Origin of the sequence: Caballeronia udeis, from assembly GCF_001544555.2 — a bacterium.
GTDB classification, from domain to species: domain Bacteria; phylum Pseudomonadota; class Gammaproteobacteria; order Burkholderiales; family Burkholderiaceae; genus Caballeronia; species Caballeronia udeis.
The window spans coordinates 1-48,723 of the sequence record NZ_FCOK02000077.1 but is presented as its reverse complement, the minus strand read 5'-3'; the positions used below and the strand labels follow the sequence as shown (position 1 = coordinate 48,723).

49 protein-coding genes and 1 pseudogene are annotated in these 48,723 nt (G+C 60.7%); 19 read left to right on the top strand and 31 right to left on the bottom strand.

Features of this window, described 5'->3' with window-relative positions; all coding sequences use genetic code 11:
• The first annotated feature begins 329 nt into the window (after positions 1–329).
• Positions 330–677, top strand: coding sequence for a hypothetical protein (locus tag AWB69_RS36370; protein ID WP_062091627.1), 348 nt, complete (start codon positions 330–332; stop codon positions 675–677).
• Positions 678–775: 98 nt separating this feature from the next.
• On the top strand, positions 776–1,306 hold the full coding sequence (locus AWB69_RS36365; RefSeq protein ID WP_062091626.1) for a Spy/CpxP family protein refolding chaperone: 531 nt from the start codon (positions 776–778) through the stop codon (positions 1,304–1,306).
• Positions 1,307–1,560: 254 nt separating this feature from the next.
• Here AWB69_RS36365 and AWB69_RS36360 read toward each other — a convergent pair whose 3' ends face one another.
• Complete coding sequence (locus AWB69_RS36360; RefSeq protein WP_062091625.1) at positions 1,561–2,835, bottom strand: MFS transporter; 1,275 nt, start codon at positions 2,833–2,835, stop codon at positions 1,561–1,563.
• Between the two features lie 90 nt (positions 2,836–2,925).
• Positions 2,926–4,143, bottom strand: coding sequence for a M20 aminoacylase family protein (locus AWB69_RS36355; RefSeq protein WP_062091624.1), 1,218 nt, complete (start codon positions 4,141–4,143; stop codon positions 2,926–2,928).
• Between the two features lie 115 nt (positions 4,144–4,258).
• On the opposite strand from AWB69_RS36355, the gene AWB69_RS49860 reads away from it, so the two are divergent.
• Both AWB69_RS49860 and AWB69_RS36350 read left to right on the top strand, forming a co-directional pair.
• Positions 4,259–4,465 (top strand): helix-turn-helix domain-containing protein, encoded by a 207-nt coding sequence (locus AWB69_RS49860; RefSeq protein WP_231937350.1) that lies wholly within the window; start codon positions 4,259–4,261, stop codon positions 4,463–4,465.
• On the top strand, positions 4,426–5,217 hold the full coding sequence (locus tag AWB69_RS36350) for a LysR substrate-binding domain-containing protein (RefSeq protein WP_231937349.1): 792 nt from the start codon (positions 4,426–4,428) through the stop codon (positions 5,215–5,217). Before AWB69_RS49860 ends, AWB69_RS36350 begins: the two co-directional genes overlap by 40 nt.
• 16 nt (positions 5,218–5,233) lie before the next feature.
• On the opposite strand, the gene AWB69_RS36345 is transcribed toward AWB69_RS36350, so the two are convergent.
• A complete protein-coding gene (locus AWB69_RS36345; RefSeq protein WP_062091623.1) occupies positions 5,234–6,448 on the bottom strand; it encodes a gamma-butyrobetaine dioxygenase in 1,215 nt (404 codons plus the stop codon).
• A 256-nt stretch (positions 6,449–6,704) separates the two neighbouring features.
• Here AWB69_RS36345 and AWB69_RS36340 point away from each other — a divergent pair, with 256 nt between their 5' ends.
• Positions 6,705–7,661 carry a GlxA family transcriptional regulator gene (locus AWB69_RS36340; RefSeq protein WP_062091622.1) on the top strand — a complete coding sequence of 319 codons (957 nt, stop codon included), beginning with the start codon at positions 6,705–6,707 and terminating at the stop codon, positions 7,659–7,661.
• A gap of 12 nt (positions 7,662–7,673) precedes the next feature.
• Here the strand turns inward: AWB69_RS36340 and AWB69_RS36335 are convergent, their stop codons facing one another.
• The 8 genes from AWB69_RS36335 to AWB69_RS36300 all read right to left on the bottom strand — a co-directional run bounded on the left by AWB69_RS36335 (position 7,674) and on the right by AWB69_RS36300 (position 15,826).
• The gene (locus AWB69_RS36335) at positions 7,674–8,186 is read right to left on the bottom strand and encodes a DinB family protein (protein ID WP_062091621.1); all 513 of its coding nucleotides are present in this window, start codon (positions 8,184–8,186) and stop codon (positions 7,674–7,676) included.
• 148 nt (positions 8,187–8,334) lie between these two features.
• Positions 8,335–9,243 carry an ion channel gene (locus AWB69_RS36330; RefSeq protein ID WP_062091620.1) on the bottom strand — a complete coding sequence of 303 codons (909 nt, stop codon included), beginning with the start codon at positions 9,241–9,243 and terminating at the stop codon, positions 8,335–8,337.
• A gap of 75 nt (positions 9,244–9,318) precedes the next feature.
• A complete protein-coding gene (locus AWB69_RS36325; protein ID WP_231937348.1) occupies positions 9,319–11,064 on the bottom strand; it encodes an FAD-binding protein in 1,746 nt (581 codons plus the stop codon).
• 145 nt (positions 11,065–11,209) lie between these two features.
• A complete protein-coding gene (locus AWB69_RS36320; protein WP_062091618.1) occupies positions 11,210–12,553 on the bottom strand; it encodes an FAD-dependent oxidoreductase in 1,344 nt (447 codons plus the stop codon).
• The gene (locus AWB69_RS36315) at positions 12,550–13,209 is read right to left on the bottom strand and encodes a PadR family transcriptional regulator (protein WP_062091617.1); all 660 of its coding nucleotides are present in this window, start codon (positions 13,207–13,209) and stop codon (positions 12,550–12,552) included. Before AWB69_RS36315 ends, AWB69_RS36320 begins: the two co-directional genes overlap by 4 nt.
• Before the next feature lie 250 nt (positions 13,210–13,459).
• Positions 13,460–13,885, bottom strand: coding sequence for a DUF3574 domain-containing protein (locus AWB69_RS36310; RefSeq protein ID WP_062091616.1), 426 nt, complete (start codon positions 13,883–13,885; stop codon positions 13,460–13,462).
• A gap of 48 nt (positions 13,886–13,933) precedes the next feature.
• Positions 13,934–14,659, bottom strand: coding sequence for a sulfite exporter TauE/SafE family protein (locus AWB69_RS36305; protein WP_062091615.1), 726 nt, complete (start codon positions 14,657–14,659; stop codon positions 13,934–13,936).
• A 273-nt stretch (positions 14,660–14,932) separates the two neighbouring features.
• Positions 14,933–15,826, bottom strand: coding sequence for a LysR family transcriptional regulator (locus AWB69_RS36300; protein ID WP_062091614.1), 894 nt, complete (start codon positions 15,824–15,826; stop codon positions 14,933–14,935).
• A 282-nt stretch (positions 15,827–16,108) separates the two neighbouring features.
• Between AWB69_RS36300 and AWB69_RS36295 the strand changes: the two genes are divergently transcribed.
• On the top strand, positions 16,109–17,185 hold the full coding sequence (locus tag AWB69_RS36295; protein WP_062091613.1) for an NAD(P)H-dependent flavin oxidoreductase: 1,077 nt from the start codon (positions 16,109–16,111) through the stop codon (positions 17,183–17,185).
• A gap of 44 nt (positions 17,186–17,229) precedes the next feature.
• On the opposite strand, the gene AWB69_RS36290 is transcribed toward AWB69_RS36295, so the two are convergent.
• Positions 17,230–18,621: an aminotransferase-like domain-containing protein gene (locus AWB69_RS36290; RefSeq protein ID WP_231937347.1), complete on the bottom strand. Its 1,392-nt coding sequence runs from the start codon at positions 18,619–18,621 to the stop codon at positions 17,230–17,232.
• A 118-nt stretch (positions 18,622–18,739) separates the two neighbouring features.
• On the opposite strand from AWB69_RS36290, the gene AWB69_RS36285 reads away from it, so the two are divergent.
• Positions 18,740–19,627, top strand: a complete 888-nt coding sequence (locus AWB69_RS36285) for a DMT family transporter (RefSeq protein WP_062091611.1) — start codon at positions 18,740–18,742, stop codon at positions 19,625–19,627.
• A 113-nt stretch (positions 19,628–19,740) separates the two neighbouring features.
• Here the strand turns inward: AWB69_RS36285 and AWB69_RS36280 are convergent, their stop codons facing one another.
• Positions 19,741–20,727, bottom strand: a complete 987-nt coding sequence (locus AWB69_RS36280) for a zinc-dependent alcohol dehydrogenase family protein (protein ID WP_062091610.1) — start codon at positions 20,725–20,727, stop codon at positions 19,741–19,743.
• A gap of 111 nt (positions 20,728–20,838) precedes the next feature.
• Between AWB69_RS36280 and AWB69_RS36275 the strand changes: the two genes are divergently transcribed.
• Positions 20,839–21,693 (top strand): LysR family transcriptional regulator, encoded by an 855-nt coding sequence (locus AWB69_RS36275; RefSeq protein ID WP_062091609.1) that lies wholly within the window; start codon positions 20,839–20,841, stop codon positions 21,691–21,693.
• A gap of 89 nt (positions 21,694–21,782) precedes the next feature.
• On the opposite strand, the gene AWB69_RS36270 is transcribed toward AWB69_RS36275, so the two are convergent.
• Positions 21,783–22,640, bottom strand: a complete 858-nt coding sequence (locus tag AWB69_RS36270; protein ID WP_062091608.1) for a LysR family transcriptional regulator — start codon at positions 22,638–22,640, stop codon at positions 21,783–21,785.
• A gap of 142 nt (positions 22,641–22,782) precedes the next feature.
• Between AWB69_RS36270 and AWB69_RS36265 the strand changes: the two genes are divergently transcribed.
• A complete protein-coding gene (locus AWB69_RS36265; RefSeq protein ID WP_062091607.1) occupies positions 22,783–24,252 on the top strand; it encodes an MFS transporter in 1,470 nt (489 codons plus the stop codon).
• 148 nt (positions 24,253–24,400) lie between these two features.
• Here AWB69_RS36265 and AWB69_RS36260 read toward each other — a convergent pair whose 3' ends face one another.
• The 13 genes from AWB69_RS36260 to AWB69_RS49850 form a co-directional block, all read right to left on the bottom strand.
• Positions 24,401–26,170 (bottom strand): sigma-54 interaction domain-containing protein, encoded by a 1,770-nt coding sequence (locus tag AWB69_RS36260; RefSeq protein WP_331712709.1) that lies wholly within the window; start codon positions 26,168–26,170, stop codon positions 24,401–24,403.
• Positions 26,171–26,289: 119 nt separating this feature from the next.
• Positions 26,290–27,429 carry a branched-chain amino acid ABC transporter substrate-binding protein gene (locus AWB69_RS36255; RefSeq protein ID WP_062091605.1) on the bottom strand — a complete coding sequence of 380 codons (1,140 nt, stop codon included), beginning with the start codon at positions 27,427–27,429 and terminating at the stop codon, positions 26,290–26,292.
• Between the two features lie 2 nt (positions 27,430–27,431).
• Positions 27,432–28,145 carry an HAD family hydrolase gene (locus tag AWB69_RS36250; protein WP_062091604.1) on the bottom strand — a complete coding sequence of 238 codons (714 nt, stop codon included), beginning with the start codon at positions 28,143–28,145 and terminating at the stop codon, positions 27,432–27,434.
• Complete coding sequence (locus AWB69_RS36245) at positions 28,142–28,906, bottom strand: enoyl-CoA hydratase/isomerase family protein (protein WP_062091603.1); 765 nt, start codon at positions 28,904–28,906, stop codon at positions 28,142–28,144. The genes AWB69_RS36250 and AWB69_RS36245 overlap by 4 nt, the downstream gene beginning before the upstream one ends.
• Positions 28,903–30,249, bottom strand: coding sequence for a phenylacetate--CoA ligase family protein (locus tag AWB69_RS36240; protein WP_062091602.1), 1,347 nt, complete (start codon positions 30,247–30,249; stop codon positions 28,903–28,905). Before AWB69_RS36240 ends, AWB69_RS36245 begins: the two co-directional genes overlap by 4 nt.
• A gap of 41 nt (positions 30,250–30,290) precedes the next feature.
• On the bottom strand, positions 30,291–30,692 hold the full coding sequence (locus AWB69_RS36235; RefSeq protein ID WP_062091601.1) for a thioesterase family protein: 402 nt from the start codon (positions 30,690–30,692) through the stop codon (positions 30,291–30,293).
• A gap of 208 nt (positions 30,693–30,900) precedes the next feature.
• Positions 30,901–32,163 carry a multidrug effflux MFS transporter gene (locus AWB69_RS36230; RefSeq protein WP_062091600.1) on the bottom strand — a complete coding sequence of 421 codons (1,263 nt, stop codon included), beginning with the start codon at positions 32,161–32,163 and terminating at the stop codon, positions 30,901–30,903.
• Positions 32,164–33,043: 880 nt separating this feature from the next.
• A complete protein-coding gene (locus tag AWB69_RS36220) occupies positions 33,044–34,498 on the bottom strand; it encodes a DEAD/DEAH box helicase (RefSeq protein ID WP_062091598.1) in 1,455 nt (484 codons plus the stop codon).
• Between the two features lie 131 nt (positions 34,499–34,629).
• Entirely contained in the window at positions 34,630–35,898 is a 1,269-nt protein-coding gene (locus AWB69_RS36215; protein WP_062091597.1) for an RNA polymerase sigma factor, read from the bottom strand.
• A complete protein-coding gene (locus AWB69_RS36210; RefSeq protein WP_062091596.1) occupies positions 35,895–36,266 on the bottom strand; it encodes a YciI family protein in 372 nt (123 codons plus the stop codon). Before AWB69_RS36210 ends, AWB69_RS36215 begins: the two co-directional genes overlap by 4 nt.
• A gap of 533 nt (positions 36,267–36,799) precedes the next feature.
• Positions 36,800–37,162, bottom strand: a complete 363-nt coding sequence (locus AWB69_RS36205; RefSeq protein WP_062091595.1) for a nuclear transport factor 2 family protein — start codon at positions 37,160–37,162, stop codon at positions 36,800–36,802.
• A gap of 65 nt (positions 37,163–37,227) precedes the next feature.
• Complete coding sequence (locus AWB69_RS49855; protein WP_231937346.1) at positions 37,228–37,437, bottom strand: glutathione binding-like protein; 210 nt, start codon at positions 37,435–37,437, stop codon at positions 37,228–37,230.
• Between the two features lie 13 nt (positions 37,438–37,450).
• Positions 37,451–37,855 (bottom strand): glutathione S-transferase family protein, encoded by a 405-nt coding sequence (locus AWB69_RS49850; RefSeq protein ID WP_231937345.1) that lies wholly within the window; start codon positions 37,853–37,855, stop codon positions 37,451–37,453.
• A 119-nt stretch (positions 37,856–37,974) separates the two neighbouring features.
• Here AWB69_RS49850 and AWB69_RS36195 point away from each other — a divergent pair, with 119 nt between their 5' ends.
• The 4 genes from AWB69_RS36195 (at position 37,975) to AWB69_RS36180 (ending at position 41,373) form a co-directional block, all read left to right on the top strand.
• Positions 37,975–38,889, top strand: a complete 915-nt coding sequence (locus AWB69_RS36195; RefSeq protein ID WP_062091633.1) for a LysR family transcriptional regulator — start codon at positions 37,975–37,977, stop codon at positions 38,887–38,889.
• Between the two features lie 728 nt (positions 38,890–39,617).
• Positions 39,618–39,920: an H-NS histone family protein gene (locus tag AWB69_RS36190; RefSeq protein WP_062091632.1), complete on the top strand. Its 303-nt coding sequence runs from the start codon at positions 39,618–39,620 to the stop codon at positions 39,918–39,920.
• Between the two features lie 416 nt (positions 39,921–40,336).
• Positions 40,337–40,720, top strand: coding sequence for a MarR family winged helix-turn-helix transcriptional regulator (locus AWB69_RS36185; protein ID WP_231937344.1), 384 nt, complete (start codon positions 40,337–40,339; stop codon positions 40,718–40,720).
• Between the two features lie 218 nt (positions 40,721–40,938).
• The gene (locus AWB69_RS36180) at positions 40,939–41,373 is read left to right on the top strand and encodes a tautomerase family protein (RefSeq protein WP_062091593.1); all 435 of its coding nucleotides are present in this window, start codon (positions 40,939–40,941) and stop codon (positions 41,371–41,373) included.
• 59 nt (positions 41,374–41,432) lie between these two features.
• On the opposite strand, the gene AWB69_RS36175 is transcribed toward AWB69_RS36180, so the two are convergent.
• The 3 genes and pseudogenes from AWB69_RS36175 to AWB69_RS49845 form a co-directional block, all read right to left on the bottom strand.
• On the bottom strand, positions 41,433–41,702 hold the full coding sequence (locus tag AWB69_RS36175) for a hypothetical protein (protein WP_062091592.1): 270 nt from the start codon (positions 41,700–41,702) through the stop codon (positions 41,433–41,435).
• A gap of 60 nt (positions 41,703–41,762) precedes the next feature.
• The gene (locus AWB69_RS36170) at positions 41,763–42,179 is read right to left on the bottom strand and encodes a MarR family winged helix-turn-helix transcriptional regulator (RefSeq protein WP_062091631.1); all 417 of its coding nucleotides are present in this window, start codon (positions 42,177–42,179) and stop codon (positions 41,763–41,765) included.
• Between the two features lie 367 nt (positions 42,180–42,546).
• Positions 42,547–42,684 (bottom strand): annotated as a pseudogene (locus AWB69_RS49845) (porin); the annotation flags it as partial.
• Between the two features lie 228 nt (positions 42,685–42,912).
• Between AWB69_RS49845 and osmF the strand changes: the two are divergent.
• From osmF to AWB69_RS36150, 4 genes are read left to right on the top strand one after another with little or no spacing between them, the layout of a single operon-like run.
• Positions 42,913–43,842 (top strand): glycine betaine ABC transporter substrate-binding protein OsmF, encoded by a 930-nt coding sequence (osmF, locus tag AWB69_RS36165; RefSeq protein ID WP_062091591.1) that lies wholly within the window; start codon positions 42,913–42,915, stop codon positions 43,840–43,842.
• Positions 43,839–45,071, top strand: coding sequence for an ABC transporter permease (locus tag AWB69_RS36160; protein ID WP_082913747.1), 1,233 nt, complete (start codon positions 43,839–43,841; stop codon positions 45,069–45,071). The genes osmF and AWB69_RS36160 overlap by 4 nt, the downstream gene beginning before the upstream one ends.
• Before the next feature lie 38 nt (positions 45,072–45,109).
• Positions 45,110–46,048 carry an ABC transporter ATP-binding protein gene (locus AWB69_RS36155; RefSeq protein ID WP_062091590.1) on the top strand — a complete coding sequence of 313 codons (939 nt, stop codon included), beginning with the start codon at positions 45,110–45,112 and terminating at the stop codon, positions 46,046–46,048.
• The gene (locus AWB69_RS36150) at positions 46,045–46,800 is read left to right on the top strand and encodes an ABC transporter permease (RefSeq protein WP_082913746.1); all 756 of its coding nucleotides are present in this window, start codon (positions 46,045–46,047) and stop codon (positions 46,798–46,800) included. The genes AWB69_RS36155 and AWB69_RS36150 overlap by 4 nt, the downstream gene beginning before the upstream one ends.
• A gap of 128 nt (positions 46,801–46,928) precedes the next feature.
• Here AWB69_RS36150 and AWB69_RS36145 read toward each other — a convergent pair whose 3' ends face one another.
• Entirely contained in the window at positions 46,929–47,111 is a 183-nt protein-coding gene (locus AWB69_RS36145) for a CsbD family protein (protein ID WP_062091589.1), read from the bottom strand.
• Between the two features lie 616 nt (positions 47,112–47,727).
• On the opposite strand from AWB69_RS36145, the gene AWB69_RS36140 reads away from it, so the two are divergent.
• Positions 47,728–48,048: an ArsR/SmtB family transcription factor gene (locus AWB69_RS36140; protein ID WP_062091628.1), complete on the top strand. Its 321-nt coding sequence runs from the start codon at positions 47,728–47,730 to the stop codon at positions 48,046–48,048.
• Between the two features lie 20 nt (positions 48,049–48,068).
• Positions 48,069–48,723 (top strand): arsenic resistance protein (locus AWB69_RS36135; RefSeq protein ID WP_197500395.1); only part of this gene is annotated, 655 nt, incomplete at its 3' end.

The following is a 48,723-nucleotide window of genomic DNA, read 5'->3' as shown; positions in this document are numbered from 1 at the left end:
CTGGATCACCAACGGGTTCATTCCATCGTCGCGTGGCCGTGGATGATTGATTCACTATTGAATTAGAAATGGAATAACGCGCCGCGGTTCAGGCCAGGATTTTTATTTCGCCTGCAAGTTAAAAGGAATTGATCAGTCGATTGCCTTTACTCTGGAAACTTTTTTGAACCGCGGGTTATCAGACGCACGAGGGTCGCAGACAGTTCTGTGCGACGGAACTGTAAGTAATGGGGGCTAAGCTGGTTGCGTCGCCCCTCATCGTCCTTCATCGGTAATTTTGCCGCGGTTGTCGATGCAGATACTTCACCTCTTGAAAGGAGACGAGCGTAATGACGCAGCATTCCCGAAGTTCGATATATCGCCGGTTGGGCATGGTCGCTATCGCGGTCGCCGCTGCAGCGTCCGTGCTGCCGGCGCAAGCGCAACACCGTGACGATCGCGGCGGCCACGGTGGATACTATGGCGGTCAAGGCTATAACCATGGGGGTTATCGAGGCGGCGGCGGGGGCGGAGGAGGCGGTGGCCTGCTTGTCGGCGCGCTGCTGGGTGTTGTTGCGGGCGCAGCTATTGCGGGGGCCGCGACACAGGCACCCCCTCCTGTCGTGTATTCGGCACCGCCACCCCCGCCCCCGCCCGGCGTAGCTTATTACCCGAATAGTTATCCTCCGGGCTATTGACGCTGGCAACCCTGCTGATAGCTCACTAGCCGGCGGCACGACCCTGACGCGCCCTGATAAAACGTCGCGAATCCAACAACTCAATTAAAACTCCCAACATGAAACTCTCTCCTCGTATTGCTGTTGCGCCTGCATTGCTGGCGCTTGCCTGCTTCACGACTTCCGCATGGGCACAGGCCTCGGCGGCAAGCGATTCAACCGCCGCGCCTTCTGCGGCTGCGTCAGCGCCCGTCAGCCGTGCGCAAAAGCATGCGGATTTTGTGGAGAAGCGAATCAACGATCTGCACGCTGAAATGAAAATCACGAGTCAGCAAGCGCCGCAATGGGATGCCTTTGCGCAAACCATGCGCGACAACGCGGCCAAGACCGACCAGGCTTTCCGTGATCGGGCGCACAAGCTGCCCTCGGACAGTGCGGACGACGCCATGAAGTCCTACGCCGAGTTGGCCCAGTTGCATGCCGATAACATGCAGAAGCTGGCCGCGTCGTTCAGCGCCCTTTACGCCACGCTGTCCGACGAGCAGAAGAAGATTGCTGACCCGCTGTTCCGGAATGAGCAAGGCAAGAGGCACGCAGGATCGCGCAAACATAAGCCTGCGGCGTCCGCGCCCGCACCGGCCTCGAACTAACGTTCCATTGTTCTATGGCGCGAGCCCCTGGCCGGCACGGCGGGGTTGATGCCCACGATCCGGGCGGGTCTGGCGCCGATATTGTAAAGCGGGCTTGAGACCCGTTGTTGAAATGGTGCAAGCTGCGCCGCGGGCCGTCTCGCGGAAGCGTTCGCTCAAAGCGAAAAAAAAGGGCTGGGCGCCTGAGCGCCCAGCCTTATAGACCCATCGCGTTTCATGCAGGTTTGGTCGCCCCTGCTGCTATTTCCCGAACATCAGGTCAGGTCGCGCCCACCGGTTTCATCGAGCATGGAAACGGCGATCAGCGAAATGATCACGCATACGATCATGTACCACGCGGGGGCCATCGTATTGCCGGTGACCTTGATAAGCCAGGCAACCACCAGTTGCGCCGAGCCGCCAAACACCGACACCGCCACCGCATACGCACTCGCCAGATAACCCGCACGCGCGTGCTTCGGAAAGTTCTCCGGCATGAGTGCATAGGCGGGTGCGGAACCCATTGTGTAGAACAGCATCAGCAGCACGATCAACGCCACCATGACCGGCAACGAGGGGAACTGGTTCATCAGCCAGAACGCCGGATAAAGCAGCACGATCAGCGCAATGCGCCCCACCAGGATCAGTGGCTTGCGGCGTTGCATCTTGTCGGATAACGCGCCCCAGATCGGACACAGTGTCAGCGAAACGATCGCCGCGAAGATCGACACGAGCATGGAAAGCTTGGCCGGCATCTTCAGGTACTGGATTGAATAGGTCGGGATGTAGTACATGAGTACATAGGTCGCCACCGTCATGCCCATGATGGCGAAGACCGTCAGGAACCACTTGCGCACGAGACCCGGCTCCAGGCTGGACCCGGCAGCCCTGGCCTGCTTCGGCGGCTCTTCCACAATGTGCCGGCGCAGATACACGCCAACCGGCATGATGAGCGTGCCGATCAGGAACGGCACGCGCCATCCCCAGTCAAGCAGTTGTTCACCGCTTAACTGGTAAGTCAGCAATGCAGCAATACCCGAGCCCATCAGCGCGGCGGCGCCTTGACTCGCCAGCTGCCAGCTAGCCCGAAAACCGCGGCCCTTAGCCGAACCCGTCTCGAGCAGCGTCGCGGTGGCGGCGCCGAATTCGCCGCCCTGCGCGAAGCCTTGCAGCAGGCGAGCGAAGATGATCAAGGCCGGTGCGGCAAGGCCAATGCTTGCATAAGTCGGCGCCAGGCCGATCATGGCCGAGCCGATCGCCATCAGGAAAATGGTCAGGGTCAGCGCGGCACGCCGGCCACGTTTGTCCGCATAGTGACCCAGCACGAAGCCGCCGACCGGACGCGCGACAAAGCCAATCGCAAACGCGGACAGCGCGAGCAGCGTGGAGATAACCGGATCGTGCGCCGGGAAGAAAAGCTTGGCGATCGTAAGCGCGAAAAAGCTATAGACGGTGAAGTCGAAAAACTCGAGCAGATTGCCGATGATCGCGGCAATCACGATCTTGCTTTGCGAAACGGCTTTAGCGGGCTGGGCTGTAATGACTGACATGGAAGTCCCGTGAATGCTTGGGTCTTGCGCACGGCTAAGCGCGATGCCGAGGCATCGCGCAATGTGCAAACTTTAATGGCTACCGAACTGCTATTGATTCACCGGCTTGAAGCCTACTGCGACCTGCTGCGCGAGGAAACGCTCGACCAGGCGGGTCCAGTAGGCGGCGCCGACGGTGAGGTTGTCGTCGTTGAAGTCGTAGGACGCGTTATGCAGCATCGGCGCGCCTTCGCCGTTGCCCAGGCGCAGGAAACATCCCGGCTTCTTCTGCAGGTAATAAGCGAAATCTTCACTGCCTGCGATCGGGCCGAAGTTATCGACAACGCGGTCGTCACCTACCAGTTCGCGCGCCACTTGCAACGCCAGTTCCGTTTCGGCCTGGCTGTTGATCACGACCGGATAACCCGGCACGTATTCAATCTCCGCGCGTGCGCCATACGCGCTCGCCTGAGCCTCCGTCAGCGCGCGGATACGTGCTTCGAGCAGCTTGCGCACAGCGGGGTCGAACGAGCGGACGCTGATCTGCAAGCGCGCCGATTCGGGAATCACGTTGGCAGCATACCCCGCGTTGAATGCGCCGACCGTGACCACGGCCGTTTGCATGGGGTCGATACTGCGCGCGACCACCGTTTGCAGCGCGGTCACCAGACCCGCGCCGATCACGACCGGGTCCACGGCAAGATGCGGGCGCGCCGCGTGGCCACCGCGGCCGTGAATGGTGATGTTGACCGTATCCGATGCCGCCATGAAGGGACCGCTGCGGAACATGAACGTGCCCGTGGGATAGCCGGGATGATTGTGCAGGCCGAAGATTGCCTCGCAGGGGAAACGCTCGAACAGGCCGTCGGCAATCATTCGCATGGCGCCGCTGTCCGCGCCGATCTCTTCGGCAGGCTGGAACACGAGATGAACGGTGCCGTTGAATGCACGCGTGCGGGCGAGGTGGCGCGCGGCGCCCAGGACCATGGTGGTGTGACCGTCGTGACCGCAGGCGTGCATCAGGCCCGCGTTGCGGCTGGCGTATGGCAAGCCGGTTTCTTCAGGAATCGGCAACGCGTCCATGTCGGCGCGCACGGCTACGGCGCGCTTGCCCGTACCTGCCGTGAGCGACGCGACCATGCCGGTTCCGCCCAGGCCGCGCGTCACCTTGTAACCCCAGCTTTCCAGGTTATGCGCAACGAGGTCGGAGGTTTGAAACTCCCTGTACGCAAGCTCCGGATTTTGATGTAGCCGATGACGGATCGCGCTTAGTTCATCGCGGAGATCCGTGGTGTCGTCTAGCGAGCAAAAAGCCTGGGTGTTTTCCATGGTCGTGGGTGTCTCTCTGTAAGAAATCTGATGGGCGAGTATTCTGCTTCAAAATCTGCTAATCAATGACGTTCCCTGGCCGATAATGTTGACCTGCATGTCAACAGACAACGATATGGCCAAAGACAATACGCCTGCCCGGGAGAATCTGCTTAGCGCCCGGAGCCTGCGATATTTGCACGAAATCGACCTGCACGGAGGCGTGCGTGCTGCCGCTGACGCGCTAGCCATCAACGGCTCCGTGATCAGCCGGCAAGTGGCGCACTCGAACGCGATCACGGCGTGGTGCTGCTGGAGCGGCGCGGCAGGCGCGCGGTGCTGACCGAGATCGGGCTAAGCCTTGTCGAACATTTCCGCGAGAGTTGCCGTCGCGACGCGGACATGCTGGCACAACTGGAAGATTTCAGAAGCCTGCGGCGCGGACGGCTGGGGATTGGCGTGGGCGAGGGATTCGTCGAGAACCTGCTGGCCACTGTGCTGGAGGGTTTCAGCTTGCAGTTTCCTGACATCGTGGTGGAACTGCGTAGTGGCGCGACATCTGAAATCATCGCGATGGTGCGCAACGACGACGTCGATCTTGGCTTGTGCGCGGGCGGCGGCAGCGATCCCGCCATACGTTCCCGAACCTTCCGGGCGGCGCAATTCTGTGCGCTCGTCAGTCCGCGGCATGCGTTGGCGGGTGAGCGGCGCATTCGCTTTGAGCAGTTGCGCGATCAGCGGCTGATCTTCATGCCCGAGCGTTTTGGCGCGCAGCAATACCTTGACGCCATCATTCGTGCAGAGCGGCTCAACCTGACGCTGTCGTACCGCTGCGATCTTTTCTCGGCTGCCCAGGCCATTGCTGCAGCGGGACTGGGCGTGGCATTCATGTCGACGGACGCGGCGCGGCAATATCTCGAAGCGGGGCGTCTGGTTGCACTTGAACTGGAGCATCCGATCGCACGCGAATTCAGCAGCCAGGCAATACGGCGCGTTGGCCGGCGCCTTTCTCCCGCTGCTGAATTTCTGTGGCGCCATCTTGTGGAGGCGATGCAGCGGCGATGGGCCGCTACATCGCCAAAGCAAGGTGAATGACGGCGGCGAGCGTCGCTTAAGCGGCGCGGATTGAACGGCCTGGATCATTGCGCTGCAGTACAAGAATGCGCGAAAGCAGTTCGTCGCGATCCATGTAACAGCCTCGCAGAAAGCGTTTTCCGCTCGCCTGATCGAAGGCCTTGCGAGCATGCATGATCCGGCGATTATCGAAGCACCACATCTGGCCCGCTTCCAACCTGTGACTCACGATGAATCGCGAATCCCGGGTAAGCGCGGAAAAGTGCCGGTATGCACGATAGAAAGCGCCCATCTCGGAGGCTGGCAAGTTGAAGGGGGCACGAAGCCAGTTCGCCAGCCGGATTTCACTCACCTCGCCGCGCGAGTCGAGGCCGATGATAGGTGCATAACTTCGATAGTCACTCTGCGGCGCCTTGTTCCAGAACTCCACCGGGTGCTGACACAGCAGGCGGAAGTCTTCGGGTGAACCTGCTCGTAAAGCCGCCGCGATCGCGAATCCGTCCACGAAGGTACTTTCTCCGCCGGTGGCGTCATTGATCAGGCAATGGAGGAACTGCAAACCGGGTTGAAGCTCCCGGGTCGGCAGGTCGGTATGTGCCGGTAATTCGAGGGCCGTGTAGGCATTGCTGTCGACTGCTTCAACCTTCGTCCTGACTTCGAAGGTCATGCCGAAATTGCTCTCGCGAATAAACGATATGCGCTTCGCCACTGTTTCCACCGCCTTGTCGGTTTCAGGCATGCCGGTGAGCAGGGTCAATCCAACGTCACGCGCTGCAAGCAGCCAGTCGAGCAGGACACGGTCCGATGACATCACGGACGCGTAGTCGAATGTCGGGATCGCCAGCTTGCTGTCCCACGGCCGAACGCTGCGCAGCCGGTCTGCACGCTCGCTGCGGGACGTTTCATCGTAGGCATGGGAACGCAACCAGCCGGCCTCGTACGTGCTGCGATGACCGTCGCTCCAGTGCACATTCAGCCCACCAGTGACATCAAGGGAAACGCTCCCGGCCGCCAGGTTCTCAGGAGCGTCCACTACCTCGAACATCTGTTCCCGGGTAGCAGGATGGACGCATTGGGGACACGGGCAATTGTCGCGCAGCCATAGAAAATGGTAGCTGCTGATCCGGTCATCGTCCCAGGTTGTCTCCACGCTGTCGGTCAGGAGTTTGACAGTCTGAAGACGATGAGTCGATTTGAAGGTTCTCCAGTCTGCGGAGAATGTTTCGTTGGCCGGGCTTGCAGCTGCGTTCATGTATATCTCCATGTCATGTGGTGCGTTCGTCGGGGTCGGGTTGCTGCCTGCATGCCCAGATCTTCGGCCGCTTGATTAGATACGTTATCCTGATTGATATTGATTTTTCAATTTTCCGGTGCGTCGCGCTGATCCGCTAGTGATTCAACGTCCCACCCACTCTACGGTTCCTGTTCCAGACTAAATAATAAAAATGCGACCTTGATTGCTAATTTTGCGACAATCGATCATTAACGCATGTCGGAGTGTCCGCCTCATGAGCGAACTCATTGTTTTCCTGCTGATGCCCGGTTTTTCGCTGCTCGACTTCGCAGCCATAGCTGAACCGTTGCGCTCCGCCAACCGGCTTGGCGGAGACCTGTATCGCTGGAAGGTGCTGAGTGCGGACGGACATCCGGTGCAGGCAAGCAACGGTATGTCGATGGCGGTGGACGGCCCCTTGGCCACGCTTGAGGCGGCCTCGATCCTGTTCGTGGTCGCGGCGTACGATCCCCTGGCGTATCTCGACCGAACGCTCAGGCACTGGCTGAAACGGCAGGCGACCGCGGGAATCATTCTTGGCGGCGTGGACACCGGCGCCTTCGTGTTAGCGGAGGCCGGATTGCTGCAGGGATTTCGCGTGACGGTTCACTGGGAGACGGTCGCGGCTTTTGTCGAGCGTTATCCGGCGTTGCGCGTCAGCCGCGAGATCTTCGAGATCGACCGTCAGCGGATCACGTCGGCCGGGGGCACGGCATCAATGGACCTGATGCTTGAATTGATTGCGCGACGTCATGGGCGGGATCTTGCGATCCGGGTGGCCGACCAGTTCGTGCTGGGGCAGATTCGCCCGCAGAAAAACCTGCAGCGCGCGGCGCTCGTTGAGCGTTATGGCGTGAACAACACCCGGCTGCTGTCGGCCATTGCGCAGATGGAGCAGCACATTGAAACACCCGTGGCGATCGATCTGCTGGCCCTGAATGTCGGCATCACTCGCCGGCAACTCGAGCGGCTTTTCCAGGCCGGCATGGACGAGTCGCCGGCCGGATTCTATTTGAACCTGCGACTGGAACGAGGCCGCCAACTGCTGCAGCAAACGGACCTCTCCATCATGGAAGTCAGTCTTGCAAGCGGGTTCGAGTCGTCTTCTTATTTTGCGCGTTGTTATAAGAAACGCTTTCAACGGTCGCCGCGCGAAGACCGGCACGCCAGAGCGGGAACCATGAACCCGTAAGCCATGGGACGCTCAAGCCACTTGAGCCACATCGCGCAGGAACACGGGAAGATCGGTGGCCAATGGCGTGACACCTGCCTGATACATCATGTCGCCGACAAACCCCCGGTGATAGGTGCCGTGATTGACCACGTGCAGAATCATTTCATTGCAGGTCATGACACCCTCGCCACCGCCAATAAACTTGAAGTGGATCGACCGGTCGAGATCCTCGGCGGATAGACCCTCCGCAAAATCGACATACCACTGGTCCATGGTCCGGACTGTGTTCCACAGTTCATCGAGGGATGGATGAGTGGGTGTATTGCGTGCCGAGTAACCATGGTCGCGTCCTTGAAGATGCGCCTGGAACACGGCGTCTATGACGTAGATGTGGTTCAGCGTGTGCACCATGTTTCCGAAGCGCGTCTGCCGTGGACGGATAACCTCTTCATAAGGCATGTCCTTCAGCATGGAGAAGATGAGATCGTTGGCCCAGGCTTTGTAGTGGGTCAGCATTCGAACGGTCTTGTTGGCGGCAGTCATGGTTCGCTTCCATGGAGGGAATCAGATGGCATGGCATTCGGCGGAATAACAGCTTCAGATTATCCGCTAAGGAATCGGCCCACCATATACAGTGACTGGGTGAACCGCCGGATCAGTTCCAGCCAGGCGCGGCGAACCGGCACCCGCTTCAGAGCGGCACGGCATCATGAAACTTGCCGTAGTCGAGATGCGTCTCACCGTCCCGCTCGAACATCAGGTCGACGTAGGCATGCTGCCAGAGGATCAATTCCGGCGCCCATGCATAACGTGCCTGCATAGGCTGCGCCGTCGTTTCGTCCAGGCCTTCCACCATCAGCATCAGCTCGGCGTTGCTCGCCTTGAGCGACTCGAGCGTCTGGCCAAAGAGCGGACTTTCTTCATCGATGACATGCATGAGGCTCCACCCGAGCAGGAAGATCGGATGCTGTTCGCGGATCAGCGGGAGGTCATGCACTTTACGAAGATAAAACCCTTCAGGACTGGTCTCCGAACGCATCAGCCGCATCTTGGCCTTCGCTTCCACAATCACGTTCTGACGCGCATTGGCGGCGCGGACCATGAGTGTCATCCGGCCGTCGATAGGACGCACCACTGCCCGCTTGGCGAACAGGATGCGCGCGTGAGGTCGCGAAAACCGCGCGAAGATCATGCCGGTCGTCAACGCAATGCCTGACATCCCGACGAAGATCTCGAGCGTGGCAACGCTGTGGCCGTAGATGGTATCCGGGTGCATGTCGCCGTAACCAACCGTTGCAAGCGTCTCCACGCTGAAGAAGAATGCGCCTAGCAGACCCGGGGGAGACTGGTTTGCAATAGCGTGATGTCCCAGCAGGTACAGCAACGCGAACCCGAAGTTGAGCAGCAGGAAGAGCAGGGCAGCGACCGCGAAGAACAGCGGCCATCCGACCGTCAGTGCGATGTGATAGATGTCCTGCCAGAAGTAGGTCCTGAGGCCGTGCGTGATGACATGGCGGTCTTCACCGAGCGCCAGCCGGCGATGCGGTCCCCCAGGCTCGTATGCCTCATCGGATGGCGGCTGCGTGGTATTGGATGGCATCGTTGAAATGGCTCTATAAAGGGGAGGCGGGACAACTCAAGCGCCACACGCGCGGATGTTCAACCCGCGTGGGTCTTATACAAGTTTCGTGAAGCCGTCGGCGCTCCAGCGTTCGCTCCCTACGCCGTGATGAACGAAGAAGAGGCCATCGGGATCATACCGATCCTTGACCGCGAGCAGCCTGCTGTAATTCGAGCCCCAGAAAGCCCGCTGCCAATCCGCGTTGAAGAAATTGCTTTCGGAGACGTAAGAACCCGGGTCCGGAACCAGCTTGCGCACTTCGTCCATCGCGCGCCCGATGGACTGCGCGCTCCTGCGCGCCAACTCGCTATCCGGCTCATGGCCTTGAATGCCCGGATAGGCGGGCGGACCCTCCGCCCCGGATATAAGCAGCGCAAAGGCGTCCAGCGCGGCCGGGTTCATGGCGGTGTCCCTTGCTGCAGCGAGGGCTTCGCCCGGCGCACCCGCCAGGCCCTTGTTGACGTGCAGCGACACGCTCCATTGGCGGCTTGCGGCAAACAGCGTGTCGGCGAGAGCTTGACGCTGGTCATCTTGCAGCAAGGCCGCAGGGAGCCAGGCGGACTCGTAGCCGTGCAGCACTTGCCCCGCCTCTCCCCGATTACCCGTCCAGAAGATATTGTCCTTGGGTGAGTCCGGCCGGTCGTCGGTGCTCATGAAACCAAGGAGCCTCTTGAACAGCGTGGGAGCCCAGAAACTGCGGGCCGAGAGGGCGGCGATCTTCAATGGCGAGAACTCGACCTTGAAGTCGTCAGGGGATGCGTCAAGCGTATCCATGAATGGTTGCCATACCGCTTGTGCTTCGCTGCGGCTGAGTCCCTGGAACACCATCGAGATCTTGAGGACGTTGTTGCGGCGCAGCGTGATCTGTTCGCCCCAGTGCGGGTTCAGCAGGTTCTGCCGATAGAAGTCGATGATCACGCCAATCAACCGGCGGAACGCAGGCGCCGACGTGGCCTTGATCGTCATGTTCACCGCGCCGAAGGTCTCGGGCAGTTCGTGGACCCGCAGCGTGAGCCGGGTGACCACGCCCAGGCTGCCACCACCGCCGCCTTTCAGCCCCCAGAACAAGTCGGGATTCGTGCAGGCATTGGCGATCCGGACCACACCGTCCGCCGTGACGACTTCGGCTTCGAGAAGACTTCCCGCGGCCATTCCGTAGGCTTTTGAAAAGCTGCCGAACCCGCCGCTCTGGATCAGGCCGGCCACGCCGACCGTCATGCAGCCGCCGCCTTGCACGTAGCCGCCTGCCTGCGTGGTGACCGCATCGTAGACGTGCGCCCAGAGCGCGCCGGCCCCGACAGTCACTGCCCGCACCGGTGATGCGTGACCCTCGCATCCCGCGCCGACAAATGCTTCCCGCAGGGTGATGTCGTTCATTTTTCGTGTCCAGACCAGCAGGGAGTCCGGCGCATTCGATGTGCCTTGATAGCTGTGGCCACCGCCCTTCACAACCAGCCGCAGATTGTTCTGGCGTGCGAAGTTGACGGCGACGACGACGTCGTTTGTATTGCGCGCAGCCACCGCATAGACGCTGGGTTTCGATGTCCACGCGTCAACCCAGCCGAGGTTTTGTGTCAGGCCGACTTCGTCGCCCAGGAAATAGGGGTTCTTGAGTTCCCTGAACAGTTGCTGGCAGTCGGCGCTATCGGGCGAGTTCCGGCAAGCCAGCAAGGGCGAATGGACTTTGACGAGTGCATCGCCGACTTGCTGGCCCAGTTCGTTCCACTGTGCCTCGGATGGCCAGCCCGGATCCCCGGGACGCACGCGCGCACCCGTACCGGATGCTGCCGAGGTGACCACTGGTTTCCCGACGCCCGATAAAAATGAAAATCCGGCTGCGAACTGCAAAAGATGCCGGCGTTTCCGGGACGGCGGTTGGGTCGAAGGTTTCATCGGTGGCCGTGAAATCTCAGAGTGGTCGCAACCGTGAAGTTATCCCGCCTGGCTACTGTTGTGCACGCTCTACGCCACGAAAATCGTTTTCCGCGTCGATCATGCGGCGCTTGAGCAACGGTACATTGTTCACCACTCGCAAACCGGTGCGCATTGCGCCTAACGCTACGCGCCCGACCACCGGCCGATGTATCGCACCGCTGGCGTCGAACTGTTTGCGTGACTCCGCTACTGCGTGGAAGCCATATTCGCGCATCTGCGCCTCGTAACCGGCGAGCGCGTCGTGGTCCGATAGCTCACCGCGTTGAGCCGCGCCCAAGCGGGCGGCCAGCAGGGCAGCGTCACGCAGCGCGGTGTTGGCGCCCACTCCCCGGCCCGGCGTCATCAGGTGCACCGCGTCGCCCAGGACGGTGACGTTGGTGGTGGGCCACGCGCCGACGGGGACCGAGGTGCGGACATCGACGGCAAAGGTGGTGCCCGGATCAGACGCGCGGATCAGCGCGCGCAGATTCGGATGCCAGCCGTCGGTGATCTCGGTGGCCAGCGCGAGCAGCGCGGGTTGGCCGAGGGCTTTGGGATTAGCCGGCAGGTTATGCAGCGCGCCCCATACGCCCCACATCAGATAGTCGCGGGTGTTGTCGAAGAGCAGGCCGGGCCAGCGCGCGATCAGCTCGGCGTTGCTGCTGCCGACGCCTTCCTTGGGACCGTCCGCGCTCCACGGGAACTCCATCACATGCACGATGGCGCCGAAGCCCTTCGGTGCGTTGATCAGCGTGATGCCGTCCAGCACCTTCGGCGGCAGCAGCGCGCGCGATGCCTCGCTCATTGGCACCTTGGCCGCGATGCTGACAATGCCGGTGTTGTCCAGCCGCGCTTCGGGCAGCAGTTGCCGGCGCACCTTCGAGCGCGCTCCATCCGCCCCGATCAGCAGGTCAGCGGTGGCTTGCGTGCCGTCGTCGAAGAACGCGGTCACGCTGCCGTTCGCGTGCTGCTCGTACCGGGTGAACGTCTTGTCAAAGTGGATGTGCTGTTCCAGTCCGGTCATCAGCACTTGCCGCAGCGTCATCCGGCTCACGGATTTGCCGCCGCCCATGGACTCCTCGTCGAGCGTGACTGACAACAACTCGGTTAATCGTTCCGTCAGGACGTTGAAATGACGAGGCGTACGCGCGCATGTGGCGACGAAGGTAGCGAACAGATCGGGCGGCAAACAGGCCTTTAGCGATGCAACACCATGCGCATTGATGCCCACGCGATAACCCTGCAAACCATCGGTCCGTGTCCGGTCGCGTTCATAGAGGGTCACGTTGATGCCCGCCTGCTTCAGGCCATGCGCGAGGCATAAGCCCCCCGTGCCGGCGCCGATGATGATGACGTTCATGGGTTCGCGGTTCACGTTTTCGTCTCCTTGCCCGTGGTGGGCGTGTTCAGTTTGTACGAGCTCGCGTCGGCGGGCAGCACAAAGCGTTGTGCGATTTCCTCCAGCCACGCCGGGCTCCAGGTAAGGGCGCCGGCCTTCAGGTCGGTGGCCACGCTGCGCACCCAATCCAGTTCGGCCACGAGTTTGGCGCGAATCAATTCGCCCTCGAGCAGGAATAAACGCGGCACTTGTACGGCTTGGGCGTGCTTGTCTACCGCGTCAACGCGAGCCAGTTCGCGCTCCAGCGCACCGATGCGTGTAACGAGTTGCCGGCACACATCCTCCGGCGTCAGTACGGGCAGAAATGAAAGCGCTGCCGGGAAGGCCGGAAACTCGTGCGCAGGTTGAGCGAGCTGTTCGCGCAGCCAGAGCCGGGCAGTATCGCGGCCCGCCTCGGTGATTTCGTAGACCGTGCGCTCAGGGAATGCACCATCGCGCTCGGTCTCGCGCACGGCTATCAGGTCGCCGCGCATCAAACGGTCGATCGTTTGATAAAGGCTGTTGCGTTGACTGACATTGATGACCTCGTTCTTGCCGCGCGCCTTGATGAGTTGCTGCATCCGGTAGGGATGCATGGGCGCTTCAGTCAGCATGGCAAGAACGGCGAGGGCAACCGGGGAATAGCGGGTCATGGATATCGATTAGTCTTAATATGTCTAGTCATAATATAACTAGTTTTTCGAGATTGGCAAGTGCGAAGTTGAACGCAATGGATGGGTGGGGGAGCGAATGACGTGACAGGTTCCGGGTGAAAACTCCCCGGACCTGCGTGACGTTAAGTGTGATGAAAGACTGCGGAACCGGATGCCTATCTTTGCCGGCTTGAGCTATGTGCTGGGCTGTCGCTTAAGGGACGCTAAGAGAAACGGCTACCTCGAATACTTAGAAGGAAACGCAAGCGTGGCTCTTGATCCGAAGCACGGACTCCTGGCTAAAGCGCGACTTGTAGTCGTCGGCGATTGCACGCACTGCAGCTTCGCCAGGCGCGTCGTCGGGATGTACCAGGCTGAGCACAAACGAGGCTTCGTGGACGATGGTGTTATCGGCACCCTTCCATTGTCCTGATGCCTGCCAGACCGTCAGCCCTTGAGGGAACCGGGGTGTCACCGAGGTTCGCAGGAACTCCGCCCACTCTGCGGGTGTAACAACGCCAGCCGGTTTGGCCGTGCCGAAAACCATCACGTCGTCGACTGCGCGTTCCTCGCCGGGCGCGCAACGGCTTTCCTGCACCGCGGCACATCCATACATGGCAAACATGGAAGCGAGGACCGCCGCGGTTCGAAGGCGAGACAAGGGCAACGTTGTCATTATTTGCGCAGGTTAATGGGCACCATGGAAGTACAGGCTTGGCGACTACTACTGGCCGGCCGCTGCCCAGAGTAAAGAGAGACCGGATGACAGCATGAGTCCGTCAACCAGCAATTTGAATGTCGATGGCGCCATGCGGACGACGATCGACTTGGCGAAAAATGATCCGGTCATGAGCGCGGCTCCCGCGATCAGCCCCTGGAACACGACACCCGCCGGCAGCGCGCCAAACTCCTTGAACGCGGCGATCTTCGTGCCGTACACAGCGAGTGATCCGGCGGCTTCGGTGGCGAGGAAAGCGCCTCGTTCAAGACCGTAAGAGGTGAAAACAGGCACTGTGATCGGACCCGTGGAGACAACAATGCCGGTCAAGAATCCGACCGGGCCGCCGATCAGCGTGAGGTGCAAAAGGCTGAACTTTACCGAGCGCCGCGCAAGCCATCGCCGGGTGGGGATCATGGCTACAAAGAATACGCCCAGGGCTATTTCGACAGCCCGGGCAGGCAACGCCAACAGCGTGTGAACCCCAAGCGCCGCGCCCGGAATTGCCGTCAGGCAATAGGCGCCGCACGCACGCCAGTCGATCTCTCTCCACCACGCGACGACCTTGCCGAGATTCCCCATGATCGCGCCAATCGCCATGATGGGGACAGCCTGCTGGGGACCAAAGAAGATCACGAGAACCGGCATCAGCATCATGGACGATCCCGTGCCAATGATGCCGCTCAACATGCCGGCTGCCACGCCGACGACTAAAACAAGGACGTATTCCATAGCTCGCGTCTCTTTGGAGATTATTTGAATGCGCGACGTTGAAGAAATGGGGCTAGCCGGTATTGCGCACGCCGTATGGTACGTGAACTTTTCGCGCCTCGCGGCCAGCGGCACAATGCCGGAAAGCGCTTGACTTAGAGTGCGCTCTAAGTCCTGCCATGCTCCATGTCGAAACGAGAATGCAGCCATGAAGATAGGTGACATCGCCGAAGCGCGGGGTCACCCAAGCGGACATGCGCGAAACCTCAATCTGATTGCTCAAGCCCGCGTCGATCAGGCAATCACAAGCGCGGGCGCGGGCGTTACAACCGGCCGCGCAATCTCGAGAAAAGCGTTAAGCGCGGTGCTCGCGTACACGTCACGGCGACGCACGAACAACGTGTCCACGCGGGCATCTTCCGGCGCGACATCATGCACCGCCACGCGGCCTTCACGCCACGCCGCGGCGACTACGCCTTTCGGCAATAGCGTCACGCCAACGCCCGCGGCCACACAACCGATCATGGCGTCGAGCGAGCCGAATTCCAGCGGCGTGCTGACCTGCAAGCCATGCCGCGTCAGCACGCTATCAAGCCGTGCCCTATACGAACATCCGGTCCGGAAGACGATAGTCTTCACGTTGCCCGAATGCGCAAGCTCGGCAATCGAGCGAATGTGACGCGCTGTCACGAGCACCATTTCCTCTCGAAAGATGGCCTCGGTGGACAGGTCTTCGTGATGCACCGGCCCCGCGACAAACGCGCCGTCGAGCCGATACTGCAGGACGTCGTCTGTCAGGCTCGCCGTGGTGCCGGTGCGCACCACCATGTCCACTTGCGGATAGGCCAGCGCAAACGACGCGAGCACAGTCGGCATGCGCAGTGCGGCGGTGGTTTCCAGTGCGCCGATAATCAACGGTCCACGCGGGACACCGTCGTCCCTGACGGCGCTGCGTGCGTCGTCGAGCAACCGTGCCATCTGTCTGGAGAAAGGCAATAGCCTGCGGCCCGCAGCCGTCAGCTCAACGCCGCGGTGGTGCCGGTGAAAGAGCGGTGCGCCCAGTTCCTCCTCCAGCAGCCGAACCCGCGCCGTTACGTTCGATTGAACAGTATGAAGCTCAAGCGCCGCGCGATTCATGCTGCCGTTTCGCGCAACCGACTCGAATATGCGTAAATCGGCAGCGTCCATGTCGACCTTCGATATCGGGAAAAGTGATAGCAATTATCACATCAAAGCGCCGCTCGTTTCATGAAAGCTTGCTAAGCTTTGCGCTGCTGACAGCGTGGACTGAGCGCTGTCCTGAAGCCGGAATCAAGCGGTTCCATTGAGAAGCAACGCGCGCACTGACGCACGCTTATTCAGGCAGGCTTTAAACCTCGATGCAGCCGGGCTGCGCTCAGGGTCAAACCGAGTGCAACGGATGGATCCAGGGTACTCACGCACCGCGATCATCATCAAGGAGAAAAGAGCATGGGCACGTGGCGCGATCGTCGGATTCTCGACTTGTTTGGTATTGAAGCACCTATTGTTCTAGGGCCCATGGCAGGTCCCGGTACGCCCGAATTGGCCATAGCTGTGGGCGAAGCGGGCGGCCTGGGATCGCTGCCTTGCGCGCTGCTCAGCGTGGAGCAGGCGCGTGACGGCGTTGCGCTGATCCGGTCTAAAACCCGTGCCCCGATCAACCTCAATTTCTTCTGTCATGTTCCGCCGCAAGCCGATGCAGCGCGCAGCATGGCATGGCGCGCGCGTCTGGCGGAGTATTACGTCGAGTATGGACTCGATCCCGAAGTCACGCCGCCCGCGGCAGGCCGTCGCCCGTTCGACAACGACTTCTGCGCGATCGTGGAGGAATTCAAACCCGAGGTCGTGAGCTTTCATTTCGGACTGCCAGATAAAAACCTGTTCGATCGCGTGAGAGCGACCGGCGCGAAAATCATAGCGGCGGCAACAACCGTGGCGGAAGCGCGCTGGCTCGAGGCGCATGGATGTGACGCCGTGATCGCGATGGGTGTTGAAGCAGGCGGGCATCGCGGAAACTTCCTGACGCAGGACTATGCCGCGCAGGTCGGCACCTTTGCGCTGGTGCCGCAAGTGGTCGACGCCGTCTCTGTTCCCGTGATCGCCGCAGGCGGCATAACCGACGCGCGGGGGATTGTCGCTGCGCTCGCACTGGGCGCATCGGCTGTGCAGATGGGGACCGCGTATCTGTTTTGTCCCGAGGCGAAGGTACCCGAGGTGCATCGTATTGCGCTGCGCGAGTCCCAGGATGACTCCACCGTGCTGACGAACATATTCACGGGCCGGCCGGCGCGCGGCATCATCAATCGGGCAATCCGTGAACTAGGTCCGCTGTCCACTGTGGCACCCGCCTTTCCGCTTGCGGGCGCCGCGCTTGCGCCGCTCAAGGCCAAGGCCGAGCAGGCAGGCAAGGGCGACTTCACGAGCCTGTGGTCGGGGCAGGCGGCGCGGCTTGGGCGTGAACTGCCGGCGGCCGAATTGACGCGAGTGTTGATCAGCGAAGCGCTGGCGAGGATGGCGCAGGCGTGAAGCACTGCGGTGGGGTTCGCGTGACGTGTTTGGTGCGATGAGCGTCACCCGTTCATCGCTGCCTCAAGCACGGCAAACACACGCGGGTCAGTCGATTGGGCGACGTTGAAACGCAGGAACCGGCTTGCGGACTGCGCAACGCTGAACGCATTGCCCGGTGCGAGGATGACGTTTTCGGCCAGTGCCCGCCGGGCCACGTCCGTGGCTTCCAGTCCTTCAGGTAGCGTGCACCAGAGAAACAGGCCGCCTCGCGGCTCGATCCATGGTTCGACGCCAAGCGTTTGCAGCCGCACGCTTGTTTGTCCCATCGAACGGGATAAACGCTCTCGCAAGCTCTCCATGTGCTTTCTGTAGGTGCCGTCTTTCAGCACGCCGAGAATGAGCTCGGCAGAAAGACGTCCCCCGCCGAATGACGTGGCAATCTTCAAATCGATCAATCGCTCGACCCAGTCGTGCCGGGCCGCGATGAAACCGCAGCGCACCGACGCCGAGAGACTCTTTGAAAAGCTGCCTATATGGACCACTCGCTCCAGGCCGTCGAAGGCTGCCAGGCGAGGGGCGGATTCGTGCTCGAAGTCACCGAAGATATCGTCTTCAATAATGGTCAGGCCCGACTGGTCCGCGAGCTTGAGAAGCCTATGTGCGACAACCGGAGACAGCGTGGCGCCCGTTGGATTGTGAAGCGCCGAGTTGGTGATGTAGAGACGCGGCCGATGCTCCGCGAGGGCTTTTGCGAACAGGTCGATATCAGGGCCTGCCGGCGTGTACGGAACGCTGACGACCTTGGCCCGGTGAGCGCGCAGCAACGCGAGGAAATTGAAATAGCAGGGGTCGTCGACGACTACTGTATCGCCGGGTTCGAGCAGCAGGCGGCATAACAGGTCGATCGCTTGCGTGCCGGATTCGGTGAGGATGATCTGGTCAGGCGCGGCTTCAATGCCGCGATCCGCCATGCGCCGGGCGAGCAGTTGCCGCAGCGCCGGGTGACCGAGGGACGTGCCGTAGTCGGCCAGCACGGCCCCGTCGGTGCGCGCGACGGATCTCAACGCACGGCGCAGCCCTGCCTCCGGCAGCCACGATGCAGGCAGCCAGCCGCAACCGGGTTTCAGGGCGTTCGCGCCGGCTTCCAGCGATTGTCTCGACACCCAGAACGGATCGACAACGCGGTCCAGGCGCGGGCCCAGTTCGGCAAGCGACAGCGGCGGCAGATGCCCGGTGACGTAAAAGCCCGAGCCGCGGCGTGACTGGATGACCCCTTCGGCAGCGAGGCGATCATAGGCTTCCACCACGGTGGACTTCGAGACTTGCAGGGTTTCAGCGAAGCCCCGGATGGACGGAACCTTGGCGCCCGGCACCAGGGTACGTCCGGCAATCCGCTGTCTGATAGCCAGCATGACGCGTTCGACCAACGTGCCGGCGTCTGTTCCAAGGACCATAGTGTCTTCCATGTGTACTGGTCTTTAACCCATACAGTTTTGCGTAACTGTAGTGCACTGTCTCTGGAAAATCCATGCTTCATGGGCCGATACTGCTAGCTGAAAATAGGGGAGCATGATGGACAAGACGGCAAGCGGATGGATGAACGGTTTCCTCGGGATGCTGATTTTCAGCGGCTCATTGCCCGCGACTCGGGTAGCGGTCGCAGCCTTCGACCCGGTCTTCCTCACGGTCGCGCGAGCGGGAATTGCGGGCTTGCTGGGACTTGCGCTCTTGCTTGTGTTCCGGCAAAAGCGGCCCGAGCGGGGCGACCTGATTTCGCTCGCGGTGGTGGCGTGCGGCGTCGTCATCGGCTTCCCGCTGCTGACCGCCCTTGCGCTCAAGCACATCACCGCTGCTCACTCGGTTGTCTTTGTTGCCTTGCTGCCGCTTTCGACCGCCATCTTCGGGGTGCTGCGCGGAGGCGAACATCCACGCCCGGCGTTCTGGCTGTTTTCCGGGTTCGGCGCGTTGCTCGTAGCGGGTTTTGCGCTGGCCCGGGGGACCGGGGCGTCGCCTGTCGGCGATTCTCTGATGTTCGCGGCCATTGTCGTCTGCGGGCTCGGTTATGCCGAAGGCGGCAGGCTTTCACGCAAGCTCGGCGGCTGGCAGGTGATCTCCTGGGCGCTGGTTTTGTCGCTGCCGATCATGGCGCCGCTGGCGTTGATCACCATGCCGTCGTCGTGGGCGGACGTGGGAGGACCGGCATGGATGGGCCTTGCCTACGTGTCCTTGTTCAGCATGTTGATCGGCTTCGTCTTCTGGTATCGCGGCCTGGCTCAGGGCGGTATTGCGGCGGTGGGGCAGTTGCAATTGCTTCAGCCCTTCTTCGGACTTGTGCTTGCCGCCACGTTGTTGCATGAGCCAGTCGGCTGGCCGATGGTAGCGGTCGCAACGGCCGTGGTGCTGTGCGTGATCGGTGCCAAGCGGTTTGCACGACCGGCGAATGCCGCGTTAGCGCGTTAAGGCATTTTCAGGCTGTCGCCGTGGGTGCGGCACGGCGCGGGTTAAGTGCCGGACGAACGCGGCGGCCGGCCCGGAAAGCCTGCTTTGTGTTTACTCGCCTGCTGCCTGAGCCGCTATTGAACGTCGACGACTATTTTTCCCTTGGTGGTTCCCGCTGTAATAGCCTGATAAGCGAGGTCCGCGCTAGTCAGGTCGAAACTACGGGGATCCACTCTGGGCACCAGTTTTCCTGCTTCGACCAGCCGCGTTGCTATCTGGAGTATTTCTCCATGATGCTCACGGTGCTTGCCGGTGAGCAGCGGCGAGAGCGTGAATACGCCGGAGTAGCTTGCTTCGCGGAATGACAACGGCGCGAGAGCATGAGTCCCCCAGCCTAGCGCGCTCACGACATGCCCGAACTGCCTGACCGCTGCAAATGATGCATCCAGCGTCGCTCCGCCAACCGTGTCGGCGACCAGATCGAAACCTTCTCCGCCCGTGTGCTCTTGAACGTATTGCTCGACCGAGTGTTCTCGATAGTCGATAGCGGTCGCGCCATAACTCGCCATGAGTTCGGCGTCACCTTTGCTCACCGTCGCAAAGACGTGAGCACCCAATGCCTGCGCGAGTTGCACCGAAACGTGTCCGACGCCACCGGCTCCGCCCTGTACAAGCACTGTCTGACCCGCTTGCAACTGCCCCCTGTCCACAATCCCCTGATAAGAAGTGATGAAGCTGAGCGGCAGGGCTGCGGCTTCTTTCATCGACAGGTTGGACGGTTTTAACGCGAGCAGTCGTGCGTCTACTGCTGCGAACTGAGCGAGTGACCCCTGGATGCCGCCAACGCCGCCAGTCATTCCGTACACCTCATCACCCGCCTTGAACTGAGTGACGCCTTGCCCGACTGCTTCGACCACACCCGCCATATCGATACCCAGCACCAGCGGCAGCGGATGTCTGGCATGCGCTGCGCTGCCCGCGCGAATCTTGGTGTCCAGCGGATTCAGGCCGCTCGCCTTGATACGGACCAGCACCTGCCCGGGTTGCACGCCTGGACGAGGAATGTCCGTCAGTTCAAGCGGACCGTTATAGCGGTTCAGAACCAGCGCTTGCATGTTCATGATGTTTAGCCGGGGAATCGAGCGAATTTGCTTGATTCATATTCGTCCATGCAGGAAATTACGTAAATCGACGTTATTGCACGACGACCAAACGTTTATGCATGGGGCAAAATGGACTGGGGCGATGTTCGGATTTTCCTGGCGATTGCCCGCACGGGTTCGCTTGGTGCGGCTGCAAGACAGACCGGTCAGACACAACCGACGATGGGCCGGCGGCTACGGGCACTCGAGGCGGCGGTCGGCCAGACCCTGTTTCAGCGCACCACCGACGGGTTTGTTCTGACGGATGAAGGCGCAGCCGTACTGACGCATGCCGAGCGTATGGAGGAGGACGCGCTCGCGTTCGAGCGCTCGCTGGCCGGCAAGGAACTGCACCTGAGCGGTGTGCTGCGGGTTTCATCGTCGGACTGGTTTGGCATTCATGTCCTGACGCCACTCTTCGCCGAGTTCCTGAGGGCGAATCCGCGCGTGAGCATCGAGCTGGTTACGGATTCACGCCAATTCAGTCTTGCAAGGCGTGACGCGGACCTGCTGTTTCGCATTACGCAGTTCGAAGAAGCCGACGTGATTCAGCGCAAGTTCATGCATATGGACTACGCGCTGTACGGACCGGTCAACATGGTTCCGCCGCAAGCCGGCAACGGTGAGGGTCACCGCCTCGTCACCATGGACAGCGCGTTTGGAACGTTGCCCGACGTCGACTGGGTGAGACGCGTGCTGCCAAAAGCGCAAGTGGCGTTCGGCAGCAACAACCGCGGCGCGCAAGCCCGGATGTGTGCGGAAGGCGGCGGACTAGCGGTCCTCCCTTGCGCGCTGGGCGACAATACGGCCGGCATACACCGCATGGATCTTGGAGACGCGCCACCCGGCCGCGATGTCTGGTTCGGGTACCATCGCGACCTCCGCCGGCTGGGAAGACTGCGGGCGCTCCTTGATCTGGTCATCGAACGATTGGCGAATGTGTGAGTCACGCCCGCCAATAGAGCGCATCTTGTTGAGCCCATCGACTAGGAAGGCGCATACCGGCTACCTCATTCGACTCTCGGGCAAGCCGTTTATTGCATCGTCGATCGATGCTCCCTATATGCCGCTGCAACCGTGCGCAAGGCCTCGCGCGACTTCGAATCCGAGAGACTCGAATGCAGCACAATCTCCGACGAAGGAAGCGCAGGCAGGCCCAGCACCGCGCCGACCTCGACGACACCAAGCGGCGCAACCCGATGCGCGAACGCTCCCACGGCCAGTCCGGCTGACACCGCAGCAGCGACGGCCGCCGTACCTCCACCGATGAACACCTCGGTCCAGGCAATCCCCGCTGCATCCAACCTGCGCGTTGCCACGCTGCGGATTCCACACGATGCCGAGAGCGACGCGAGCCTTAGCGGTCCTCCTTCCCGATGCACAAAGCCGGGCGATGCAAACCAGCCCAGCGGCTCCAGCGCGAGCACCTCGCCGTTGCGGCTATCGTCCTCGCGACGCAGGATCGCAGCGTCAAGCTTGCCGCGCTCGAACGCGTCGAGCAGTTCGCGCGACGATTCGATCTGGACCTCGATCAGCAATGCGGGATCGTAGGCATGCAGCCGCGTGAGCAGTAGCGGCAGGTCGGGACCTGCAACATGGTCACTGATGCCAAGAACAAGGCGCCGTGTGGTACCCGATAGTCCCGCGAGGGCGCGCTCATGCGCCGCGACAAACTCGCGTGCCACATCCAGGAACGCGGCTCCGCGCGCGGACAGCCGCACCCGCCGCGGCGTGCGTTCAATCAGCTTGTGGCCGAGCCGGTCCTCCAGCCGCTTCAGCTTCATGCTGATCGCGGCCTGCGTTGTGTCCATTGCCTCTGCGGCACGCGTGAAGCTCTGAAAGTCCGCGACGAGTGTGAAGGCGCGCACCGCGTCAACATCGAGTGTTGCCATCTTATTCATCTCCAAACGTTATCACTGATATATTCAGACATCCCGTTGAGCTATGAGAAATAGTACCGCATAGTCGTCTTCACCGATCACCGGGCCGGCCGATCCTCGCGCCCCCGTATCCACTCGACGAACGACTACACCCATGAGCACACTCGACAAAGCGCGCCAGCTTTCTTCGCTCGACACGCACACAGCTGACCCACGGCGCTGGCTCGCGCTACCCGTCCTCTTGACGGGGGCGTTCCTTCCGATCCTCGACTTCAACGTTGTCAACCTTGCACTCCCTTCGATCAGGCAGAACCTCGGCGCCACGTCTGGTGAGATCGAATTCATCATCTCGGCGTATGCGGCAACCTACGCAGTTTTCCTCATCACCGGCGGACGGCTCGGAGATCTGTTTGGCCGCAAGCGCATGTTCGTGACCGGCGTTGCCGGCTTCACACTCGCGTCGGCATTGTGCGGATTCGCGCCGTCCGCTTCCGCGCTCGTTGCTGCGCGCATCCTGCAGGGCCTGACCGCGACCGTCATGGCGCCTCAGGTGCTGGCCTCCATCCGCGTATTGTTTCCTCCCGCAGAACAGGGGCGCGCACTCGCGCTCTATGGCGCGACGTTTGGCCTCGGGAACATCTGCGGCCAGGTGCTGGGCGGCGCGCTTGTATCGTTGCATCCGTTGGGATTCACCTGGCAGGCGATCTTCCTGATCAATGTGCCTATCGGTCTCGTGGCATTCGTCGGCGGTCTTGCATTTCTGCGTGACTCGCGGGCCGAGCACGCGCAACGGCTGGACATTGGCGGCGTTGTGCTGCTCTCGGTTGCCCTGGGGCTCCTGGTCTATCCGCTCGTAGAAGGACGGGAAACCGGCTGGCCGATGTGGATTATCGCGATGCTCGTCGCAGCGCCGTTTGCCTTCACGCTATTTGTGCGCTTCGAAACGCGCCTGGCCGCGAGGGGTGGTTCGCCCCTTGTCGAATTCGCGCTCTTCCGCGAAGCGGGTTTCGCGGTCGGCGTCGCCATGGCATTCGCGTTGTATACGCTCTCGTCGTTCTACCTGACCTTCTCCGTGTACCTGCAAGGAGGGCTGCATCTCTCGCCGCTGCAAGCGGGGTTGGCGACGTTGCCGTACGCCGTCCCCTATTTCCTCGCGTCCCTTGCCTCCGCTCATGTCATGGCACGGCTTGGCAAGTTCGCACTGACGGTCGGCTTCGCCCTGCAGGCGGTCGGGTTCGGTGTCGCGCTCCTTGCGGTGGCAGGAACGCTGGCAGGCAGGCTTGATATCGGTCTCGCGATCGCCGGGCTGGGGTTTGGCACGGTCATGCCGTCGGTCATCAAGGCGGTGATCGGCGGGGTCGCGCCGAAGCATGCGGGCCTTGCTTCCGGAATTGTCATCTCGACATTTCAGATCGCGTCGGCGCTTGGCGTTGCGGTCATCGGCGGCGTGTTTTATACCGAGCTTGGCGCTGGTCGCGGAGCAGCCGCGTTCGGTCACGCATTTGCCGTCGCGCTCGGCTGCAACGTGGTGTTGCTGGTTGTTGGCGGAGTGCTTTCACTATTCCTGCCCGATCAACGGCACGCGCTTGCAAAAGCGGCTTCTACGGGAGTGAGCCGCGGCTAAGCGCGTCCGGTTTGGTCCTGGCTCTTCAGAGATGCACGCCTGCCGATTCCGAATAAAAATGAACGACCGCTGTATTTCGAAAGCGGTCTTGTTGCAGCGCTCGATATTCGTGTTCCAAGACCTTACGATCAAAGGTCGAGATCGCCGACTAGTCGGATAACCTGATGGTCCGCTGTAACCTGATGCCGTGGCGCTTTAGCTTCGCGTAGAGCGCCGGCTTGGACACGGAGAGCATGGTCGCGCAGCGGGTCATATTGAACCCGCAAGCGCTCAGTGCATGTTCGATAGCCAGGCGTTCTGCCTCTGCAAGTGACACGACGCCCACGGGGTCAGCCTTGTCGAGGCTGCCGCTTTTCTGATCGAGTCCCCGAGTGCCGGCTATCAACGCACTGACGTCGCTGATATAAGGGTCGTCGTGCAAATTCATCGCCCGTTCTACGAAGTTCTCGAGCTCACGAACATTGCCTGGCCACCTGTACTTGATCAGTTGCTGCATTGCACCCGGTGAGAAGCCGTATATGTTCTTTCGCAGCAACGCGGCGTACTTGGCTACGAAAAAGCTCGCAAGAACGGGTATGTCGTCAACGCGTTGCCGCAGTGGCGGAATCAGGATATCAATGACATTGCAGCGGTAATAGAGATCCTCGCGGAACGTCTTGTCGTGGACCATCGCTTGCAAGTCGCGATTGCTCGCGCAGATAATCCGCACGTCGATCCGTATGCCTCGCGTGTCGCCCAGCCGGGTTACCTCGCGCTCCTGCAAGACGCGCAGCAGCTTTGCCTGAACGTCCAGCGGCAATTCCGAGATTTCATCGAGAAACACGGTTCCGCCGTCGGCTGATTCGAACTTGCCTGGCCGGCCTTCCCGCGTCGCACCCGTAAAGCTTCCGGGCAAGTGGCCGAAAAGCTCGCTTTCGATCAGGTCGTGCGGTAACGCAGCGCAATTGATCGCGACAAATGGATGCCCTTGCCGCTCGCTCTCGTTATGGATCGCCTGCGCAAACACCTCTTTGCCAACACCGCTTTCTCCGCTTATCAGTAAGTTCGCTGCGCCCCGTGCGGCCTTCCGCGCGGACGCCACCGCGTTCAGCAGTCCAGCACTCTGACCGACAATATTCTCGAACGTGTAGCGCGCATGATTGCCGGCATACTTGCCGACGATCTTGCGAATGCGCTTGAATTCGCGGAACGTATTGACGACCGACACCACCCGGCCGCACGCATTTTTAATAGGAATCGCCGTATCAAGCAGATGAAGATGACGCGCCGGCGAATCGATGATGAGTTCCCGGTCGACGTAGCCCACGCCCGTGGAGAAGATCGGGCCGATGATCGGCTGAAAATCGATGAGCTTCTCCAAAGGCTGGCCGATCGCCTGCACCGGGTCGATGCCAAGAATGCGCCCAGCGACGGTATTGGCATGACGCACGACGCCGCCGCGTGCCACCACCATCAGGCCATCTCCAATGTGATCGATGATCGCCCTCTGCTCGTCGATCAGCGTTTCGTGTGCTGCGAGCTCGGCATGGCGTTGCACCACGACTTCCAGGACGCTTTGCAGCAGGCCGCAGATTGTGGCGAGATCCGGTCGGTCCAATGATCCGCCGCTCGACACAAATATAACGATCCGTTCTGCGCCACAGACAAAACGCGTCGCGCACGCTGAGCCGATCTCGACGGGTTGTGTATCAATGGTCCCGCTTTCCACCAGCGCACGGATGGTGCTTTCGTCCTGCGCCGAAAGCGCGAACGCCGGATCGAGCGGTACGCCTCTGCCGTCGAGCACTCGCACAAGGATGTCGGAATGCGACGCTACGCGATCGCGCGCTTCCTGCCAGGCCGGATCGGCCAGCGCAGCCACGAGCGCATGAACCTCGACACCTGTTTGATGGCCTTCCCTGTTCATGATCGAACTCACGATGGTTGTTCCCCAGAGAAGGTACCAACGGCAAAAAAGTTCGTCGCGTACAACATGCGCTGCATTCAAAAAAAGACCGCCTCGACAGCGGTCAGGAGATTGGCCCCTGTCTTAAGCCTTTACTGCGCAGCCAGCGGTTCCAGTTTTCCGCCGGTCAATCGATACACGGTCACTGGCGCATGAACCCAGTCGCCATGCTCGTCGAACTTGACCGGCCCGAGCATGCTGTCGAAAGCCGACTCGCTCATTACCTTGGAAAACACCGGCGCTGACGTTGAATTTGCCTTCTGCATGGCCTGCGCAATCACCAGAGTAGCCGCATAGAATGCCGGCGCGTAGGTGTCGACATCGGCACCGAATGTGCTCTTGAACTTTTCGCGAAACGTCTTGCCGGCCGGCAGATTATCTAGCGGTTCTCCGCCCTGGGCGCAGAACATCCGGTTATCGAGCGCATTGTTCGACAACTTGGCAAATTCCGGCGAGCAGATTCCGTCTCCACCGACCAGCGCTGCCTTCATTCCCAGGTCGTTCATCTGACGGGCGAGATACGCGGCTTGTGCATAGTAGCCGCCATAAAAAACAACCTGCGGATTCTCGGCCTTGATGCGGGTCAGGATGCCCTTGAAGTCGGTACTTTTATCGGTGCCGTATTCACGGGCCACGACGTTCAGGCCATCTTTCCCGGCCTGCTTGACGAATACGTCGGCCACACCCGAGCCGTAGGCGGTCCTGTCGTCGATCACGGCAACCTGTTTGGCCTTAAGCGCCTTGGCCGCATAGTCAGCCATGCGCGCGCCCATCTCGTTGTCGTTCGTGGCGAGCCGGAACACATAGGGAAACCCGAGCGCGGTCAGCGCGGGATTGGACGATGCACCCGTGATCATGACGACGTGCGCGTCGTTGTAGACCCGCGCGGCTGGAATGCTGACGCCCGAGTTGTAATGGCCGATGACTGCCACCACGCCCTCATCGACGAGTTGCTGCGCAACATTCACGCCTACCTTTGGATCAGCCTGGTCGTCGACAGAAACCAGTTCGAACGTCACCGGCTGCCCTCCGACGCTGATCTTCTTCGCATTGAGTTCGTTGATGGCGAGTTGCACACCGCGTTCGTCGTCCTTGCCGCTTTGTGCCTGGCTACCCGTCAGCGGTCCAGCGTGTCCGATCTTTACGATGGTATCCGCCGATACCGGCGCCGCTCCCGCCAGGCCGAGGCCCGACACGACCGACATTGCGACCAGCGAGCGTGCTATTTTCATCATCATTCCCCGAGGTTGATATTGCGAAGCGATTGCAAGAGATCCCGTACGGGCGACAGGTCTGAAAACTCGTAGTCGGGACGCGGCTGCCATGTGCCAAGCGATTCGCCACCGCGATTGATCCATGCGACCTGCATGCCCAGGGGCTTCGCCCCGTCGATGTCCGCCCAGCTCGCGAGAGAGCAATGCAACACGTCAGACGCGGGCACGCCCAGCCGGTCCAGCGCCAGCGCGAAGATTGCCTGTGAAGGCTTGTACGCCTTCGCCATCTCGGCGGTCGTCACGTGTTCGAAGTAGCGGGTCAGGCGGCTGCGTTGCCACAGATCGCTGTCCATGTTTGTGATCGGCATCAGCGGAAAATGCGCGCTGGCCCATTCGAGAAACGGTATTGCGTCGCCGTGAGCCGGCGACGATTCCACCAGGTGCGTGAGGAAGAGATCGGTCAACGAGGCCAGGTTCTGGTTCCGCAATGCGCCCGGCTCGAGGGCATCGAGGCAGTCTCGCATTGCCGCCTCGGCAACATCCCGATACCGCTGATAAGCCCCGCCCCGATAGAGCCGCACATTGCGGATGTCCCAATCCAGGTAAATGTCGCCGGCACTCTTTGCCGTTTCCACGCCGAGCCGTGCAAGCACCGTCTCCATGCCGCGCGTGCCACCCATGTCCACATCCACGAGTGTGCCGAAGTAGTCGAACGTCAGGGCCTGGATCTTCATGGCGATTTTCTCTTTGCAAATGCGCTGACCCGCTGTGCGGCATCCGGATTCTTGAATGCGTCGATGGTCGCTTCGGCTTCGAGATCGAGACTATGAGCAAGCGTGGTTGACAGGTCGCGGTTCACGAGCCGCTTGAGCTTCGATACGGACAGTCGCGAAAGGCCCGCCACGCGTTGCGCGAGTTCGATCGAGGTGCCCACGAGCAATTCGCGCGTGACGACCCGATTGACGATACCCATCGCGTGCAGTTGCTGCGCGCTGTGCCGCTCACCCAGGAGCCATAATTCCATCGCGCGCTGATAACCGACTGCCTGTGGCAGGAGCCAGGTGACGCCACCCGTGACGAACTGGCCCCAGGCCATCTCCGGGAAAAAGCAAACGAGATCGTCGGCCGCGACGACCAGATCGCAATTCAGCAGCCACTCGAAGCCACCGCCCACCGCGAATCCGTGGATCGCACCAATGACTGGCTTGTCGTTGAACATGAGATCCCGCGTGATGCGCTGAATGCGGTCAATGTGACTTCGGATACTGGCATCGCTTTCCGTTTGTTGATCGAATTCCTTCAGGTCATCGCCTGCGCAGAACGCACGGCCTTCACCTGCAATGACGATTGCATGAACGGCTGCGTCATCATTGACCTGCTTCAGCGCGTGATGAAAGTCCTCAAGCAGGTCACCGCTGATCGCGTTGAGCCGCTCGGGCCGGTTAAGCGTCACGACGCTTACGGCTCCGTGTCTGACAATCGTTACGTAGCTCATTTCGGCATCCTCTCGATCCAGCGGGTTTTTCCTTCCGTGCGTGGAAAGTGTTCGAAGGGGACCATGGTCACGATGGCGGTTGAGCCAACGCGAGTGCGGATGGCCGCTTCGATTTCAGCGGCAGCGTCCGGCCAGCGACCGGCGGACACGCCTTCGGCCGCTTCCACGGTCATGGCAATGCGGTCATAGGGCCCGTCACCCTTGAGCATGATCCGGAACATGCCGGAACTGAGGTGCGGCAAAGACTCCACGGCCACCCGTACCGCACTCGGGAATACGTTGACGCCACGCACGTTGAACATGTCGTCGGTGCGACCGGTTACGCGAAAACGCCATGCGGTCCGACCGTCAGGACCAGGGTCCGTACCGGTGACCGTGACCACATCCCGGGTGCGATAACGGACGAGCGGCTGGCACTCCTTGCGCAGATGCGTGCAGACGAGTTCTCCAACGGTCCCTTCGATGATCGGCAGGCGCTGCAGCGTCGCGGGATCGATGACTTCTGCGAAAACAACATCGCTTGCGTGAAACAGCAGGTCATTGGTCCAGTCCGTCTGGCCACCGAGAATGCTCAGGATTTCGGATAAGCCGAAGTTCGCGTTGCGTACCTTGAATCCCCATTTCTCTTCCATGCTCGCACGCAGGTCCGGATTGTCGAGCCCGGCCTCGCCGCCAAAGAGGCCGAGGGTGAGCTTCAGATCACGTGGTCCCACGCCATCCAGCTCGCGCAAGACCTGCTCAATGAGACCGGGATAGGACGGCGTGCACGAGATGGCGTTGATGCCGAGTCTCAGGATTGAATCAATCAGCAAGCGCGTATTTCCAACGCCGAACGGGATCACCGTGGCGCCCGCTGCTTCAAGGATGGTGTGATCCGTGAAGCCGCCTGTCCACATGCAGTAGTTGAGGCAATGCACGACGCGATCGGTCGGCCGCAGTCCTGCCGCCCACATGGACCGTGCGCCGGCGCGAGCGACCCATTGGGAATCGCGTGCACTATTGCCCAGGACGAGCGGGCTGCCGGTCGTCCCCGATGTCTTGTGCAGACGAGACACCGATGCTTCACCGCACGCCGCGTAGTCGCCGTATGGCGAAGCGTTCTCCTGGCTGACCCGGAGTTCGTCCTTTTCCGTAAAGGGAAGCTCGGCAAGTGAATCCAGCGTCACCTCGTGGTCTATCCACTTTGCAAGCTTGCTGCGGTAGAACGCGGACATTGATCGGATGTAGTCCCATTGCCTGGTCCACAGGCCGTCCTGGAGGGCACGCACGTCGGGCAATGGCAATGTTTCGAATTGCTCGTCGAGATAAACGGCCGAGGACGGCCGCACCGAATGCAAATCCATGAATCAACCTTTTTGTGATTGGGATGGCGGAAACGGAGGGCTTATGCGATGCGGCGCCGCTCGGCGCGTTGCTCGATCTGGACGTGATCGACAATGGCTCGGGCGTGTCTTGCTCTTGCGACTATTCCCGCAGGATCAGCCGCTTCGACATCGAACCAGTAGAGCGCGCCTTCGACCTTGCTGAGCGTCGCGGTCGCGCTCACCAGGACATCGAGCGCGGTAGGTTGGGTATGCGACATGTCCGTGTTCACCCCTACCGACAGCTGCCCCTCGCTGAGCGCGGATACCATGGCTTTCGCGCACGCGCGCTCCATCAGCCCGAGCAAGGCTGGCGTTGATAGCACATGGGGGTAGTGTTCGACTTCGGTCTCAGCAAATGCCGATGCAAGATCTGCGTCGCGCACGTGCATGGAGACGGTTGCTGTCAAGCCGGCTTCGAGCATGAATCCTCCGTTAAGACGAAGGAGTAATTGCAAGGCCCGTGCCAATTTCCAGGAGCCTTATGGGGTAAGGCTTCTGGAAATTTTCATGCGTGAAGTCGGCCGGAGGTGGAAAGCAACGGAACGTTTGATTTCGTTACTGGCGTTAATTTTCTTAACGCTTCGATAGCGATGTCTGAAACGGATCGCCTGCGCGGCCCCGAGTGACGCGCTACGCCACCTTGCCGTTGCGGCACACGGTTGCGTCGGGCTGCAGTTGCGCCAGATGTCGCAGAAGTTTTGTCACCATCCAGACGACACCGAACGCGAGGATCACGAAGAACACCGCGAGCGGCGTCAGGACCTGGACCGACAAGAAGCCGGCGAGTCCCATCATCGCGGATGACACGAGCAGCAGTGCACACCCGAGGATCGCGCTCGTCAGGCCCGCGATGTGCGGGAACAGGGAATTGCCCTTGGCCATCAACGTCGGATACATCGCGCCTGCGCAGAACCCCATCACGAGCACGGGTGTCGCGAGCGTCCATACGCGCAGGCCGACCGTCAGCGCAAGCAGCAGCATCGCAATCGAAGCGGCCGCCATCACGCGAGCACCGATGTACAGCCGCTGCTCCGCGGTCGGCAGACGCGGGCCGTGCACACGGTTCGACAGGCCGCCCAGGAAATACATCATCCCGATGCCGAGCGCGAGGTAGCCGAAATAGGTCGGTGGCTTGTGCAGCGTGTTCTGCACCATGAACGGTCCGATGATGTTGAATACGAGCAAGATGCTGTAGCACAGGCCCTGTGCGAGGAAGCAGCTCTGGAACACCGGGCTCGAGAGCACCTTGCCCGCGTTCGTTATCAGGGTGCGCGGCTCCAGGCGCACCGGGCGCAGCAACGTTTCGCGATAACGCCAGAGCACCGCCCACATTACAAGCGAATAGACGAGCAGGAAGACGAGGCAGGCCTGCCAGCCGAACCACGTCTGCAGGTGGGCGCCAATCACGGGCGCCACGATCGGCGCAAGCCCCCACGCGATTGCCATGTAGGTGAACGCATGCATCAGCGTCTGCCCGGAGAATGAGTCGGTGATGATCGCCTTCGCGAGCAGGTTGGTGGCGGCGATGCCTAAGCCCTGCAGACAACGGGCGAGGAGGAAGGTCTCCAGATTCGGCGCCGCGAGCGACAGCAGGCAGCCGATCGTGAAAATGACAAGGCCGAAAGCCAGCACGCGCTTGCGCCCGTATGCATCGGCTACAGGCCCGAGGACGAGTTGGCCTAGCGCGTAAGCCGCCATGTAGCCGGAAACGCTCGACTGGATTGCCTGAGGCGAAGTCGCGAAGAAACGCGCCATCGCGGGTAGCGCGGGCACGTAGATGTCGATCGCGAGTTGCCCGGCGGAGGCGAACAGGCAGATCAGGAACAGCAGGAAGCGCGGTGAGTTTGGTGTAGACGCGAGAGGGGCGGGGCGGTCGGGGATAGTGTGGTTCATGAAAGCATCGAAGAGGCGAATTCGGTGATGCGGTATCGCGGTATCGGCCCGTTCGAATATCGAACACGGCGCAGCTTGGCAGCATCGCCGCGTATTGTGCCTGCCGTCCCGCGTTTTCGACACGATGCCCTTTGCGTGCGCATGTTTGATAGCTGCGTGGGACGTCGTTTTGTGGTGGACTACCGCTCTGCGCGGTCGGGTGTAGCCGGACCCGGAGCGGGCGTTGAATCTGTCCGATAGCAGCCATTCGTCAATCAGGGTTCATGCCTTTCCTTGACGCATTTGCCCACGCGCACGACGCCTCTGGAAAGGCACAAGACGGCATCAAACTACTTGGTCCGTAATCCGAACGTGGGCATCGGTGATATGGAACCCATGCTTCTCGATGTCATCGAGACACTCTCCCGGGTCAACGCCCGGGTTCGGTCTGTCCCGGCTTAGCTCCACTGACTTAAATGAAACCCAAGGCGCGAACCTTGCCGGCAGATTCACCCCCGTGGCGTCTGCCGTAACGCCGAACACACGACCGGGTCCCCGAAAAATATAGACAAGCATTTCGTTTACTCCTGCGATGGACGAATACTTTGTACGCATTGTCAATGATTCGGGCCGCAGGGTCGAATGTCAGTTCCCGGCTGGTTTTTGTCTGACGCGGTCGGCTCGGTTCGTGTGAGAAGCGGACACATTCGCCAGACACGACCTCGATCGGACGCTCGCTACGCACGATTTCAACGTCCCTTCTGCCCCGAAGTTGTTATCGATCCTGGATCCAGTGCACCGTTACGCGCCGACCTGATGCACGTCGAAGCCGTGCCGCTGCCCGGCAGCGGGCCGCAAACCGCCAGTCGGTTCCAGGGCTGGCGTTACTCATCCCCTCACATCAGGGTTGGCGTTTGCCGCGGCCACCATCGGGTTTGCCAGCCGGCGTACGTGAACCCGCAACTGGCTTGCTGGCGGGTTTGCTGCGTGGCTTTTGCACGCTGAATGGGTTTGCGCTTACGAAGCTTGTGCCTTTACCCTCGGCCGCAGCGCGCTGAACCGCAGGCTTGCGATTGTTTTCGCCACTTTGCGAGCGCAGTTTTTTGCTGAGCACCTGCATGGCGCCCGGCGCAGCCGGTGGTATTTTCGGCATTTTCGGCTTCTTAGGCTTTTTGGGTTTCTTGATGATCTGTCCCGTCGCGCTAGTTTGCGGCACGCGGTGTTCGGCTTCGAAACCCGCCTCTTCTTCACGGGGCAGCGTTTGCCGGATCAGCGCTTCAATCGCGGCCAGTTGCGGCGCTTCATCGGCACACACGAGGGATACCGCCACGCCGCTGGCGCCCGCGCGGCCGGTACGGCCAATACGGTGCACATAGTCTTGCGCCACGATCGGCAGATCAACGTTGATCACCAGCGGCAGGTCGTCGATATCCAGCCCGCGCGCAGCCACATCGGTGGCTACCAGCATATGTACTTCGCCCGTCTTGAAGCGCTCCAGCGCACGCAGGCGCGCGGGTTGCGGTTTGTCGCCGTGGATGGTGTCGACCGCATAGCCCGCTTCATCCAGCATGGCCGCCAGGTAATCCACGCCGTTGCGGGTTTTGACGAACACCAGCGCGTGCTCCCAGTTGTTCTGAGCCACAAGGTGCATGAAGAGGTCAGGCTTGTTCTTTTTATCCACCGGCACCACCCACTGCTTGATCTTGCTGGCCGTGGCATTGGCCGCGCCGACGCTGATGTTGACCGGGCCGCGGAGAATGGCCGCCGCCATGGCGCGGATATCATCGGTAAACGTAGCAGAGAACAGCAGGGTCTGGCGCTGAGCGGGCAACGCAGCAAAGACGGCGTTGAGTTCGCGCGCAAAGCCCAGATCCAGCATGCGGTCGGCTTCATCCAGTACCAGCGTTTGCACTTGATCGAACTGCACCGCGTTCTGGCGATTGAGATCCAGCAAACGGCCCGGCGTGGCAACGAGCACATCCACGCCTTTGCGCAACGTCATCATCTGCGGGTTGATACTCACACCGCCGTAGGCGGCCAGAAATCGTAAGTCGAGGCCTTTGCCGTAATCGATAAAGCTTTGCAGCACTTGTTCGGCCAGTTCACGCGTGGGCACCAGCACCAGAACACGCGCGCGGTTGCTGGACACCGCCGGGCCGTGCTCCACCAGCCGTTGCAACAGCGGCAACGCAAAACCCGCCGTTTTGCCAGTGCCGGTCTGTGCCGCAGCCATGACGTCCCGGCCACTGAGCACAGCAGGGATCGCCTTGGCCTGCACCGGCGTAGGTGTCTGGTAATTGAGGTCCTGCACATTACGCAGCAAGGGATCAATCAGGCCAAGCGAGGCAAAAGACATTGGCGTATTCCGGGATAAAGCCGCAATTCTAGCGTTACCGCCTGATTGCGCCGCGCCGCGTAGCGTGGCGCGGGGTCTGAGCCGTGTCAGCGCGGGGCTTGCAACCTCGCGCGGCAAACGCAACGGCCAATCTAACTTTTCGCCGATAACAGCTCGCCGCGCTTGCACTGCAGGAACCGGCGCACGGCCGGATCGCGCTCGAGTCCGATCGCGAGATCGTACGCGCCGAGCGCTTCGGCCGTCGCGCCGGCACGCGCGAGCAGATTGGCACGCGCGGCCCAGTACGGCTGGTAGTCGACCAGCCGCGGATCGTCCGCGTACGGCTCGAGCGCGTCGAGCGCCGCCTGCGGGCCATCCCGTTCCGCCAGCGCGAGCGCGCGGTTCACCGCAACCACCGGCGACGCTGCAATCGCGAGCAGCGCATCATAAAGTTGCACGATCTCGTTCCAGTTCGGGCGATGCGTCCGGCAGCGGTAGACGTGCGCCGACTGCAAAGCGGCCTCGAGCTGAAAGCGTCCGATTGCGTTGAATGCGCTCGCGCGCCGCAGCAGTGCGCTGGCTGCGTCGATCATCGGCGCATCCCATGTCGCCGGATCCTGAGCCGACAGTGGCACGTAGTCGCCGGCCGCATCGCGCCGTGCATCGCGCCGCGCCTGCGCATACAGCATCAGCGCGAGCAGCCCCAGCGTCTCTGGCTCCTCGGGCAGGAGTTCGACGAGCAGGTGCGCAAGAAACAGCGCCTCGCCGGCGAGATCGCGCCGCTCGGTATCGCCGCCGACCGGATCGGTCCACCCTTCCGCATACGCCGCATAGACCGTTTCCAGCACCGCAGCGAGCCGGCCGGGCAACTCCTCGCGCTCGGGGACGCTGAACGGGATACCCGCTTCGCGGATCTTGTTCTTCGCCCGCACGAGGCGCTTGCTCATCGCGGCCGGCGACATCAGGAACGCGGACGCAATCGTCTTCGCTTCGAGCCCCAGCACCACCTGCAGCATCAGCGGCGTGCGAATCGCGGCCTCGAGGGCAGGGTGCGTGCACGCGAACAGTAGCGCGAGCCGCCGGTCGGGCAACAGGCCTGCTTCATGCTCGTCGATCTCGTCGGCGAGGATCGCGAGCTGGTTCACCACTTCGTCGCCGACACGGCGATGACGCACGCCATCGAGCGCCCGGCGGCGCGCAACCGTCATCAGCCACGCTTCGGGATTCGCGGGGCAGCCTCGCTTCGGCCAGTCCGCGAGCGCGGCCGCGAACGCGTCGGCCAGCGCGTCCTCGGCCGCCGCGACGTCGCGCGTGCGCATCGCCAGCAGCGCGACGAGCTTGCCATAACTGCGGCGCGCGACCACCTCGGCGATCGAATGCGCGGCGGCGCCAGCGTCAGGGCCGCCGCCGGACGGACTCATGCAGCAGATGGCGCGTCGTACGGGGCAGTCCAGGCCGGGCGCACTTCCATGAGGCCGTGCGCCGCGCCGGGACAACGCGACGCCCACGCGATGGCCGCGTCCAGGTTGGGCACGTCGATCAGGTAGTAGCCGGCGAGCTGCTCTTTCGAATCGGAATACGGTCCGTCAAGCACCTGCGGCTTGCCGTCGACGAGCCGCACCGTGGTGGCCGTGCTCGTGTGCTGCAGCCGGTTGGCGCCCACCAGCACCTCGGCTTTTTTCAACGATTCGGTGTACGCCTGGTAGGCGGCAACCCCTTGCTGCCGCTCGCTGTCGGTCATCTGGTTCCAGCCGTTTTCTTCCGAATAGATCATCAATAGGTATTGCATATGAGCCTCCGTCATGGGGTTAAGGCGGGTGAATTACATCGGGCCGCCATCACAATGACGCGCGGGCCGCATGCTGACGGACACGCGGCGTCGAAAAAATCGAGAACGACGCACCGGCTTTAATCGTCCGCCTCTGTCGAACCCTGCGCGTGGCCACTTCGGGCGAGCCCGCCAGCCCCTCTGTGCGGCTATCAATTTCCCCGCACCATTGCAGATCGCATTAAAGCGCGTTTCCCGTAGGTATAGCAGCAATCCCGGCGAGGATATCTGACTTTCAACTGCTCAAGTCTTGACACCCACAAAGGTTTGATCGGCTGAATTCACCCGAAGCGGCTTTTCAGGTTTCTCAAAAGCGGTTCACCTCTTCGGCCACGTCGCGATGATGCAGGGGCCGTTGCAAGCGCTCATCGAGAGCCGCGGGACCGTCGTCAACGTCAGAGACTCGTGTGGACCCTGGCGCTCTCATGTAATGCAGGAGCAATTCGACGCCATTCTTTGCCTTGTGCCGCTATCGGCGTTGACTGGCGCCTCGCTTAGGGCAGTGTGTCGAAGAAGAGATAAACGGCGGCTATGCGACCTTCCCGGGCAACGATGAAGTCAGTTCCAGCGTAAGCCGGAGCCTCACCCGGACGGCCGGATACCCACCGGATCCGTCCGCCATCGCCCGACAGATCGGGCTCGGCGATTGGCTGGTACTGGAAGTCAGGGTGAGTCGCCTTGATCACGCCCGCGATCCGATCGATCTCGTCGCGGCCGCGGTGGGTGCCGGTGTTGGGGTCATGGAACACGCAATCCTCGGTGAAAATTTCGTCGATGAGCGCGCGCCGGCGCACGGGATCGTTCTCACCGAAGACGTCGAGATTGCGTCTCAGCAGGATCGGAATACTGTTGGACATTGGCTGCCTCCTTAAGGCAAGTAGTTGTCTCTCAAATGTCTACCACTGGAAATCGATGCTAGGGATTACTGAGCAAGTGCCACGGTCTTTGCGATGCCTCTGGCGACCGCGGGTCGAGCGGAGATGTCGGCGTACCATCGAGCGACGAATGGGAACTTGTCGAGGGTTGCGCCGACCGTCTGATGGCGCCACACCCACCCGAAATGGGCGATGTCCGCAATACTGTAGGCGTCACCTGCAACGTACTGTTGATACTCAAGGCCGTGATTGAGCACGCCCAGCGTCCGGTCAACCTCCGATAGCGCGCGCTTGGGCCTCGGGTTGGGGCAACGACTGAATCGCGACCAGAAATGCCTGGAGGAACGCCGGGCTAAGGCCGGACGCGTGGAAGAAGAGTTGCTCGAAGACCTTGCCCCGGTGAGGGCCATTCTTCGGAAGAAGTTGTCCCGTCTTCTCAGCAAGGTAGACCAGGATTGCGGCGGATTCGCTGAGGACCACATCACCGTCTCCGAGAACGGAACGGTCGATGAGAACGGGGATTTTCGCGTTGGGATTCATCGCCTTGAAGGCGTCGGTCTTCTGCTCGCCCTGGCGCAGGTTGACGGGAACGAGCCGATAGTCGAGCTCCATCTCTTCCAATGCAATCGGGACTTTGACGCTGTTGGGCGTGGGGAATGCGAGAACTTCAATCATTGGCGTATTTTTTCCTTCGAGTCTGGGTCCCATGCACAGCTGCGGGGTGAGACAAATCTACGGCGGCATGCTATTTTTCGAAATAGAAATGAATGAAAACCATCGTTGCAGAATTGTCGATGTCAAAGCTCCCCGATTTCGAAGGGCTCGCGATGTTCGCGAAGGTCGCCGAAGAAGGTTCGTTCGCTGCGGCGGCCACGGCCATGGGTGTCTCGGTCGCCACGGTCTCCCGGGCCGTTACCCGGCTGGAAGAGCGGCTGGGAGGCCGACTGTTCAACCGTACATCCCGACGACTTGCACTCACGGACTATGGCCACACACTCGCCGAACGAGCGGCGAAAATCTATGCCGACGCCGAGGAGACAGAGGATTTCGCCCGTGAGACCTCAAGCCGGCCGCGTGGTCTCGTCAAGCTCGCTGCGCCGCTCACGTTTGGCGCTCGGTGGGTTGCCCCGCTGCTGCCGGAATTTTTCCGGACCTACCCGGATATTTCCGTGGATCTTCATCTCACGGATGTCCATGCCGATCTGATCGGGGAAGGCTTCGATGCCGCCCTGCGCATCGCCATCATGGAAGACTCATCTCTCGTCGCGCGTCACATTGCACACGTGCGCCGGTTTGTCGTCGCATCCCCCGCCTACCTGGCTCGCTATGGTCGTCCGCAGCACCCACAAGATCTGGGCGCCCATCCGTGTCTTACCTACACGAACAGGAGTAAGCGCGACGTTTGGCGCTTTACCCGCAAAAGTGGCGAGGAATGCGCGGTTACACCAACCGGGGCGTTGCGAGGAACGAGCGTGGAAGCTCTGCTGCCCACGGTCCTCGCGGGACTTGCCATCACTGAACTCCCTGAATTTGTTGCGTCGCAGTACTTTTCCGACAATCAGCTTGAACCGATTTTGACTGACTGGCGCTTGCCCGAAGGCGGCCTTTATTTCGTCACGCCCACTGCCCGCGCACGGCCGGCAAAGGTTAGCGCCCTGGCCGACTTCTTCATTGCTAAGCTGACCACGGCAGATTGGGGCGCAAAGTGATGGCGTATCGCAGCGAATATCTCGAGATAGTGCAGGCTAGCAGAGCATATGGCGTTGCAAGAACACGCTTAACCATCTGCATTGAGACTGCACCGAACGGCACTATCTAAAAATTTGTCTTATCAGTGTATTGGTGGGCGGATGATTGACAACTCTTTCGAGAAGCCACATCCGGCGATGCGTTACACTCGGTAAGCCGAAGGAATGCGCGCTTACCGATTCACTTCCTTTAACGAGTCGGAATCTGCTGCGAATAACTGTTTCGCCAGATTTAAAGTCTGATGATCTATGTAAGATATCGTTAATATCAAGGTCTGGCCCGGTTTGGCTGAGTGTGGTATTTGTATCTTATTGACGCGCGACGTGATTGTTCCGATGCGTCCCGGCGCGATGCGCGTACACTAGCCGCTGTTTTAGAGAAGAGGCCCGCGGGGGAATCCCCTCCGCGCGCATGCAGCACCTCTTTGATCGCCCACTGATGCGGCATGCTGCCGGTCACGGCGTCGCGGCTACTGAAGACTCTGACGAAGGTCGCAGACCGGAACGCCGCTAATTCGGCAGCCATCGGTCTTGCAGGCGTAGCCTGTTCGCCAAGCGGACAGACTGCCTGAGGCCTCGCGGCGCACCAGCCATTAAAAAGCGATTGCCTCTGCGCCAACCCATGTTGAGCAATACGCTGTTGAATACTCATATAACTTCAAAGAACGATTTTTATCATGCAAACGGAAATGCCCACCCTTAAAGAACTGCTGGCGCAACGCGAAGCGCTTCAGGACCAGTTGAACGTCGCCCGACAGCGCCAGGCCGAAATCGTCCTCGCTGAAATAGTCGCCAAGATGGGCGAATACAAGATCTCGCTCGCTGAACTGATGGGACACAAGAATCCAGTCAAGGCGCCTGCCGCCGTTGCCGCGACAACCGCAGCGCCAAAATATCGTGACGCAGTGAGCGGTGCGACCTGGTCCGGACGTGGCCGGGCTCCTCATTGGATCGCCGACAAAAACCGCGATGAGTTCCTGGTAAATGCCTGAACGGGTGTCTCTGCGCGGCGGATCGGCGTATCGGCACGCCATAGCGTGACGCAAACAATCCGCGCTTATGGGATCCGATCGATCCCGGATGAAAGAACTTGAGCGGCGCTTAAGACCCAGTTGAAGCCGAATTGATGCCATCGCCCGTTGTCGAAAAAGCGGGCGGGTTGCGCGTCGCATGTTCGGATAGACAAGATACCTCACGCGATTCAGCATTGACGCATTAAGCGAGATGCGAGCTATACTCAAGCAGTTGCATATGCATCTGATTTTTGCGCTGCCTACGTTCTACCGGTGCTAAGAGGGTGCTTAATTGCGGTAAAGCAACGGCGTTGGGTTCCCTCGCTGCTAATCGACTATGGAATGTCATGTTCACGGACTGCTACTGCACACAATTCCGTCGCTCGGCAAACGCTTTGACGAGCGTCTACGACGACGCGCTCCGACCGATTGGATTAAAAATCACGCAATTCTCGCTTCTCCGTGCGCTTGAGCGTCTTGGATCGGCGACCTTCACCGAGATCGCGGTGGAAGCAGCCCTGGATAAGACCACTATCTCGAGAAACCTCAAGGTCCTGATCGATGCCGGCTGGGTCAAGGTTGGCAGCGAAGAAGACGCCCGCTTCAAGGTTGCCACCCTGAGCAAGGAAGGTTTGAAAATGCTCCGGCGTGCGGAGCCTCACTGGCAAGTTGCGCAGAAGCAGGTTGAGAGCGAGGTTCGAAAGTTCATGAAGGGACCAGCTAGCAAACGGCTGTTGGAGGCGCTCGAAACGCTTCAGGGTGTAGGGCGGGAGGGTTGACGCTCGTGGCAGTTTCGATCTGACGGGTAAACACGTGTATCTGATCAGTGCCGCAAACAATAAGATATAGATACAACTATCAAGCCGGATTTTCTTCACTCAACTAGTTGTAGCTGCAACTGTACGTTATTTCCAACAATCTGCTGCAATGTGGTTGTATATGCAACAGATTGGATGAAAAAACGAAAGCGTGATTTTATTGCTCAAGGAGGGGCTATATGCCGACCTATATTGTTTCCGCGGCCAGCGGCCGCCTGTCTGCCAATGCCAAACAACGTATTGCGGAAGAGATTACCCGGATTCACAATCAGGCGACCGGCGCTCAGTCTTTCTTCGCGCAGGTGATATTCAACGAGGTGCAGCAAGGCAACCACTTTATAGGTGGAAATCCGCTTCGCTCGGAACAAATTTTTGTGCACGGACATATTCGCGCGGGTCGCAGCGCTGAGCGCAAGCGGGAGTTGCTCGAGGGCATTGTCGACGCGATTTCGAAAACCACGTCCGTCGCCAAACGATACGTCTGGGCATACCTGTCTGAATTGCCTCCGGCACAGATGGTCGAATACGGCCATGTTCTACCGGAACCCGGTTCTGAACAAAGCTGGCTTTCGTCGCTGCCTGCGGAAGACCGTGACTACTTGCAAAGCATCTGAAAAGCAGGTCTGATGCACGCGGCACCGCGTCCACGCCAAAGAGGCCGATCGATTCACGTTCAACGTGAACAGTGATCGATCGCTTGTACAAGTGAATCCTGCAATGCCGGATCCTGGAAAAAAGCTTCGAGGGAACGGTGTTCGTCGTTTGCGAACGCCTGAAGGCAACGTGCATTATTGGCGCGGCTGCTTGAGACAGAGCAGGAAGGTGCGACCAGCAGCGCCGCTAGTCCAACGATGACCATGGCGGCGCCGGTGACTCGCACCTGCGACCCTTTCCACCCCACATGCTTTTCAGCCACGGCCATGCCCGGCAACTCGTTATCCATTTTATGAGCTCCATTATGATTAGCAAGACAACTATTTGCCTTTAAAAAAAGCCGTTGGACTTACACCAACGCCTTCCTCACGCCGTGCATGGATGTGACAGCCGACTCGAACAACTCCGGGCCGATCTTTGCGCGCAAGGTCCGGGCAATCCTGGCGCTGGCATTGTTGATTGGCCGATCGAGCGCCAGACCGGCGGGCGTTGCATGGACTGCCCACTCCCGGCCATCTTCCTTGGCTTGACGGCGTTCGACTAATTGCTTTTCGCAGAGACTGTCGATAAGCCTGGTTGCAGTAGGGCGCGCTATGCCCAGGATCTCGGCCACCTGACTGCTGAGACAACCGGGCGTAGCCAGCACGACCCGGAGCACAAATCCCTGCGGCGGCGTCAACCCGAATTCTGCATAGGCGGCCGTCCACTCCCGCTCTACAAGACGGGCGAGGGCAGCGGAATTGAAGTAAAGGCAGTGATCGAACATGACCACATTAAAACACACGATAGTTAGCAAGGCAATTAATTGAGAGGTGGTTGTTCCAGTGGATTACCGCGCGGAAATCGTGGTGCGGGCGGTAGGCGGAAGGGAGTCCCGCCCCACGCCTGGCTACCCGCTAATGCGTTGCGTGGCCGCTCATCTGTCGGATATCTCACGGCCTGGCACATGCGGATGGCTGCGCGCCGGTCAAGCTGACCAAGCGCGGGAAGCGAGACGATTTCCGTCGTCGCGCAGAGGCTCGGATACGAATCCGGGCTGGCGTTCAGCCGGGCATTCAAACGTCATAGGAGATATCCGCCCGGCGCGTCGCGCGTGTTGCTCAAAAGGGCCCTAAGCGCGAGCGCACGGACGCTCAATCAGAACGATCAGAGTTGCTTGAAGGATTGAAGCCCGCGATCTGGGCGACCTGTGCATCGCCGGCCGCTTTCTGGAACACGCCCAGCACATACACTGATGTCCTCTTGGACAACGCATATTCAGCCGTCAGGTTGCTTTACGGCGCGTACTTTCTGTGCCGAAAACGCATTTCCGTCGTATTTCCATCGATACCTATTTGCAAATCGGGATTTCTTGGTTTGTGATGGTTTCCCGTGCCGTTACTCTCCTCAGCTATTGCAGCCGATTCACTGCTACCTGGTCGATAATGTCGAGACGTGCTTGAGCGGCCAAAAACCACTTCCCTTTAAAAAACGACAGTTCAACTGAGGTCATCATCCCCATGGGAATCGCAAAATCAATCAAGGCATGGGGCGCCGCGGCGCTCGTCCTGACCATTTCCAACGCTTCCATTGCTTATGCCGCGGACTCGGTCACCGTGGCGTCGAAGATCGACACGGAGGGCAATCTGCTGGGGAACATGATTGCGCAGGTGCTGAAGTCGCATGGCATTGCGGTCTCCGACAAGATCGGCCTCGGGACCACGCCGATCGTGCGCAAGGCCATCACGACCGGCGAAATCGACATCTATCCGGAATACACCGGCAACGCCGCGTTCTTCTTCAACAAGGCCGACGACCCGCTCTGGAAGAATGCGGTCCAAGGCTATGAAGAAGCCTCCAAGCTCGACTACGCGGCCAACAAGATCGTCTGGCTGACGCCGGCGCCGGCCAACAACACCTGGGCCGTAGCCCTGCTGGGAACCGTGGCGAAAGCCAACAAGGTCAAGACGTTCGAGGACTTCGGCAAGTGGGTGTCGGCGGGCGGTCAGGTCAAGCTCGCGGCATCGGCGGAGTTCGTCAATACCGCTGCCGCGCTGCCGTCGTTCGAAAAGACCTATGCGTTCAAGCTGAAACCTGAACAACTGCTCGTGCTCTCGGGCGGGGATACAGCGGCGACGATCAAGGCGGCCGCCGAGCAAACCGACAAGGTCAACGCCGCCATGGTCTACGGCACGGACGGCGGCATAGCGGCCGCGGGCCTGGTCGTGCTGGAGGACAACAAGAACGTGCAACCCGTCTACGCGCCCACGCCGGTGATCCGCGAGAGCGTGCTGAAAGCGCACCCGGAGATTGCCGGCTACCTCAAGCCGGTATTTGCCAGTCTTGACCTGAAGACCCTTCAGACGTTGAACGGCCGCATTCAGGTCAACGGCGAGCCGGCTGCAGCGGTGGCGGCGAGCTATCTGAAATCCAAGGGCTTCGTTAAATGATTGCCGGGACCGGGTCCGACGCACGGGACGATGCACGCACCCATGAGACACCGGCCGCAGCCGTTGCGCAGGAGGGTGCGGGCGCCTTGCGTATCGACAAGGTCGGTTCGCTGATTGCTGCGCTGGCCTTGTTCGCGCTGGTGTTCGAACCGTTCGTGACGTTTCGGGCGAACCGGATCGTGTCGGGCAAAGGTCTCGGGTTCACCGACATCTTCCCCGCCGGGCAGGCGTGGGCGTTTCTTGCGGTGCTCGCCGCGGGGGCGCTGTTCGCGTTGCTGCGCAGCCGCCCGACGCTTCGGTTTGCGGTCGGCGTGATCCTGCTCCTGACGCTTTGCGTGTTGCTCGGCCTTGTGCCCGCGCATCTCGTCACCGCCGACAACCCGTTGGCGCGGGTGTCGCCCGCCGGTGGTTTCTGGATCCTGTTCTTCGCGTTTTCGGTGCTGGTGACCGACGCTATCGCGAAGCTATCGTTCGGGCCGGTGCAGGATCTCCTCGCGCTTGCACTGGCCGCGGCCGCGACAGCCGCCATCCTGAGCAGCGGACTCTGGAGCGGGCTGTCGGTCATGCAGGAGTACGCGAATCACGCCGATACCTTCTGGCTCGAAGCAGCCCGCCACGTTGAACTCGTCGCGGGGTCGGTTGCGGCGGCGGTCCTGATCGGCGTGCCGCTGGGCGTAGCGTGTGCGAAGTTGCCGGCGTTGCGTGCTGTCACGTTGCCGGTGCTCAACATTGTCCAGACCATTCCGAGTATCGCGATGTACGGGTTGATGATGGTTCCGCTAGCGCTACTTGCCGCCCGGTTCCCGCTGCTCGGTTCGCTGGGCATTCGCGGCATTGGTGTTGCGCCTGCGGGAATTGCGTTGTTCCTCTATTCGCTGCTGCCGGTCGCGGCAAGCGTCGTGGTGGGTTTTACGCAGCTTCCGCACGAGAGTGTTGAAGCGGCTGCGGCCATGGGCATGACGCCGCGCCAGCGGCTCTTTGCGATCGAATTGCCGCTTGCGTTGCCTGTCATCCTGACGGGTGTGCGCATCGTGCTGGTCCAGAACATCGGGCTCGCGACCGTGGCTGCGTTGATCGGCGGGGGCGGTTTCGGCACCTTTGTTTTCCAGGGTCTCGGACAAGCAGCCACTGATCTCGCGCTGCTCGGCGCCGTGCCGACCATCGCGCTCGGTCTTGCCGCGGCAATCGTGTTCAACGCCGTCACCGAACTCGCTAAAAGACGCCACTAACGGACGTCACTAACGGTCGTCACTAAAGGACGCCATGTATGATCGAAATCGAAAAAATCAGCCGGCGTTTCGGCGATATCGTCGCTGTTGACGATGTCTCGCTCACTATCGAACGCAGCACCATCACCGCGTTTGTCGGCACGTCCGGCAGCGGCAAGTCCACGCTGTTGCGCATGATCAACCGCCTGATCGCGCCCACGAGCGGCACCATCCGCATCGACGGGCGCGACACAGCAACGTTGCCGGCCGAGGTTCTGCGGCGCGGGATTGGTTATGTGATCCAGGGTAACGGCCTGTTTCCGCATTGGACGGTGGCCCGCAATATCGCAACCGTTCCGCGCTTGCTGGGGTGGAGTGCGGCCAGGATCGACGAGCGTGTGCGCGAGTTGCTGGCGCTCTTCAATCTCGACGCCGATGCCTACCTCGACAAGTATCCTCATCAGCTTTCCGGCGGTCAGCAGCAGCGTGTGGGCGTGGCCCGGGCGCTGGCCGCGGAGCCTGCAATCCTGCTGATGGACGAGCCGTTCGGCGCACTCGATCCCATCATTCGCGGCAAGGCACAGGAAGACTTGCTCGCGCTTCAGCGGCGTCTGGGAATCACGGTCGTGATCGTTACGCATGACATGGAAGAGGCGTTGCATCTGGGCGACCGCATTGTGGTGATGGACGGCGGCCGTGTGCTTCAGGCCGCTACGCCTGCCGAGATCTTGCAGCGGCCCGCCCCGGGTTTTGTCGAGCGCTTGGTGGCAGGCGTCGACAGGCCGTTCCGGCTGCTGTCGCTGATTCCTGTCAGTGAAATCGCCGAAGCCGGTGCCGCCGAAGGTAACCCCATTGCCGGCACGCAAAGCCTTCGTGACGCCCTGTCCGAGTTGCTTTGGCGTGGCGCGCAGAGCTTGCCGGTTGCATCGGCGGACGGTGCCGTGCAGCGGCGTATTTCGCTCGCATCCATCCTGGCGCGCGCCGAGAGGTCCGCATGAAATCAGCCGCCTGGATAGCGCGCATCTTCGCGCTTGCCGTGCTGCTTGCGCTGCTGTTCAAGCCGCACGTGTTCCAGCCGCTGCTTGCACCGCTGGCTGAAAACGGCGCGCCGGTACTCTATGACCGGGCGAGCCTGCTGGACCTCACGCTTGCGCATCTCGCGCTCGTGGCGGGCGCCAGTCTGGTGGGCGCGGTGATTGCGTTGCTTGCCGGGATTTTCGTGACGCGCGAGGCGGGTGCGGAATTCCTGCCGCTCGCGCGTAGCGTGGTGAATATCGGGCAGACGTTTCCGCCGGTGGTCGTGCTCGCGCTTGCGGTGCCGGTGGTCGGGTTTGGTGTCAAGCCAACCCTGGTCGCATTGATTCTCTACGGTCTCCTGCCTATCTTTGAAAGCACGATAACGGGCCTGAAGGAGATTCCGTCCGCGACTATCGACGCGGCGCGAGGCATGGGCATGAGTGCGACGCGGCAATTGCTCACTGTCGAACTGCCGCTCGCGCTGCCGGTGATACTCGCGGGCCTGCGCCTGTCTGTGGTGATCAACCTGGGGACTGCGACCATTGGTTCGACCGTGGCGGCGAAGGGGCTGGGAGACGTCATCATTGCCGGCCTGCAGACCTCGAATACGGCATTTATCCTGCAGGGAGGGGTGATCGTCGGATTGCTTGCCGTGCTGATCTATGACGCGATGGGTCTTGCCGGGAGATTGGCTTCAAGACATGTGCCGGACGCTGCGGCGAGTGGTGCTTAGCCTGACAACCCGTCTACGGGTCCTGGCGAAAAACAATCGCGACGCTTGTTTGCAATGACGCTCCTCAGCTAAACCTGAAGCTGAAAGCTGACCGGAGCCGGTCGGCTTTCAGCGTGCGGATTTTCCAGTTACTTCTTGAACCTGTTGCGCACGGCGTCGGCTGCTTCGCCGACCTTCGACTGGACCTTGCCCGCGATTTTCTCGGCGGCGCCTTCAGCTTGCGTCATCTTGTTGCCCGTGACCTTGCCGATCGCTTCCTTGACGGAGCCGGTCACTTGCTTGACTGCGCCTTCAACCCGGTTCTTGTCCATGACGTTTTTCCTTTGGAGAGCTTGCGTTATCAACGTGCTAAAAGTACGTCGACCGATAAGTGACTTTGCACACCTTCAACCCGGCGAACGCTTGCAATTGTGCTCATTCAGTTCAATGGTCGACAGTCGCAAATGCATCAGTCGGGCCAGTGCATTTGAAGTGCCGCCGCGCCTTGTATCGCCGTGTATAACCGTGTCAACGGACAAACCATACAAAACCTGCCAAGCGCTGGAATCAAGGCGCACAATTCGTTCCCGGGGTGGACTGTGATCCTCGGCAATACTCTGGCCTGGTCCGTCATGCCGTTCAGTTAAGGTTCATTGAAAAAATGCCGCGCCTGGAGTTCGAGCGCGGCTTTTCTGTTTTTGGAAATCAATCGTCTCCGCTTGGGCCAGATCCATGAAGGTCTCAAGTCGACCCCTATGCGCAGATCGCAACCATGCACACATGCCGTGAGATCCGCGGTACCGGCCCAGAAACTGAATGGCAGGTTTTCGCGCGACTACGGTTGCTCAAATAGTCTGACTTCCGGTCTCTTAGACCGGCACCGGCCTGCGCAATGAATTCAATTCGATAATACTTGAAATGTCGAATTAGATGCTATATGTTCCGGGCATGGACTCTAATCTCGTTGTACGCGCCCTGAGCGCGCTCGCCCATGAATCGCGTCTCGCGATCTTCCGCCTGCTGGTCGTCGCCGGGCCGGACGGCATGGCTGCTGGTGAAATCGCGAAGCAGCTGGGGCTCTCTCCTTCAAGCCTGTCATTTCACCTCAAGGATCTGTCGCATGCAGACCTGGTGAAGCCACGGCAAGAAAGCCGCTTCATCATCTACACCGCGAATTTTGACGCGATGACAGACCTGATCGGCTTCCTGACGGAGAACTGCTGTTCCGGCGCGACCTGTGCCGCGAGCGATCTTCCCAACTGCTGCTGAAAGGCCTGCCGAGGAATCAGATGAGCAGCACTGACACGGCGGTTGCCGGCGCACGACCGGCGATCGGATTTTTCGCGCGCTACCTGACAGTCTGGGTCGCCCTTTGCATCGTGGGCGGCATTCTGCTCGGGCAGGTGCTTCCCGAGCTCTTTCAGGCGATCGGCCGCATGGAAGTGGCACAGGTCAATCTCCCGGTCGGCGTGCTCATCTGGGTGATGATCATTCCGATGCTGGTCAAGATTGATTTTGCCGCGATGACGCAGGTCAAGAGCCAGTGGCGTGGAATAGGCGTCACGCTGTTTGTGAACTGGCTCGTCAAACCGTTCTCGATGGCGTTGCTCGGCTGGATCTTCATCCGCCATGTGTTCGCGCCGTGGCTTCCCGCGGAGCAACTCGACAGCTACATTGCCGGCTTGATCCTGCTGGCCGCAGCCCCTTGCACAGCCATGGTGTTCGTCTGGTCGCAGCTCTGCAAAGGCGATCCGTATTTCACGTTATCGCAAGTGGCGCTGAACGACGCCATCATGATCGTGGCCTTCGCGCCGCTGGTCGCCTTGTTGCTCGGTTTGTCGGCCATTACGGTGCCGTGGGATACGCTGATTATTTCGGTCAGCCTCTACATCATCATCCCGGTCATCCTCGCTCAACTGCTGCGCCGAATGCTGATGGCGAAGG

Excerpts from the sequence above, each read along its gene's own strand:
- AWB69_RS36275 (WP_062091609.1), top strand. The coding sequence starts at position 20,839 with ATGGACTGGGGCGATGTTCGGATTTTCCTGGCGATTGCCCGCACGGGT.
- AWB69_RS36290 (WP_231937347.1), bottom strand. The coding sequence starts at position 18,621 with ATGGTCCTTGGAACAGACGCCGGCACGTTGGTCGAACGCGTCATGCTG.
- AWB69_RS36220 (WP_062091598.1), bottom strand. The coding sequence starts at position 34,498 with ATGTCTTTTGCCTCGCTTGGCCTGATTGATCCCTTGCTGCGTAATGTG.
- AWB69_RS36285 (WP_062091611.1), top strand. The coding sequence starts at position 18,740 with ATGGACAAGACGGCAAGCGGATGGATGAACGGTTTCCTCGGGATGCTG.
- AWB69_RS36335 (WP_062091621.1), bottom strand. The coding sequence starts at position 8,186 with ATGACTGCCGCCAACAAGACCGTTCGAATGCTGACCCACTACAAAGCC.
- AWB69_RS36250 (WP_062091604.1), bottom strand. The coding sequence starts at position 28,145 with ATGAAGATCCAGGCCCTGACGTTCGACTACTTCGGCACACTCGTGGAT.
- AWB69_RS36170 (WP_062091631.1), bottom strand. The coding sequence starts at position 42,179 with ATGTTCGATCACTGCCTTTACTTCAATTCCGCTGCCCTCGCCCGTCTT.
- AWB69_RS36330 (WP_062091620.1), bottom strand. The coding sequence starts at position 9,243 with ATGCCATCCAATACCACGCAGCCGCCATCCGATGAGGCATACGAGCCT.
- osmF (WP_062091591.1), top strand. The coding sequence starts at position 42,913 with ATGGGAATCGCAAAATCAATCAAGGCATGGGGCGCCGCGGCGCTCGTC.
- AWB69_RS36150 (WP_082913746.1), top strand. The coding sequence starts at position 46,045 with ATGAAATCAGCCGCCTGGATAGCGCGCATCTTCGCGCTTGCCGTGCTG.
- AWB69_RS36140 (WP_062091628.1), top strand. The coding sequence starts at position 47,728 with ATGGACTCTAATCTCGTTGTACGCGCCCTGAGCGCGCTCGCCCATGAA.
- AWB69_RS36195 (WP_062091633.1), top strand. The coding sequence starts at position 37,975 with ATGTCAAAGCTCCCCGATTTCGAAGGGCTCGCGATGTTCGCGAAGGTC.
- AWB69_RS36265 (WP_062091607.1), top strand. The coding sequence starts at position 22,783 with ATGAGCACACTCGACAAAGCGCGCCAGCTTTCTTCGCTCGACACGCAC.
- AWB69_RS36295 (WP_062091613.1), top strand. The coding sequence starts at position 16,109 with ATGGGCACGTGGCGCGATCGTCGGATTCTCGACTTGTTTGGTATTGAA.
- AWB69_RS36155 (WP_062091590.1), top strand. The coding sequence starts at position 45,110 with ATGATCGAAATCGAAAAAATCAGCCGGCGTTTCGGCGATATCGTCGCT.
- AWB69_RS36205 (WP_062091595.1), bottom strand. The coding sequence starts at position 37,162 with ATGTCCAACAGTATTCCGATCCTGCTGAGACGCAATCTCGACGTCTTC.
- AWB69_RS36190 (WP_062091632.1), top strand. The coding sequence starts at position 39,618 with ATGCCCACCCTTAAAGAACTGCTGGCGCAACGCGAAGCGCTTCAGGAC.
- AWB69_RS36255 (WP_062091605.1), bottom strand. The coding sequence starts at position 27,429 with ATGAAAATAGCACGCTCGCTGGTCGCAATGTCGGTCGTGTCGGGCCTC.
- AWB69_RS36215 (WP_062091597.1), bottom strand. The coding sequence starts at position 35,898 with ATGAGTCCGTCCGGCGGCGGCCCTGACGCTGGCGCCGCCGCGCATTCG.
- AWB69_RS36315 (WP_062091617.1), bottom strand. The coding sequence starts at position 13,209 with ATGACCCGCTATTCCCCGGTTGCCCTCGCCGTTCTTGCCATGCTGACT.
- AWB69_RS49860 (WP_231937350.1), top strand. The coding sequence starts at position 4,259 with ATGGCCAAAGACAATACGCCTGCCCGGGAGAATCTGCTTAGCGCCCGG.
- AWB69_RS36145 (WP_062091589.1), bottom strand. The coding sequence starts at position 47,111 with ATGGACAAGAACCGGGTTGAAGGCGCAGTCAAGCAAGTGACCGGCTCC.
- AWB69_RS36270 (WP_062091608.1), bottom strand. The coding sequence starts at position 22,640 with ATGGCAACACTCGATGTTGACGCGGTGCGCGCCTTCACACTCGTCGCG.
- AWB69_RS36240 (WP_062091602.1), bottom strand. The coding sequence starts at position 30,249 with ATGGATTTGCATTCGGTGCGGCCGTCCTCGGCCGTTTATCTCGACGAG.
- AWB69_RS36180 (WP_062091593.1), top strand. The coding sequence starts at position 40,939 with ATGCCGACCTATATTGTTTCCGCGGCCAGCGGCCGCCTGTCTGCCAAT.
- AWB69_RS36160 (WP_082913747.1), top strand. The coding sequence starts at position 43,839 with ATGATTGCCGGGACCGGGTCCGACGCACGGGACGATGCACGCACCCAT.
- AWB69_RS36340 (WP_062091622.1), top strand. The coding sequence starts at position 6,705 with ATGAGCGAACTCATTGTTTTCCTGCTGATGCCCGGTTTTTCGCTGCTC.
- AWB69_RS36210 (WP_062091596.1), bottom strand. The coding sequence starts at position 36,266 with ATGCAATACCTATTGATGATCTATTCGGAAGAAAACGGCTGGAACCAG.
- AWB69_RS36305 (WP_062091615.1), bottom strand. The coding sequence starts at position 14,659 with ATGGAATACGTCCTTGTTTTAGTCGTCGGCGTGGCAGCCGGCATGTTG.
- AWB69_RS36300 (WP_062091614.1), bottom strand. The coding sequence starts at position 15,826 with ATGGACGCTGCCGATTTACGCATATTCGAGTCGGTTGCGCGAAACGGC.
- AWB69_RS36175 (WP_062091592.1), bottom strand. The coding sequence starts at position 41,702 with ATGGATAACGAGTTGCCGGGCATGGCCGTGGCTGAAAAGCATGTGGGG.
- AWB69_RS49850 (WP_231937345.1), bottom strand. The coding sequence starts at position 37,855 with ATGATTGAAGTTCTCGCATTCCCCACGCCCAACAGCGTCAAAGTCCCG.
- AWB69_RS36245 (WP_062091603.1), bottom strand. The coding sequence starts at position 28,906 with ATGAGCTACGTAACGATTGTCAGACACGGAGCCGTAAGCGTCGTGACG.
- AWB69_RS36280 (WP_062091610.1), bottom strand. The coding sequence starts at position 20,727 with ATGAACATGCAAGCGCTGGTTCTGAACCGCTATAACGGTCCGCTTGAA.
- AWB69_RS36345 (WP_062091623.1), bottom strand. The coding sequence starts at position 6,448 with ATGAACGCAGCTGCAAGCCCGGCCAACGAAACATTCTCCGCAGACTGG.
- AWB69_RS36355 (WP_062091624.1), bottom strand. The coding sequence starts at position 4,143 with ATGGAAAACACCCAGGCTTTTTGCTCGCTAGACGACACCACGGATCTC.
- AWB69_RS36365 (WP_062091626.1), top strand. The coding sequence starts at position 776 with ATGAAACTCTCTCCTCGTATTGCTGTTGCGCCTGCATTGCTGGCGCTT.
- AWB69_RS36370 (WP_062091627.1), top strand. The coding sequence starts at position 330 with ATGACGCAGCATTCCCGAAGTTCGATATATCGCCGGTTGGGCATGGTC.
- AWB69_RS36230 (WP_062091600.1), bottom strand. The coding sequence starts at position 32,163 with ATGAACCACACTATCCCCGACCGCCCCGCCCCTCTCGCGTCTACACCA.
- AWB69_RS36360 (WP_062091625.1), bottom strand. The coding sequence starts at position 2,835 with ATGTCAGTCATTACAGCCCAGCCCGCTAAAGCCGTTTCGCAAAGCAAG.
- AWB69_RS36235 (WP_062091601.1), bottom strand. The coding sequence starts at position 30,692 with ATGCTCGAAGCCGGCTTGACAGCAACCGTCTCCATGCACGTGCGCGAC.
- AWB69_RS36310 (WP_062091616.1), bottom strand. The coding sequence starts at position 13,885 with ATGACAACGTTGCCCTTGTCTCGCCTTCGAACCGCGGCGGTCCTCGCT.